Origin of the sequence: Mesorhizobium sp. M7A.F.Ca.US.005.03.1.1, from assembly GCF_003997975.1 — a bacterium.
GTDB lineage: Bacteria > Pseudomonadota > Alphaproteobacteria > Rhizobiales > Rhizobiaceae > Mesorhizobium > Mesorhizobium ciceri.
In genome coordinates this window covers 1-48145 of the sequence record NZ_RZRO01000047.1, presented here as the reverse complement: position 1 = coordinate 48145, position 48145 = coordinate 1, and the positions used below count along the sequence as shown (strand labels likewise).

The following is a 48145-nucleotide window of genomic DNA, read 5'->3' as shown; positions in this document are numbered from 1 at the left end:
GATCATAGGTGTTGCCGGTGACCTCGGCGGTCGACAGCTCGAACGCCTCGCCCGGATCCATGGAGATGATGTCGTCGATCGCGAAACCTTCGACCAGCGTGTCGGCGGGCGTGACCGCACCGGCGGGCGCGCCGGCCAGAAGCAGCGCCGACATGGCGGCACCCGCGAGCAGGAAGCGAGAGCGTAGAGCAAGCTTTTCCATCATCATTGTGATTGTTCCCTGTTTTGTTGTTTGTTGACCTGAGTTCCCGGCTCAGGGTTGCGGAATTTTTTCGGGGCCTGGAGACGGCCCCTCTGCCCACTTACCGTCGTGGTTTTTGTCCAGTTGGTCAACACCATATCCGGCGGCCCCGTGGCGGGCAACGAGCATTTATACGACGGCTCATTGGGCCAGAAAGGCCGGTGGGGTGTCGACGCATAGGCCAGCCAATCGAGGCTGCCGATCGAGAAAAATCTGCTAATTTCGGAGCTATTTCAGCACTGCGACCAGGTCGGCGTCAGGGAAGCAGGTGGCGGCGCGGCCGTTCTTGGCTTGCCATATGCCGATCGAGCGGCGGGTCTTGAAGCCGGGCAGGCCATCGGCGCTGCCGACATCATAGCCTTTGGCCTCCAGCGCCCGCTGCAGGGCGGCGATGTCCGAACGGTGCAGCCCGCCGACCGCGCCCCAGCTGCCGGCGAAGTTCTGATCGCCATGGGCGATGCGATCGGCGCCATGGCCGATGAACAGCGCGTACAGGTCGCTGGTGTTGTATTGCTTCAGCACGTAGAAATTGGGCGTGGCGACAAAGGCCGGGCCGCTGCGCCCTGCCGGCATCAGCAGAAAGCCTTCGGCCTTCAGCTCACTCACTGGAAACGGTTTGCCGCCGACGCGCTTGATGCCCATATCAGCCCATTGCGAGATTTTCTTGCCCTGGTCCGGGCCTTCCAGCGAACAGGAAACGCTTTCCGGCACCGTCACCTCGAATCCCCAGCCACGACCCTTTACCCAGCCATAGTGGACGAGATAATTGGCGATCGAGGCCAACACGTCCGGCGTCGAGTTCCAGATGTCGACGCGGCCGTCGCCGTCGAAATCGACGGCATGTTTCAGGAACGAGGTCGGCATGAATTGCGGCTGGCCGAGCGCGCCGGCCCAGGACGATTTCATCGCGCCGACCGGAGCCAGCCCGCGCTCGACGATCTCGAGTGCGGCAAGCAGTTCGGTGCGGAAGAAGTCCTTCCTGGTCGACATGAATGCCTTGGTGCCCAGCACTTCGAAGGCGTCATAAGGCATCTTCGCCGCGCCGAATCCGGTCTCGCGGCCCCAGATCGCCAGCAGCACTTCGCCCGGCACGCCATAGCGCTTTTCGATGGCCGCAAGTGTCCTGGCATTGGCGGCTTCGCGCGCGCGCCCGCCCGCCGTCACCGCGCGAACCGTCTTCTCGGCGAAATAGGCGCCGGGTGAGCCGAATTCGGCCTGGTGCTGCTTCTGCGGCGTGGCCGCCTTCTCGCCCGGCTTGACCAGGTCCGGCAGCTTCAGATTGGGCTTGATGCCGTCGAAGGCGGCGTCGAAGGTGGTTTTGGAAATGCCTTTCGCCTTGGCCTGTGGCCAGAGGTCGTTCTGCAGCCAGGCGCGGAACTGGTCGTCGATCTTTGCGGCGGAGGCGGGGGTGGAAAAGACCGAGAGAAGAACTGCAAAAAAGGAAAACAGAACCAATCTGAGAGGTTTGCGTTCCTTCGCACCCCTCTCCGTCCTGTCGAGGGGGGTGCTTGGCACCAGCCTGGAAGGACGCGCAAAAATCATGACCCGCATCCCCTGCCGCAACTTTGTCAAAACGCCGTCCGCGAACGCAGCGCCGCGGCCAGCGTGCCCTCATCGAGATAGTCGAGTTCGCCGCCGACCGGCACGCCATGCGCAAGGCGCGTCACCTTGATGTCGAAGCCGGACAACTGGTCGGTGAGGTAATGCGCGGTCGTCTGGCCCTCGACCGTCGCGTTGACGGCAAGGATGATCTCCTTGACCTCGCCGCCGGCGACGCGATCAACCAGCGAGCGCATGTTGAGCTGCTCGGGGCCGATGCCGTCGAGCGGCGACAGCGTGCCGCCGAGCACGTGGTAGCGCACATTCATCGCCGCCGCGCGCTCCAGCGCCCACAGGTCGGAGACGTCCTCGACGACGATGATGGTGCCGGCATCACGGCGCGGATCGGTGCAGATCATGCAAGGGTCCGATGTATCGACATTGCCGCAGGTCGAGCAGATGCGCACCTTGTCGGCCGCCTCGGCCATGGCGGCGGCAAGGGGCGACAAAAGCTGCTCTTTCTTCTTGATCAGATGAAGGGCGGCACGCCTGGCCGAACGGGGTCCCAGCCCCGGCACCTTGGCCAGGAGCTGGATCAGACGTTCGATCTCGGGACCGGCGATTCGCTTCGACATCGCTCTGATCTAGAGCAATTCCAGGAAAAGTGCGAAGCGGTTTTCCGTCCGGAATTGCGTCAAAACGAAAAGCTGGAGCGGTTCACCGTTTCCGCGAAACGGTGAACCGCTCCAGGATTTTTCAGAGCGCTTTGGAACATCTGCATCCGCATGACCGCCATATTGGGCCTTGGCGGACCGCGGGGCGCAGATCAGTTGGTCTCGAGCGGCCGGCCCTGGCTGACAATCATCGCGCCAATGGCGTCTGTGTTCTCAGGCGTCGACTGGAACCCCATCGACGCCTCTTGCGGCGCGTCTTGAACCGACGAGATGACCCTTGTGTTCAAGCTTCCGCCAAAACGCGCGGCATCCGGCTCTTCCATCGGCTCCTGCATCGCCACCACCGTCGGCTCTTGCGAGACACGCGCGGATTTCGCGGCCGGCGCGGCGGCGGCGGTCACATAGGTCTGCTGGGCGGGAGCGGATCGAACGGTTGCCGTCCTGGCTGGACGCACCGGCTCGGCGGACGCGACCATCGTCACCGGCGCGGCTGACTTGTCGGGCGCCGCCGAGGCAATAGCGACCTGCGGCTCATCCGGCAGCGGCTGCCAGTTGCGGCCGCGCTTCTCGTAGAAGGCATTGCCGCCGGCAACCATGGTGTAGTGCATGTTCTTGTAGGGGAAGCGGAGGCCGGCTGTGTGGAAGAACATGGTGTTCTTGAGCTTGGACTTGCGCTCGCCCTTCAGCACCGCGTCGGCGGCTTCCTCGACATCGGGCATTGCGCGTGAATTCATCGGCCTTGTCATGACACCTGGCGCGAACTGCCCGGGCTCGCCCACCACTTGGCAGATGGTGCTGCCATGGTTGCCGGAGCGCAGCCGGTTCATCACCACCGTGCCGACCGCGATCATGCCGTCGCGGCTCGAGCGGTTCGACTCGAAGAACATCGCCCGTTCCAGGCATTCCTTGTCCTTCGGCGTGTGGCTGTAGGCCCCTGAACTCAGGAAACCCGGCGTGATGGCGTCGGTCAGGCTGGCGACGGACATGCCGTGTGAAGTGGTCTGGCTGCAGGCAGCCAAAAACAGGGGTGAAATGACGGCGCCGAGCAACAGCGGCGTCTTCCATCGCGTGGAAATCAACAGGTAACCCTCTCACTTCGTGCCCGCCCCCAGGCTGCGGCAAGAATGAGACACTTTCGGGCAAAATGATGGCCAAAACGTTATTAACAACGTACTGTTGCCAAATTGGCACAATTTCGTGGCTTTCCAGATAGATCGAGCCGTCATTTCACAAAAGCGATGACCGCTCTCTCTTTGTTTCGCCGCAATTGCCCCAAGGGAAAGCACCACGCGATTTTTCCTGAAGCGATCTACCGCCCGGCCGCTATCGCGGCCGGCTGGCCAGGCTCAAGCTCCTCGACCCTCTCCGAAAACAGGCCGCGCCGGAGGAACAGCGTCCGCGCCTCCCTGGCCGTCGGCGCGATCTTTCCCGGCCAGTCGCTGTCTATGAACTCAGCCTTGGTGAAGTCCGGATTTGTCTCGCTTGCCGCCTCGAGGAATTCGGCGATCTCCAGCACGATCGCGCGCTCGTCCTTCGAAAGCGCCGATGTGCCGGCTTCGATCGATGGGCGATGGAGGAAATCCTCGAACAGATAGAAATAACCCTTGATGCCGACGAGATCGACGCCGTCGTCACAATCGGCCAGGATTTCCAGGATCTCGTAGATCCTGTTGCGGATACGCTGCTCGATCAGTCTTTCGGACGGCTCTTCGGCCATGGCCGCACCGAAGGCTAGAAGGGCAGTTTCATTCCCGGCGGGATCGGCAGGCCCGCGGTCAGCGCCTTGGTCTTTTCCTGCATGATCTGCTCGACCTTGGTCTTGGCGTCGTTGTGAGCGGCCAGCACCAGGTCTTCCAGGATCTCGACATCGTCTTCCTTGAACAGAGACGGATCGATCTTCAACGACTTCATCTCGAATTTTCCGGTCAGCGTCACATTGACCAGGCCGCCGCCGGCCTGGCCGGACGCTTCCAGCGTGGCGATCTCGTCCTGCATGGCCTGGAACTTGGCCTGCATTTCCTTCGCCTTGCCCATCAGGCCGAGAAGATCTTTCATGGTCGGGTCCTTTGCGGATTCGTGGCTGGATCAGGGTTCATCGTCGTCAGCCGGCGGCTCGACCGGCACTTCGGCCTCTGCCGTTTCGGCTTCCGGCGCGTCCGGAATGCGCACATCGATGATCTTGGCACCGGGAAAGCGCGCCAGGATGGCGGCCACTGTCGGGTCGCTCTTGGCATCGAGAAAAGCCGTCTCGCGTTTGGCCGATTCCATTTCGGCGAGCGTCTGGCCGCCCTCTTCCTTCGACAGCGAGACAAGCCAGCTGCGACCGGTCCAGGCGCGCAATTTCGTCGTCAGGTCGTTGAGCAGCATCTTGGGCGCATCGCTGGTCAGGCCAACGTCGATGCGGCCGGGCTCGATGCGTACAAACCGGATGCAGCTTTTGACCAGCACCTTGAAGGCGATGTCGCGCTGCGCGTCTGCCAGGGCAATGATGTCGGCCAGCGATTTCAGCGGCGCCGATTGCGCCTCCGTGACCGGCTCCGGCGGAGCGACGTAGGCAACGGGCGCAGGCGAGGCTTCGACCAGCCGCATGGTCTGCGCGCCGCCCGGGCCAGACGGCATGCGCGTCTGCGCCACCGCGCTGACGCCGTTGCCGTTGCCTCCTCCCCCTGCGGGCGCCCCATTTGGGCGCAGCGCGCCATTCTGCACCGGCGCGGCGCCTTCAAGCGATCTCAACGCCTCGTCCAGCGTCGGCAGGTCGGCGGCATGCGCCAGCCGGATCAGCACCATTTCGGCGGCACTGACCGGCCGGTTGGAGGACTGCACCTCTGGAATGCCCTTGAGCAGCATCTGCCACGTCCGCGACAGCACCCTGACCGACAGCGTCCTGGCGAAATCGGCGCCGCGCTGCCGCTCGTCCTCGGATAGCGAGGCATCCTCGATGGCCGTCGGCACGAAACGCAGCCGGGTGACGAGGTGGTTGAATTCGGCAAGGTCGGTCAGCACGGCGGCCGGATCGGCGCCGGTATCGTACTGCGCACGGAATTCGCCAAGGGCTGCCGCCACATCGCCTTTCATCACATGTTCGAACAGGTCGACGATGCGGGCGCGGTCGGCAAGCCCCAGCATCGCCCGAACCGCGTCGGCGCCGACAGAGCCGGCGCCATGGGCAATCGCCTGGTCGAGGATGGAGAGCGAATCACGAGCCGAGCCCTCGGCGGCGCGCGCGATCATCGCCAGCGCGTCGTCGTCGACCGAAATGCCCTCCTTGGCCGAGATCGAGGCGAGATGCCCGACCAGCGCGCCGGCGTCGATGCGCCTCAGGTCGAAGCGCTGACAGCGCGACAGGACGGTGATCGGAACCTTGCGGATTTCGGTGGTGGCAAAGATGAATTTGACGTGCGGCGGCGGCTCTTCCAGCGTCTTCAGAAGGCCGTTGAAGGCCTGCGTCGACAGCATGTGCACTTCGTCGATGATATAGACCTTGTAGCGGGCCGAGACCGGCGCGTAGCGCACGCGCTCGATGATGTCCCTGATGTCGTCGATGCCGGTGTGCGAGGCGGCGTCCATCTCGATGACGTCGACATGGCGGCCTTCCATGATCGCCTGGCAATGTTCGCCGAGGACGGCAAGGTCGACCGACGGCTGGTCGATATCAGTGGTTTTATAGTTCAGGGCGCGCGCGAGGATGCGCGCCGTCGTCGTCTTGCCGACGCCGCGCACGCCGGTCAGCATCCAGGCCTGGGCGATACGGCCGGTGGCAAAGGCGTTGGTGAGGGTGCGCACCATCGGCTCCTGGCCGACCAGCTCGGAGAAGTTCGAAGGACGGTACTTGCGTGCCAGCACGCGATAGGCGGCGGCCTTGCCTATCTCCAGGCTCTTTGGTCCCGAATTTCCGGCTTCGCTCATACGCCCGTAAAGCTCCAAATGGCCGCGCCCGAAGGCGGCCGATTCCTGCGCATAGTCTCGCCCGCGCTGCAATGCGTCGTCAATGTCGCGAGAGGGGCCGATGAGGTGGGAGGCTGGAACAATGACCCGTTCCGGGCTCGTTAGGGCTGCTTCCTTCCGGACCTGACCCGGTTGGCGAGTGGATCGTCCACCACCAACCTCCCGCTTTCCATATCGGCAATTGCGCGACGAAATGCAAGTGCGCCGCAGAAATCGCAAAAATATGGAATTGGCGCACCAAAGCGTGAGGGGCGCAATGATTCGCTTGCAGCCCCCCTGCCGCCGCTCTAGCGTTCCTGCGTTTGAGGAAAACAAGAAAAGCAAGGGAAACGCCGATGCTGCCGGGCCTGAAGGCCGGATTCACGCTGGACGCACGGCTGGAGGCGGACAGCGAGCAGTTGATGTGGCTTGGGCTGTGCGAGCTGCGGGTGATGAACGACCGCCGCTGGCCCTGGTTGCTGCTGGTGCCGCAGCGCCCCGGCGCGGAGGAAATCCACGACATGACGCCGCTCGACCAGGCGATGCTGACCTTCGAGACCAATATGGTGGCGCAGGCGCTGAAGAAAGCGACCGGCTGCACCAAGATCAACACCGGCGCGCTCGGCAACATCGTGCGCCAGTTGCACATCCATGTCATCGCGCGTTCTGAAGGCGATCCCGGCTGGCCAGGTCCTGTGTGGGGACATGGCCTGCGAGAGCCCTATCAACGTTCCGACTTGCGACGGTTTGCCGAAACGATCAAGGCGGCGCTATAAGCGTTCCCCGTGTCCATCCCTCAACATATTCCAGAGTCCCCATGAGCTTCCGCCTGTTTGACGCGCCTTTGCGCGAGCCGAGCCAGTTCGTCGGCTTCGCCGGCAACACGATCGACCGGCAGTCCGAGAACCGCGCCGACGATTCGGTCGACAAGGCGCTGGCCGATCCGGCGACGCGGCTGCTTCTGATGCATGGCGGCCGGCTCTATCTGAAGCTCGGCGATGGCGGCGCTCTCGATCCCTGGTTCGGTGCGACCGAGAGCGAGCCCTTCAAGGTTTCCCTGGCGCAAGGCATCCTGCTCGGCTTTTCCGAACGAGGACCGGTGCTGGCCGTGCCCGCCGGCGTCGAACCCGAACAGCTTCCGGAAACAGTCAAGGCCATCGACTACCGCTCGGTCTACATGCAAGGGCTGATCGACGAGGCGGCGGCCGGCGCGATGGCGCAAGGGGCGGCTTTGCTCGCCTGGCATGCCAGCCATCGCTTCTGCAGCAAATGCGGCACGGAATCGCAGATGCGGGCCGGCGGCTACAAGCGGCATTGCCCGAATTGCGGCACCGAGCATTTTCCGCGCACCGACCCGGTGGCGATCATGCTGACGGCGACGCGGGAGAAGTGCCTGCTCGGGCGCGGCCGTCATTTCGCGCCTGGCATGTATTCGGCCCTCGCCGGCTTCATCGAGCCGGGCGAGACGATCGAGGCGGCGGTGCGCCGCGAGACGCTGGAAGAGGCCGGCATCCGGCTTGGCCGCGTCGTCTACCACGCCAGCCAGCCCTGGCCGTTCCCCTATTCGCTGATGATCGGCTGCTTCGGCGAGCCGCTCAATGACGATATCCAGGCCGACCTCAACGAGCTTGAGGACTGCCGCTGGTTTTTTCGCGACGAGGTGCGCCGGATGCTGGAAAGGACGCACCAGGACAATCTGATCACGCCGCCGAAAGGCGCCATTGCGCATCACCTCATCCGCGCCTGGGTCGATTCAGAATGATGGCAGCGAACACCTAAAGACATTGCAGGAGCAGGACATGATCCGTCACACCGTCGTTTTCACGCTGAAGCATCCGCCGCATTCGCTGGAGGAAAAGCGGTTCCTGGTCGACGCCAAGAGGATCCTCACCGCGATCAGGGGCGTCACGCATTTCGAGCAATTGCGGCAGATCAGCCCCAAGAACGACTATCGTTTCGGCTTCTCGATGGAGTTCGCCGACCAGGCCGCCTACACCAGATACAACGACCATCCAGACCATGTCGCCTTCGTGCGCGACCGCTGGGTGCCGGAGGTCGAGACCTTCATGGAGATTGACTATGTCCCGCTGGGCGCGGTGATCTAGTCCGCAACCTTCCACTGCTCACGCGACTCGCTGGCCGGATAGACGCCGAGAATGCGCACTTCGCGCGAGAAGAAACGAAGCTCGTCCAGCGCCAGCTTGACCAGCGGGTCGTCGGGGTGGCCCTCGATGTCGGCGTAAAACAGCGTCGCCGTGAAAGCGCCCAGCTGGTAGCTCTCCAGCTTGGTCATGTTGATGCCGTTGGTGGCGAAGCCGCCCATCGCCTTGTAGAGCGCGGCCGGCACGTTGCGGACGCGGAAGATGAAGGTCGTCATCATCTTGACGTCGGGCGAAGGACGCTCGGCCCATTGCTTGTTCTTGGTCAGGACGACAAAGCGGGTGACGTTTGAGTCGGTGTCCTCGACGTTTTGCTCGATGATATCGAGCCCGTAGAGGGTCGCGGCCAGGGCCGGCGACAGCGCCGCCATGCTGCGGTCCTTGACCTCGGAGACCATTTTGGCGGCGCCGGCCGTGTCGCCGGCGACGATCGCCTTCCAACCGTTCTTGCGAACGTATTTGCGGCACTGGCCAAGCGCATGGATGTGGCTGTGCACCGTCTTGATCTCGTCGCGCTTGACGCCTGGCAGCACCATCAGCTGGAAATGGATCGGCAGGAAATATTCGCCGACGATGTGCAGCTTCGATTCCGGCAGGAGATGATGGATATCGGCGACGCGCCCGGCAATGGTGTTCTCGATCGGGATCATGGCGAGGTCGGCCTTGTTGGTCTCGACCGCGTTGAAGGCATCCTCGAAGGTCGGGCAGGGCAACGGCTCCATCGAAGGGAACATGTTGCGGCTGGCGGTGTCGGAATTGGCGCCCGGTTCGCCCTGGAAGGATATTCTGTTGGTCTTTTCAGGCATGCCGATATCTCAGGTTGAAAGGATTGTTCTGGCGCGTTCGAGGTCTTCAGGCGTGTCGACGCCGAGCGGCAGCGACTGGACGATCTCGGCGTCGATGCGCATGCCGGCTTCCAGCGCCCGCAACTGTTCCAGCCGCTCGCGCCGTTCGAGCGGCGACGGCTTCAGCGCGACGAAACGCTCGAGTGCTTCGCGGCGATAGGCGTAGAGGCCGACATGATGGTAGAGCGGCCCCTCGCCCCAAGGCGCCGTGGCACGGGTGAAATAGAGCGCCCTCAGCCTGCTGCCGGAAAGCGGCGAGCCGACGATCTTGACGACATTGGGATTGGTCTTTTCCTCATCGCGGACGATCTCGACGCCGAGCGTGGCGATATCCACCGCACTGTCCTCGAAAGGCCTGAGCGACGCGGCGATGATCCGGGGATCGATGGTCGGCAGGTCGCCCTGCACATTGACGATGGTTTCGACCTTGCGCCCGGGGTCGAGCGCGACCAGCGCCTCGTGGATGCGGTCGGAGCCGGATTCGTGATCCATGCGCGTCATCACGGCCTCGAAACCGTGCGCGCGCACCGCTTGCGCCACGCTTTGCGTGTCGGTCGCCACCACCACCCGGCCAAGGCCGGCTTCGGCGGCGCGGCGGGCGACATGGACGATCATCGGGGCGCCGGCGATGTCGGCCAGCGGCTTGCCCGGCAGGCGGGTCGAAGCCATGCGGGCCGGGATCAGGATCAGCGTGGACATTTCGGGTGCAAGGCGTCTCGAAAGAGGACAGGGAAAGTGGCAAAAGGTCTCACTGGAAGCGCCCTTATAGGTGTTGCAACGCCGCAGCAAAAGACCTAGTTTCCGCCCGATTTGACCGCCCTGGCAGGGCGGGTCACGATACCGACGGACGGAGTGGACGGTTCTGTCCGCCGGAAAAGGGAGCAAGGGGCGTATGGATTCCAACGAAGTCAACAAACTGCTCGCCGGATTGCTCGGAACCGTTTTCGTCGTCTTCTCGGTCGGCATTGTGTCCGATGCGCTGTTTGCGTCGCCGGCGCCGGAAAAGCCTGGTTTCGCCATCGAGGCCGCCGAGCCCGCCGAAGGCGGTCCGGCCGCGCCCGCCGCCGCGGCCAAGCCGATCGCCGATCTGCTGGCGACCGCCAATGTCGAGCAGGGTGCCGCCGTCTTCAAGAAGTGCCAGGCCTGCCATTCCGGCGAAAAGGGCGGCCCCAACAAGGTCGGCCCGGACCTGTGGGACCTCGTCGACCGCCCGGTCGCCGAGCATGAAGGCTTTGCCTATTCGGCCGGCATGAAGGAATTCTCCAAGGGCGGCACCGAGAAGTGGACCTACGACAACATCAACCACTTCATCACCTCGCCGAAGAAATTCGTGAAGGGCACCGCCATGGGCTTCGCCGGCCTGCCCAAGGACGAGGACCGCGCCAACGTCATCGCCTATCTGCGCACGCTGTCCGACAATCCCAAGCCGCTGCCGGCACCAGGGGCTGCCGCCGATGCAGGCGCCAAGCCTGCCGATGCAGCCGCTCCGGCAAAGCCGGCTGAGGGTGCCGCGCCGGCCGCTCCCGCCGCCCCGGCTCCGGCCGCACCGGCACCGGCGCCTGCCCAATAATTTCGATATCATCTCAACGACCTTGAAAAAGCCGGGTTCAGCCCGGCTTTTTTATTGGGAAAACCGCATAGGCGGCGACAAAGCCGCGCATGACGGTTTTCACGAGCGCCAAATCATCTAGATTGCCCATGAACGGGCATCGCGAAGAGGATAGTGCATGACGGTTGGCCGAACGCTTCTCAAGTCGTTGCTGGCGGCAGCCCTTCTGGCGGCGGGATTGCAGGCTGCCCGCGCCGACGAATGGCGCACCACCTCATCGCTGATCGGCGAGTCCAAATACGGCGCCAATTTCCAGCACTACGACTACGTCAATCCGAACGCGCCCAAGGGCGGCACGCTGAATTCGGTGGAACTCGGCACCTTCGACAGCTTCAATCCTTTCATCGCACGCGGCACCCCTGCCGCAGGATTGAACTATCAGGGTGGGCTCCTCTACCAGTCGCTGATGGCGAAATCCCTTGACGAGGGCAGCGTCAACCATCCCGAGATAGCAGACGCCTACAAGTACCCAGCCGATTTTTCATCCGCAACTTATCGGCTCGACCCGCGTGCCAGATGGCATGATGGCCAACCGATCACCGTGGATGACGTGATTTGGTCATTCAACTTTCTCAAAAAGGAAAGTCCGCAGTTCAACCGCTATTTCGCCAACGTCACCGAGGCGGTCGCCGTTTCAGATCGGGAAGTCGAGTTCCGTTTTGATCAGAAGGGCAATCGCGAGTTACCGCTGATCATGGCGGATGTGGTGGTGCTGCCGAAGCACTGGTGGGAAGGCACCGATGCCAACGGCAAGAAGCGCGACATCACCCAGCCAAGCCTTGAAATCCCGCTCGGCTCTGGACCCTACAAGATCGAGAGCTTCAAACCTGGTTCGGAAGTCGTCTGGCGACGCGTTCCGGACTTCTGGGCCGCCGATCTGGCCATCAATGTCGGGCGCAACAACTACGACACCAGACGCTACACCTACATTCTCGATGACAACGCCGCGTGGCAAGCCTTCACCAAAGGCGGATATGAGGACATCCAGGCTGAAAACAGTGCGCGATTATGGATGACGCGCTACAATTTTCCGGCTCTCAAAGCCGGCGATGTCATCAAGCGGGAGTTCAAGGCGACATCACTCGCCTCGATGCAAGGTTTCATGCTGAACACGCGACGGACAAAGTTCCAGGATCGGCGCGTGCGCGAGGCGCTCGGTTACGCCTTCGACTTCGAAACCTTGAACCGCACCCAATCCTTCGGCCTCAACACCCGCTCCAACAGCTATTTCATGGGCAGCGAACTTGCTTCGAGCGGACTGCCGCGGGGCAAAGAATTGGAGATCCTCAATCAATACAAGGGCAAGCTCCCGCCAGAACTGTTTACCCAGGAGTTCAAGCTTCCGGTCTTCGATAGCCCGAAGGCCGAGCGGTCGTACCTGCGCGAAGCGATCGATCTGTTTGCGGCGGCGGGTTGGAAAATCCAGAATGGCCGTATGACCAATGAGAAAAGCGGGGAGCCTTTTACCGTCGAGATTCTGGGCTTCGACCAGGGCGCCGAACAAACGGTCAATCCATTTGTAAATATGCTGGGAAAGATCGGCATCTCGGCTTCGTTCAGGATAGTCGATACCAGCCAGTACATCGCTCGCGTCAACAATTTCGACTACGACGTCATAACCTCTCGGCTGCCGCAGTCGGACTCGCCGGGCAATGAACAACGCGAGTACTGGAGTTCGAAGGCAGCCGATACACCGGGCTCACGAAATTACGCGGGGATCAAGGACCCAGTGGTCGACGCACTGGTTGAACGCGTTATCTTCGCGACGGATCGCGACGACCTGCTCGCCGCCACTCATGCGCTCGACCGGGTTCTGTTGTGGAATTTCTATTGCGTCCCGCAATTCACCCGATCCGTAACCTGGCTGGCCTACTGGAACAAATTCGGCATCCCGGAAAAACAGCCGACTTACTTGGGTCCCGACATCGATTCCTGGTGGATCGACCCGGACAAGGAGAAGGCGCTGGCGGCCAAATACAAGGGCGGCAATTGATGGCGGCCCTGCCTCGCCGCGACTTTCTCGCCCTGGGCAGTGCCGCGGCAGCCGCTGCCCTGTTGCCGGGCCGGGCCTTCGCCGACATTGCGACCGGCATCAAGCTGCATGGCCTGTCCGCCTTCGGCGACCTCAAGTACAAGCCCGATTTCGCGCATTTCGACTACGTCAATCCGGACGCGCCCAAGGGCGGCCAGATGAATTTCGCGCCGCCGAACGCAACCCTCAATCAGAGCTTCCTGACCTTCAACACGTTGAATTTCCTGGTGTTGAAGGGTGAGGCGCCGCCGCGCGCCGAACTCTGTTTCGATTCGCTGATGACAAGCGCGCTCGATGAGCCGGATGCAGTCTATGGCCTGCTTGCCGAAACCGTTGCCCTGTCGCCAGACCGCAACGGTTTCCGCTTCGTGCTGCGACCGCAAGCGCGTTTCCACGACGGCTCGCCGCTGACCGCGCAAGACGTTGTCTTTGCGCTGAAGCTCTATAAGGACAAGGGCCATCCGAACCTTTCCCAGGCGTTGCGGTACATGACCGACGTGGTTGCGGTCGATCCCACCACCGTCGATCTCACCCTCAACGGCAAGCAGTCGGCGCAAAACGTCCTTGCGATCGTGGGGATGCCGATCGTCTCCAAGGCCTTTTACACGGCCAATGATTTCGATGCTTCGACCATGACGCCGCCGCTTGGCTCGGGACCCTACAAGATTGGACGCGTGGCGGCCGGACAGACGGTCGAATATGACCGCGTCGCCGATTATTGGGGCCGCGATCTCCCGGTGAACCGCGGCCTCTACAATTTCGACCGCATCCGCATCGACTTCTATCTTGACCGGCAGGCGGCATTCGAGGCCTTCAAGAAAGGCGACACGCATTTTCGCGAGGAATTCACCTCACGGGTATGGGCGACCGGATACGACTTTCCGGCGCTGAAGGACGGCAAGGTCCTCAAACGGGAATTTCCCGGCGAGAAGACGCCAGACATGCAGAGCGTCGCGCTGAACCAGCGTCGTCCGCAATTCCGCGATGAGCGGGTGCGGCGGGCGATCGCCAGATGTTTCGATTTCGAATGGATGAAGCGGGCCTTGTTTTACGGCTCCTACGAGCGTTCTCAATCGAACTTCGAACGATCGGATTACAAGGCCGAAGGCCTGCCCTCGCCTGACGAATTGGCCCTGCTGGAGCCATTCCGGGCCGAGTTGCCGCCAGAGGTTTTCGGTGAAGCGGTAACACAGCCCCTGTCCGACGGTTCGGGCCATGACCGCAAGCTGCTGGGCGAGGCTTCGAGATTGCTTGCGCAAGCCGGCTGGAAGCGCGACGGCAGTTTCGTCGTCAATGACAAGGGTGAGCGGCTGCGGGTCGAAATGCTGGCGGAGGACGATGGCATCGTTCGTATCTACACCCCGTGGTCGGAGAATATGAAGGCGATCGGGATCGACGCATCGATCCGGCAAATCGATTCGGCGCAGTATGAGCAGCGGCACAGCAATTACGACTTCGATCTTGCCTTGCTGCATTGGTCGATCGGGGCGACGCCGACTGACGACAGCCTGCAGATGCTCTATGATTCCCGCATGGCGAAAATCCCGGGGCAGCGCAACTATCCCGGCACCGAAAGCAAGGCCATCGACGCCCTGATCGCGGCAGCAGCCAAGGCGAAAGACCGTATAGAACTCGTCACGGCGCTCAGAGCGCTCGACCGGGTCTTGCGCGCGCGGCTGGACTGGATTCCAACATACTATCTGGCGAATCACCGCGTCGCCTATTGGGACATGTTCGGCTTTGTCGAACAGAAGCCTGATTTCGGCTTTCCGGTCGAGACGCTGTGGTGGTTCGATAAGGGCAAGGCGGCAAGAATTGGCAAAGGCTGAGATGTTCGCTCAACGAGGGCAGAAGGCCTGATGGGCGCCTATATCCTGCGCCGCATCCTTTTGATGATCCCGACGCTGTTCGGCATCATGGCGATATCCTTCGCCGTCATCCAGTTCGCCCCCGGCGGTCCGGTCGAACAGGTCATCGCCCGGCTGACCAATCAGGGCGGCAGCGACCGCCTCGGCGGTGGTGGCGGCGACGCGGGTGCCGGCGGCAATTTCGATGCCGCCGGTGACGTCAGCTCGAAATATCGCGGTGCGCAGGGGCTCGATCCGGAATTCATCAAGAAGCTGGAAAAGCAGTTCGGCTTCGACAAGCCGCCGCTCGAGCGCTTCGGCATGATGCTGTGGAACTATGCCCGCTTCGATTTCGGCGACAGCTATTTCCGCGACATTTCGGTGCTCGACCTGATCCTGGAAAAAATGCCGGTGTCGATCTCGATCGGGCTGTGGATCACGCTGTTGTCCTATTTGATCTCGATCCCGCTCGGCATCCGCAAGGCGGTCAAGGACGGCACTCCCTTCGACGTCTGGACCAGCGGCGTCGTCATTGTCGGCTATGCCATTCCGGGCTTCCTGTTCGGCATCATGCTGATGGTGCTGTTTGCCGGCGGGTCTTTCTGGGACTGGTTTCCGTTGCGCGGCCTCACCTCGGACAATTGGGATCAATTGTCGTGGTGGGGAAAGATCGTCGACTATTTCTGGCACATGACATTGCCGCTGACCGCGCTGGTGCTGTCGGCCTTCGCCACCACGACGCTGCTGACCAAGAACTCGTTCCTCGAAGAAATCCGCAAACAGTATGTGGTGACGGCGCGGGCCAAGGGTCTGTCGGAACGGCAGGTGCTCTACGGCCACGTCTTCCGCAACGCCATGCTGATCGTCATCGCCGGTTTTCCCGGCGCCTTCATCTCGGCCTTCTTCACCGGCTCGCTGCTGATCGAGAACATCTTCTCCCTCGATGGCCTCGGTCTGCTCGGCTTCCGGTCGGTGGTCGAGCGCGACTATCCGGTGGTGTTCGCCAATCTCTACATCTTCTCGCTGCTCGGGCTGTTCGTCGGGCTCTTGTCCGACCTGCTCTACACCTGGGTCGATCCGCGCATCGATTTCGAGCGGAGAGACGTCTGATGTCGGAGGCTACAGTCCCCGTCGACGCGGCACCCGCGCGGATCAAGCGGCCGTTTCTGTCGCCGCTCAACAAGCGCCGCCTGCAGAACTTCAAAGCCAACCGCCGCGGCTACTGGTCGCTGTGGATCTTCCTCGTCCTGTTCGTGCTGTCGCTGTTTTCCGAGTTCATCGCCAACGACAAGCCGATCATCGCTTCCTACAAGGGCGAAATCCTGTTTCCGGTGTTGGTCGCCTACCCCGAGGAAAAATTCGGCGGCTTCTATGCCGTCACCGACTATCGCGATCCGGTCATCCAGGACGAGATCAACGCCAATGGCTGGATGATCTGGCCGCCGGTGCGCTACTCCTATCAGACGGTCAACAACGCTATTCCCGAAGCAGCACCGGCCAAGCCGTCGTGGCAGTATGACGCCAAGACACGCTGCAATCAGTATCCGCAGGGTGCTGCCGACCCCGCCTGCATCGTCGGCAACTGGAATTGGCTCGGCACCGACGACCAGGCGCGCGACGTGCTGGCGCGCGTCATCTACGGCTTCCGCATTTCGGTGCTGTTCGGCCTGATCCTGACCGCCGGCTCCGCCTTGATCGGCGTCGCGGCCGGCGCCGTGCAAGGCTATTTCGGCGGCTGGACGGATCTCTTGTTCCAGCGTTTCATCGAGATCTGGTCCGCCATCCCGGTGCTCTATCTCCTGCTCATCGTCGCCGCCATCCTGCCGCCGGGCTTCTTCATCCTGCTCGGCCTGATGCTGCTGTTTTCCTGGGTGGCGCTGGTCGGCGTGGTGCGGGCCGAGTTCCTGCGCGCCCGCAATTTCGAATATGTCAACGCGGCCCGGGCGCTCGGCGTGCCCAACCGCACCATCATGTTCCGGCACCTGTTGCCCAACGCCATGGTGGCGACACTGACCTTCATGCCCTTCCTGCTCTCGGGCTCGATCTCGACGCTGACCTCGCTCGACTATCTCGGCTTTGGCCTGCCGCCCGGCTCCGCCTCGCTCGGCGAATTGCTCAAGCAGGCGCAGCGCAACCTCAATGCGCCGTGGCTCGGCATTTCCGGCTTCGTCGTCATCTCGCTGATGCTGTCCCTGCTGGTCTTCGTCGGCGAGGCGACGCGCGACGCCTTCGATCCGCGCAAGACGTTCAGATGAGCGAAGCCCCCTTGCTCAGCGTACAGGACCTCAGCGTCGCCTTCAGCCAGGGCGGCGGCCAGTCGACGGCTGTCGACCACATCTCGTTCGACATCGCCAAGGGCGAGACGGTGGCGCTGGTCGGCGAATCCGGCTCCGGCAAATCGGTCTCGGCGCTTTCGGTGCTGAAGCTTTTGCCCTATCCAAGCGCCAGCCACCCCTCGGGAAAGATCGTGTTCCAGGGCAACGACCTGCTGGCGATGGGCGAGAAGCAGTTGCGGCAGGTGCGCGGCAACAAGATCACCATGATCTTCCAGGAGCCGATGACCTCGCTCAATCCGCTGCACACGATCGAGCATCAAATCGTCGAGATCCTGAAGCTGCACCAAGGCATGGCCGACCGCCCCGCCAAGGAGCGCACGCTGGCCCTGCTCAACGAGGTTGGCATCCGCGATCCGCACAAGCGCCTCGATGCCTATCCACACCAGTTGTCCGGGGGCCAGCGCCAGCGCGTGATGATCGCCATGGCGCTGGCCAACGAGCCCGAACTTCTGATCGCCGACGAGCCGACGACGGCGCTCGACGTCACCGTTCAGGCGCAGATCCTCGAACTGCTGGCCGGCTTGAAGAGCCGCAAGGGCATGTCGATGCTGTTCATCACCCATGATCTCGGCATCGTGCGCAAGATTGCCGACCGCGTCTGCGTGATGACCAAGGGCAAGATCGTCGAGACCGGCCCGACCAAGGAGATTTTCGCCAATCCGCAGCATGCCTACACAAGGCATCTGCTGGCGGCCGAGCCGAAGGGCAAGCCGCCGGCCGCCAATGCCGACGCCAAGCCGGTCATGACCGGCAAGGACATAAAGGTCTGGTTCCCGATCAAGCAGGGCTTCTTCCGCCGCACCGTCGACAATGTGAAGGCAGTGGACGGCATCGATGTCACCGTGCGCGCCGGCCAGACGCTCGGCGTGGTCGGCGAATCCGGCTCCGGCAAGACGACGCTCGGCTTGGCGCTGGCGCGCATGATCTCGTCGACCGGCATGATCCAGTTCAACGGTCGCGACATCAACCAGCTGTCCTTCAATGCAATGCGGCCGCTCAGGCGCGAATTGCAGATCGTCTTCCAGGATCCGTTCGGCTCGCTCAGCCCGCGCATGTCGATCGCCGAGATCATCGAGGAAGGCCTCAAGATCCACGAGCCGAAGCTGTCGCCCGACGAGCGCGACGACAAGGTGGCCGCCGTGCTGAAGGAGGTTGGGCTCGATCCGGCGACCCGCAACCGCTACCCGCACGAGTTTTCCGGCGGCCAGCGCCAGCGCGTTGCCATCGCACGCGCCATGGTGCTCAACCCGCGCTTCGTCATGCTGGACGAGCCGACATCGGCACTCGACATGAGCGTGCAGGCGCAGGTTGTCGACCTGCTGCGCAGCCTGCAGGCCAAGCACGATCTCGCCTATCTCTTCATCAGCCATGATTTGAAAGTCATCCGGGCGCTCGCCAACGACGTCATCGTCATGCGCAATGGCAGGATCGTCGAAGCCGGCCCTTCCCAGCAGATTTTTGAAAATCCGCAAACCGACTATACTCGGGCGCTGATCTCGGCCGCCTTCAAGATCGAGACGGCACCGGTCGGCATCGTCAGCGAGTGATTTGCGTAAAGAGGGACTAGAGGACCGCAATGGAAAAAGGCCGCATCCTGCTTGCCGTCACCGGCTTTCATCCGCAGCGCTGGCGCGACCTGCTGTCGGCCGAACGCGAGGTGGTGCTGGAGCCGGACGGCGCCAGCGACCCCTCGATCACCTATGCCGTTGTATGGAAGCAGAAGCCGAACATCCTGGCGTCGCTGCCCAATCTGCGCGCCATCTTCTCGATCGGCGCCGGCGTCGACCATATCTTCGCCGATCCCGGCCTGCCCGACGTGCCGATCGTCAAAATCGTTGCCGACAACCTCACCCAGTACATGACGGAATATGTCGTCTGGCGGGTGCTCGACCATCACCGCCAGGGCCTGCTCTACCGGTCGCAGCAGTCGAAGAAGATCTGGCATGAGCCGCAGCAGAGGCCTGCCGGTGACATTTCGGTCGGCATCATGGGCCTCGGCAGTCTCGGCCGCGCCGCGGCCTCGGTGCTGCTCTCGCTCGGCTTTGCCGTCAATGGCTGGTCGCGCAGCGACAAGGCCATGCAAGGCGTCGCGACCTATTCCGGCGAAGCTGGATTGATCCCCTTCCTCAAGGCAACCGACATCCTGGTGGTGCTTCTGCCGCTGACGCCGGAGACCAAGGGCATCATCAACTACGGCGTGCTGAAGGAGCTGCGGAAACGCAACGGCCTCGGCGGCTCGGTGCTGATCAATGCCGGGCGTGGCCGCCTGCAGAAGGATGCCGACATTTTGCGGGCGCTGGATGACGGCACGTTGAAGGAGGCAAGCCTCGACGTGTTCGAGGTCGAACCGCTGCCGAAGACCAGTCCGCTGTGGGGGCATCCGAAAGTGTTCGTGACGCCACACGCGGCGGCGACCTCCGATCCGGTGCATCTGGCGCCGATCATGCTGCGCCAGATGGACGCCTTCGAACGCGGCGAAAAGCTCGACAATCTGGTGGACCGCAAGGCGGGGTATTAGCTAGCCGGGCAGAGCGAGCTTCTTCTGCTTGTTTGGCTGGCCGCAGTCGCGTCGATCGATCGACCGGTTCATGGCATCGATCTCACCGCTCGCCTTGTCGGTATCGCGCTTGGCCTTCGAGCGCATGTCCGGCGTGAACGGGCCGAAGCCCATCGCCGGATTGGAGAAGGTCGGCTTGGCCTTGATCGGCAGGTTGTATTGCTGCGCCAAGCCATTGCGCTGCGCCAGCAACTGGTCGCACGGCACGCTGTCGTATTGCAGGGACGACTGGACGTTCGCATCCTGCTGTTCCGACATCGAAGTGCCACCGACACAGCCGGCGGTCAGCAGGCAAGAGGCCAAGATCATCATGTTCCAGCGCATCGGCTATGCTCCTCCTGATATCCCGCCCTGACGCGAGCAGATCGCAAATATCAGTCGCGCATGCAAATCGGACTTTTTCACAGCAGGAATATTTGCGAGGCGGCGAGGCTGCCCCTCCGCAGGCGCGCGGCTGACGGAGCATCAAACGAAAAACCCGCCTGTCCGGCGGGTCACTGGCGCAAATCAGCACCATCGGCGAAAATGTACCATAGCTGAGGGCAGGGTGTCAAGAAAAAATTCCTATCGCACCCGACGAAAAGCTGCCGACACCGCCGACCGGCTGTCGTCAGGTCTTTTGTTCAGCTGAGTTCGGAGCCCTGACCACAACGACCAACCCGTTGACGTGTTCCCCGCGATCCTGCCGGATCGCGGTTGGTTCCAGTGACAGGACCGAAAGCCCGTTGGCGGCCAGCACGTCGAGCACATAGCGTTGCGCATGCGCATAGCGGCGTGACGGCAGCAGCGCAAAATCGCCATCGCCAGCCAGCGTCTCGACGGAAAACGCGAACAGGCCATCCGTGGCCAGCAGGCCGGCAATCGTCTTCACCACGCCGCCCAGCGCACCGACATAGATGAAAACATCGGCCACCGTCACCAGATCGGCTTTCGGACCGGCATAGGGAAGATCCCGCAGATCGGCCTTGTCGAGGAAATCGTAGACGCCCTTGGCCCGCGCCTTTCTCAGCATTTTGGCCGAAATGTCATACCCCTCCAGCCGGTCGGCGATCGGCCGCAGCCTCTGCCCCATCAGGCCTGTGCCGCAGCCGAGATCGAGCGCCAGCGCGAAGCGGCCCGGCCTTGCCGCTCGAATGGCCTGGTCGAGCATCCCAGGCAGGCGGTAACCCAGCCTGCCGACCAGGGACTCGTCGAAGCTCTCGGCATAATGGTCGAACAAGGTCTCGACGAAGGCGCTGGGGAGCGCATCGACCGCCGGCGCCATGCCGATCAATTGCAGGTTCAGTGCAGCGCCTTGACGATCCGATGGATCGAGTTGCAACGACATCGTCCACGCCTGTGCGGCCAGATCCGCCGCGCCCGCCGCCTGCTGCATCTCGCCGAGGCGAAACCAGCCCATCGCCCATTGCGGCGTTATTTCCAGTGCACCGAGCAGCAATTCCGCCGCCGCCGCATGATCGCCATCAGCGTGCAGCATCTCGGCATAGTCGGCGCGGCGATCGGCGTTCAAGTCGCCTGACGAGGCCTGAAGCGGTTTCATGGCGGCGGGTCCTGCCGGCGGATCGAGCCGGCGGTGCTCTATGCGGGAGTCAGCAGTGACTTACAACAGGCTTCCCGCCGCGGAATTATATCCTATCTTGGAGACCATGCGCACCAGTGTTCTGCTTCATCCCCGGCCCGAGGGCCTCTATTGCCCGCCGGGCGATTTCTTCATCGACCCGGTGCGGCCGGTCAACAGGGCACTGATCACGCATGGCCATTCCGACCACGCGCGTTCCGGCCACCGCTCGGTGCTGGCGACGCAGCAGACGCTCGACATTATGGGGCTGCGCTACGGCGAGGATTTCGCTGGAACAACACAAGCGGCAAGGCTCGGCGAGACGATTGCCCTCGATGGCGTCAGCGTCAGCTTCCATCCGGCCGGCCATGTGCTGGGCTCGGCGCAGATAGCGGTCGAGCATCAGGGCACGCGCATCGTCGCTTCCGGCGACTACAAGCGGCAGAGGGACGCGACCTGCGCGCCATTCGAGCCGATCCCGTGCGATGTGTTCATCACCGAAGCGACGTTCGGCCTGCCGGTGTTTCGCCATCCCCCCGACACCGAAGAAATCGCCCGCCTGCTGAAATCGGCCGCGCAGTTCCCCGAACGCTCGCATCTGGTCGGCGCCTATGCGCTGGGCAAGGCGCAACGGGTGATGCGGCTGTTGCGCGACGCCGGCTACGACAGGCCGCTCTACATCCATGGCGCGCTGGCCAAGCTCAGTGAGTACTACCAGAGCCAAGGCATCGATCTCGGCACCCTCGAACCGGCGACCGTCGAAAGCGGCGGCAAGGATGATTTTGCCGGCGCCATCGTCGTCGGCCCGCCTTCGGCCTTCGCGGATCGCTGGGCGCGGCGGTTTCCCGATCCGATCTCGTGCTTTGCGTCAGGCTGGATGCGTATCCGCCAGCGCGCCAAGCAGGGCGGCGTCGAACTGCCGCTGATCATCTCGGACCATGCCGACTGGGATGAGCTGACCGCCACCATCAAGGAGACCGGAGCCGAAGAGGTCTGGGTGACGCATGGCCGCGAGGAGGCGCTGGTCCGCTGGTGCGAGCTCAAAGGCATCGCGGCGCGGCCGCTGCACCTGGTGGGCTACGAGGACGAGGGCGATTGATGACACCTTTGGCTGATTTTGCGCCCTACGGCGCCCCCCTCTGTCCTGCCGGACATCTCCCCCTCAAGGGGGGAGATCGGCTGCTTCGACGCTGCGCTCATTCTCGCGACGTTGGAGATTGGCGAAAGCAGTGGGGATATCCAATCTCCCCCCTTGAGGGGGAGATGTCCGGCAGGACAGAGGGGGGCGCGACAGAACGCGACGTTCCCAGATTGGCGAGGTTCACGCCGCCATGAACCGCTTCGCCGAACTTCTCGACCGCCTGGTGCTGACGCCGTCGCGCAACGGCAAGCTGACCTTGCTGACCGACTATTTCCGCAGCGTCGAGGATCCCGATCGCGGCCTGGCGCTGGCTGCCATCACTGGCGATCTCCACATCGCCGCGGTCAAGCCGGCGATGCTGCGCATGCTCGTCACCGAGCGCATGGATCCGGTGCTGTTCGGCTATTCCTACGACTATGTCGGCGATCTCGCCGAAACGGTGTCGCTGGTCTGGCCGCAAACGCCCGGAAACATCCCGAACCGCGAGCCGACGCTTGGCGAGGTTGTCGCCAAACTGCAGGCGGCAAGCCGCTCCGACGGGCCCAAGGTGCTGGCGGGGCTGCTCGACAGCGCCGGCATCTCGGCACGCTTTGCCATCATCAAGCTGGTCACCGGCGGCCTGCGCATCGGCGTGTCGGCGCGTCTGGCCAAACAGGCGCTGGCGGATTTCGGCAAGGTCGAGGTCGCGGAGATCGAGGAGCTCTGGCACGGGCTGTCACCGCCTTACACAGCGTTGTTCGCCTGGCTGGAAGGCAAGGCCGAAAAGCCCAGGAACACGGCGTTGGCATTGTTTCGCCCGGTGATGCTGTCGAACCCGGTCGGCGACGGCGATCTCGAAAAGCTCGATCCGGCCGATTATGCCGCCGAATGGAAATGGGACGGCATCCGTGTCCAGGCGGTGGCGGAGGGCGGCATCCGCCGGCTCTATTCGCGCACCGGCGATGACGTTTCGGGCGCCTTTCCGGACCTCGCCGAGGCCATGCATTTTTCCGCAACGCTGGACGGCGAACTGCTTGTCGGCGATCCCCGGGAGGCGACGGGAACCTTCTCCGATCTGCAGCAACGGCTGAATCGCAAGACGGTGGCACCGAAGATGCAGCAGCAATACCCGGCCTTCATGCGCTGCTACGATCTGCTCCAGGTCGGCGGCGAGGATTTGCGCGCGCTGCCGTTTCGCGAACGGCGCGGCCGGCTGGAAAGCTTTGTCGCGACACTCGACCCGAGCCGTTTCGATCTGTCGCCATTCGTCGACTTCACGGACTGGCAAACGCTGGAGGAACTGCGCCGGGCGCCGCCGCATCCGATCATCGAAGGCGTCATGCTGAAGCGCTGGGACTCAGCCTATGTCGCCGGCCGGCCGAAAGGTCCGTGGTTCAAGTGGAAACGCGATCCGCACACAGTGGACGCGGTGCTGATGTATGCGCAGCGCGGCCACGGCAAACGGTCGAGCTTCTATTCCGACTATACGTTCGGTGTCTGGACAGGTGCCGAAGGCGAAGAAGAACTGGTACCGGTCGGCAAGGCCTATTTCGGCTTCACCGACGAGGAGTTGAAGCAGATCGACAAATATGTCCGCGACAACACGATCGAGCGTTTCGGGCCGGTGCGCTCGGTGCGGGCCGACCGCGACAACGGCCTGGTGCTGGAAGTCGCCTTCGAAGGACTGAACCGCTCGACCCGGCACAAATCCGGCGTCGCCATGCGCTTTCCCCGCATTTCGCGATTGCGCTGGGACAAGCCGGCCAACGAGGCCGACCGCATCGAAACGCTGCAGGCGCTGCTCGACCGATAATTAGCGCGGTGCGGGGTTCGCTATGGCTCGATCGAAACGCGGATTTCGTAGATGTCGGCGGCCTTGCCCTGCTTGTCGAAGTCGGAATTGATGGCAATGGTGCCGGCCGAGCCCGGATGCTTGTCGGGAAACTGCACGTCGAACAGATATTCGTTCTGCTGCTGGCCGACCGCATAGCGCTTGCGGCCGCAGTCGCCGAGTTCGCCGAAATTGCAGTCGACCGAAATCTGCGTCTCCTTGCCTTCTTCGGAGCGGGCAATGATGTCGAACACGGCATGTTTGCCGGCCAGTTTCTCCAGCACGCCTTGTCCGACGTCGAAGCTGATCGCCGAACCGGACGCGCCGGAACGGATGCGCAGGAACGAACCGGTATCGTCCTTCATCACCTCGGCCCTGGCGTCCGATGGCGCACTGACATGCGATGCATCGGCCGGCGAAAACACATTGATCCAGTCGCGCGACTGGTCGGCGGCGCCGGGTTTTGCCGGACCGCCGTCGGCCGGTGTGAAATCGTCGTCCTCGACGGTCGGCGGCGCTTCAGGTGGTGCGGTGTCGAGTTGGGCCGACGTCTTGAACACGCCGGTCTGCACGGCGAAGAACAGGCCGATGCCAACCGCTGCCAGCAGTGTCACGGTCAGGAAGATGGCGGTCAGCGGCAGGCGACGCCCTCTTATGCGTCTTTCATCGCGGTCGGGCGCCACTTCCGTGGTCGCGCCGGCCGCGGCCGGAACCGACATGTCGATGGCCGGTGCATCGGGAAGCGAGGCGTCCGGCATGATGTCGGGAACGACGGGCAGGACGCGCGAGCGCGGCGCATCGGCAGCGGATTGCACGGGGCCGTCGACGACGACATCGGGGGACGATGCCTGTCGGCCGGTTTCGACCGCGGGCGCCGAGTCCGCTCCGAGTTCGACCGCCGGTGCATCGCCCTGCGGGCCGACATCCGGCACCGCCGGCAGGAACTCGGATTCGATTTCGGTGATTTTCGCCTGGATTGCCTTGCGGCGCTTGATGGCGACCTCAACGGTCACACCGGGATTGGCCTGGAGCGCGCGATCAAGCGCGGCAAAAGCCGAGCGATAGACCCTCTCGCGGAACGCGCGGTCCTCGGCATTGCCTTTCTCCAAGGCGTTCCGGATCGCTTTTTCGATCGCGTCCAAGCGGGTCCCTCTGTCTTTGCCTACCTTGCCGTGATCGTTAGCCGCAGGCGACCAATCAATCAACGGGCGAGCGGCGCATTCTGCCTCGCAGAGGTATGCAAAGTCCATTCCGGCGCTGTTCCGGCAACAAAATCAGCATGTTTCACCGATTTTCACGCGCGGAGAGCGCACGTACCGTGCGCCGCATCCCTTGGCGATTGATTGGCGGACAAGGCGGCGGCCGGCTTTCGAGGGTGCCATGACGCCGCCGCAGGAATTGCCAAGTCGCATCTTGAATTCGCGCCCGGTTGCGTCTATCACCGCCGCATCTTGGAGGCGTTGGCTTCCCGGGCCGCTTTAGCTCAGTTGGTAGAGCACCGCATTCGTAATGCGGGGGTCGCGTGTTCGAGTCACGCAAGCGGCACCAAAAATCTCCAACAAACAGAATAGCTTGCGCTGGTTCAGCCTCGTCGAAACTTATTTGGGTTTTGTCCCAAATAAGGAAAGTCGCCGAGTTATTGACACTAGGCCTATATCTGTTCACATAGCGCGGTTCCAGCTCTCTCCCGCAGGCAAGTCCTGTGAAACCCGCTGACAACGCGCCGACCGACCCGGTTGACGTGTTCGTGCGGGGTTGTCCCGTGGACATTTACTAGGAGACGAGACAATGAAATCTATAACCAACGAAGAATGCCGCGACATGGTTCTCGGGATGGCTTTTCATCAAGCCATACTGGCCATTGATCGAAGGGCTAGATACGAGGCTGGCCTTAAGGGCAATTCCCTGACGCAGATGATCCTACGCTACGGAGGGTTGGAAGCTGCAAAGCGTTTGCTGCAACCTTCATCTCAATTCCGTATCCATGCCGGACTAGTCGATCTCTGGACACTCGGGCGGGTTGATCTGTCGGTCGAAGCGTTGGCCGTCCAGTCGCCTCACAGGCCGTTGTTTGCGTCGGAGCTGCTGCTTGAGGCTGAGCGGCGTCTCAAGCAGTGCGATTATACCTTCCTTACACCGGCCTAGGCGGCCAAAGCCGCCGCCTGTAGCGCGACAAGCATGCGCGCCGCCCCAAGTGTCTGGGCGGCGCGCTAAAAGCCTGCAAGGGCCGCTAATTCCGTTATCACGTGCCGTAGACCGGGATTCAATTCATCAAGGTCCTTCTTCGTTGTGTTGTAGAACCTATGATGGGCAGCAGCGTCCCCGATGGTCTTCACCTTTTCGATGGTCCCCGGCGTTGTCCGGGACAGACGAATGTACTGGTTGGATTTTGCGATTCCGATGATCTCACCGAAGCCCTTTATGTCGTCTTTCGCATCAAGGATCTGAGCGAGGTGGCCCGCTTTGACGAAGGCCTCCACGAGAAGCAACTCAACCATGCGCCGACACATCACCGCTGAGCCGTTGTAAAACCCTCGATCATAGCAACCGTTCGCTTCGCGTCTTATTTGTTCCAAGTGGCGACGGCCCCCCAGGGGGATCTCGTTGGAGATGATACTGTCGCCAACTTTGGCAGTTCGGGGGTCAAGGAAGTCTGCGTATTTTTCAGCAAATGTGCGGTCACTTGACGCTTTGATGCGATGGGTACCAGCGCCAAGCTTCGCCCCCGCAACCACATTTGAATTGCTTCGCAGCTTCGCGCCAAGCCGAGATGCGTTGATGCTTGGCCTCAGTCGATTGTCGGTGAGTACCTTTGCAATTTGAGTAACGGTGACACCCTTTTCGTGTTCAGGATCGCGTGTCAGGAACCACACGACCGCGATGGCTTCATCAAGTTCCGTTAGTTTCTGTTCGGACAGATACGCCGCGAAATCAGCTAGCTGCTGTGTCATTCAACAGCCACTTTTCGTAATCGATGTGCGCGCGCGTGGTAAGGCGGAATGTCACCGGCTTGGTGTTTGGCGTCGCTATGTAGTCGTTCTTCGCGGCTGTCACGGCCCTGGAGGCAGCAGGCGCATCTATCTTCACGCCCAAAATATCAAGTGCTCGGAGCATATTCCCTGAAGTGAGCGGCGTTTCTCCAGCGTACCAAGAAATAAACTTTACTTGTTGTGTCTTAGAAGCCGATCCCAATATAACTTTGGACCTGAATTGCTCGAAACGAGCGTCCTCGCGTATGGCGTTGACCAGCGCCAACTCATCGAACGCATTTTCATTTTTCGACTTATCATTTGATCGCGACTTGCGAGGACTGCGATTTGACTTCTTGGTCTTTTCCCCTCCCGCATTGGACGTCGCAGCTTCGGGAGCACCTTGGGACTCATTCCTCGGTTTTGGATCATTGCCTGTGAAGGCGGCGATTAACGCCTCAAATGCGGTCTGCTGCACAACTTCAGAGGTAAAAGAGTTTACCGCCTTGGCGATTTCCGGCATCCGTTCGAGTAGCGAGTCGAGCTCTGTTTCAGCCATTTTCCCCTCCCAATATTGTTGGAAGGGCGAACTGTCAGCCGAGTCGAAGATTTATGCAAGTTGACGAGTCGCTTTACCGCCGCTCTTTCATGCCCGTGATCATATTGCTGAAGTAGTCATCCGACGGAGCGGCTCGGCGTTTCCCGCGGAATGCCTTGCCCTCGTCGCTGTCGAGGAAGTTCTCGACCAGCGTCTCTACCGTATTCAGATGGCCGCCGCTGTTGGCGATGACCACGCCGCCGCCAAACTCATATGAATCGTCAACGTCGAACGTTGTCTGCTTCGACAGCACAGCGATCGCGCCCTCGATCAGCCCTTCGGGGATGCCTGCCGCCTCGCAGGTGCTCAGCAGTGTGGCGTTGATCTTATCCTCCTTTCGCCCCTGCTTCTCGCGCCCAATGTCCGCCTCGTATTTGGCGGTCAGCGCTGCTTGTTGTTGCTCGAGCCGCAGCACTTCTTGTTCGAAAGGCAGGCGCACTTCCATCCAGTAGAAATCGTCAAGCCTGTAGTTGCCCCTGGTGTTGCCCTTGGGCATGGGATTGTACCAATCGCGATGGCTTTCCGGCACCTCCGCGATGTCCTTCACAAATAGAGGGGCGGCGAAACTGCCGTCCTCAAGAAACAGTGCGTTCTTGTCCATGGTCATGCCTCCCTTGCGTGTGCAGCGGCTGATTCCTCAAGCACCGCCTTGTTGCTGGCCGCCTGCATTGCAGCGGGTGTGTTGACAGCGTCTCGAACTATCTTGACGAACAGCCGCCCCGACTTGTCCACGGCTTCAAGAGCCCTTTTCAAACGGCTAAGACGAGCATAGTCGGCCGAGTGGAAACGCTCGCGGTAGTGATGGCGCATCGCATCCTGCTGCGTCTCGGTCAGGCCGGTAAGCAGCGGCTGGCCCCGCAACACCGCACCGATGATTGCTTCGTTGTTCTCTGCCTTTGCCTTCGCGATAGCTGCGGTCCTGTGCTTGGGCGGCATGTTGCCGAGGCGTGCCCTGATTTCAGCCTCCATGGACAGCGCGATACTGTCCTTTGGCGGCGGTGGAGTGCCGGTGCGCTTCTCAATGTTGGCGATTTCCGTGATGGCCCTCGTCCGCGCGGCGTCCAGCAGCGTTGCGACACGTGAGCCCGACTTCTCAGCGGCACCCGCCACGCGCAGAAGGTTGGCTTCGAATGTCATCGTCTTGTCAGCATGCGCTGCCGCTTCATAGGCGGCGAGACTATGCGCTTGCTCTCTCGCCAGCTTCACAGCGTTCGACAACCCGGAAATTACAGGGTCCGCGATAGGCGCACCTGTCAGCCTGTCCGTCTCGGCAATCCGATCAATGATACGTTCATCAAGGTCAATGGGAACATGCAGTGCCATGGTTCTTCTCCTTCAAAGTTTTCGATTTTCAATGACGAGCAGGGCGATGTTCATCCTCGCAACGGATGCGTCGAGGCCGATGAAGGCACCGGATTTTGTCTGCATCTGACGCGGTGCCAAGAGCACGTGGGCCACGCCGTCTTCAGTTCCCAGATAGCTGCCCTTCAGTCCGTTAACGGTCACAGGATCACCTGGCTGGAACGACGGACTTGCGGTAACGGTCAACCCGCTAGCACCCTTGAGGAGCCCAGTATTGCGACCATCACCAGATGGTCGGATAAGGCGGGCATCTTGCGTGCCGCCGGCATTGCCGATTAGCTCCAACACCACCCATTTGAGGCCGCTTTCAACGGTAACGATATCGCCAAGCTGAGCCATCAAACTTGTCCTGCCGTGGCTTGCCGCCACTCGGCTTCCGGGGAGACGTCGACACCGCGCATCATGTTGAAGGCGACGCGCCATCGGCACGCGAACTCGGTCGATCCGTCTTCGCGCCGCAATTGGACAAGGGGGCCGCGTTCGCCCTGGATCGCGAAATCCTCATAGGCGAGTTGATAGACATCGCCTTCGTCAAAGACGGGGGTCGTCGTCCAGCCAAGCTTGTCCACGGGGAACAGGTCGTAGATGATGTCGTCGCCGTATTTTGTCTCGATGGACCGAACGGCGAAGACGTATGTTCCGTCCTTCAGCCCGGCGATATCCTCAGTTTCGAACACGAAAATGATCACCCATTGGGTGCCGCTCGGGCTGTGGAAGAAATCGCCGGTGTAGACTTCCGGGCTCATATTCGCCTCGAATAGTCGATCTCGTGGAACGGTCGATCACGAGGATTGGGATCTGTAACCGATGGCCCGTAACCCCTGCCCAGGCACTTCTCCATGAGCATCTTCATCTCACTCGCATCGTTCTCCGACAGGCCCCCCACTCCAACCTCGCCCACCTTGTGATTCAGAAGCTTGAGGCGTTGCTGCTCGTCTGGGGTAAGCTTGCTGGTGTCGTACGTCTGCATGCCGTCGCGAGGGGGATCAACGCGGCTAAGGCCTAGCGTCTCGAAGATGCGCCGCAAGCTGTTCGCAACGGACTGGTAGGCCAAGAGAGCAGGAAGGCTAACAGTGCCATCACCAGCGAACTGTACTTCCCATTGTTCAAGAACGATTGTCGCGTTTGCGGCGCTCTTGACCAAAATATACTGCGACTGTGTGACGTTGCTTGGCCCGCCTAGGTCAGAGACGTGATTAGCAATTAGATCATGCAGCCGCCGCGCCCATTTGGAACGGCCATCGATCCCCGGCAGCAGTTCTTTGCCGTTGGTGACCCCGCTTCTGCCCTTGATCTTGCGCCGAACTGGATAGGAGGCGTCCACAGTGTACCCGTTATGTGTCTGCTATGTGCTTTTTCTTCAAGTCAAGCGGTAAAGCTAACAGTATATTAGCTGCTGTGATGCGTAAAGCTGAACCTTTACAGCGCGTTATGATGGCTTTTGTTTTAGCAATAAGGAAAATCGACTAGAAGAGCGGCCTTTAGAGACTGGCGTCGGAGGACGCTGGCGCTACGCATGCGGTGCGAAGCTGGGGCGCAAATAAATACGGCCCTCGCTCGGAATTCGTGATCTCCCGATATTTCCGGGAAAACGCGGGGCAATAGTCCCTCCAGTGCAAAAACACTGCAAAAGCTATATGTGTATATATAGGGTTTGCAGTGTTTTACGGCCGGAGGGACTATTGCCCTGCCTCCTGCCAATCCCGGCTAAACTCAAGCGCCCTTTGTCGATTGGATGCGTACACGGTACCGGGCGTCACGCCATGTATGAAGACCGGCACGGCTCCCAGTAGCTTCCTATAGTTCCCGTCGCCGCGCGTCTTGAAGTCATCGATTGTGTTGTCCACCGCTCGAACCGTCACTCCAAAACGCTGCGCCAGCCACTTCCGCTTCTGGATCGGAAGCACACCGCCAAGCTCGTCGTACCATTTCTTCAAACGGCTGCCGGGACCGCCACCACCGCCCCTTTCACCGGTCCGTCCGACGACATTCTTGTATGGCGCCAACTCATCAACGATGATGCCCGGCAGCGGGACTTCAGACAGGATACAGACGAACGCGCATTTCGCCGGCCTGAGCCACTGCGCTGACTGATTGATCAAGTCGTCATCATATCCCCGAAACACCAAGCGCAGCCTATCTATCGCCTGGACACTTTCTGCCTCGGTGAACTGCCGCCGTATTGCCTCCACCAATGGATCGATGTGCCGGACGGCATGGATGCCCTGCCTGTCCTCATAGCTCGACAGATCGTAGCCGACGAGCGCTTCGGTGTAGCTGCCCGGACACGACAGAGGTTCCAAACTGTCATAGGCAAGTGCCTTGGCGTAGCGCTCGGCCTCTAGCGCCCTCACCTGCATGCGCGCGGCTATCAGAATCCAGTCACGGTCCTTGTATTTGTCGATGCCCCGCAGATTGCCGAAGTAGATGACATCAACCCCCTCGGGAAGCATTCGCTGCAAGCCAAGCTCCAGCGATTCTTTGGTCGCGACGACCAGGCCGCGATTTCCATGGCGCTTCGCCATGTCGCGGGCCACGCTGGCTACTTCCTCGCGGTATTTGTCGGTGGAGATGTTTCCGATCTTGCCCATCGCACCGCTGTTGCCGGTCGTCTGGACGACATAGGCATTGCGCTCAGCTTCAATCGTCACGCCGGTTATGCCGGGGAAACTGTGCGCCATCAGACGCGCATCGCCCGTCGCGTCGAGCATCAGGACGGGCAAATCTTGCCGAAGCAATTTCACTTTTGGCCGGTGCTGGAGGAATACCAGTTTCGTCGTGTGTGCGGGAACCTTGTCAGTCGCCGCGACCGCCACTTCGGGCGCAAATGTGAAGGACCGCGTGCCACGGGTCCGGCCGGCCTTCATCTCGTTCTTGAGGTTTCGCAGCATGCGGATGGTAGTCGATTTGCTGCGCTCCTTTTTGAAGGCTGCAGCGTTTTTGGCTAATCGGGTGCTGTCGATGCCCGGATAAGCGACGTTGCTCCGCGCACCCTTGTCAGCTTCCTCCATGGCAACCTGTTCATCACGAAGCTGTTGCCATGTGATGCCCATACATATGAGCGTCTGGATCGGGTCGGCCTTCGGGTCTTCGGATAGCGCCGCATGGAGCCGCGTCAGATGCTCGCTGTGCAACATGTCGTCGAATGCAATGCCACCGCCCGTGCTGGTCAATTTGCTGAGCATGGATTCATCGATCACCAGCAGATCGGCCTTGCCGAATAGTTCCTGATCCAGCGTCAGCATGGCCATGTCGTGCGTCATGAAAACGATGTCGGCGCGTTCATCAGCCTGCGCGTAGTACCGGCACCCGTTTTCGTAGTGCTCGCATAGGTGCAGCGTCTTCGTTTCCTCATCGTATCGCTTGCAAAGCGAGCTCTGGATATACAACCCGGCACTGGCCGCAATCTCAACGTCACGTGGCTTGAGGCAGGGCGTGTTCTCTGGGTCTTTGGCCAGCCCATGCGTGCGACCCCGGATCACAATGCCCCGCCCACCCATTGCCTTGTACTTAAGGGCCAACTCCTCGCACAGCTCTATGGTCGGACAGAGGTAGAAGACGCGGCGCTTCATGTCCCCTCGGGCCGCACTGGACTTGAACAGGTCGGCGAGCAGTTCCAGCAGCATCGTGCTCTTCCCCAACCCAGCAGCGCCCGCTACGAGCAGCCGGGGAACAGTCGAGTCCGGTGAGGGACCTTCCACGATATAGGCATCCATCTGCTCGACCGGATTCCAGAAGGGCAGAGCTGTCGCGAATTTCATCAACTCGCGTCGCAACGTTTCGGTCGCGGCGTGCGGCGTCATCGGATTGGAGCGGCGAGCTGGTGCTACTCCTGGAACGAGGCCGCGCTTCTGCCTGCCTGCTCGGATTTTTGCTTCGTGCTTCTGGGCACGGGCAATCTGCTTGGTCAGAAACCTTTCAAGTTGGACATCGTCGCTCCACTGCCATCTGCCCTTGTGCGGCCGCGTAAGGTCCGCCTGGGCTTGAACCCACGCGGTCGCGTAGGCAAGCAGCGTCGCAGGGTCCGCCCCTTCTGGGTGCTCCGTAATCGCCGCAGCCACAACAGCCGTGATGAAGTTGTCGCGGTTATCGCGCACCATTCCATCAGAGTCATAGTTGAAGCTGAGGGCCGAGCGAAGTTTTGGAAAATTCATTAGCCGGCTTCTATTCTATTTACTGGTTAGAATTGAGCGGCTATGTTGTTGGGAGTTGGTCCTGGGTCGGTCCGCACGACACCCCGGCTCCTTCTGTTCCACACGTCCTTCTTGAGCGCCGGTCCCTCTTCAGGGATCGGCGTTTTCTTTTTCAACAGCGTTTTCCATTAGGTTTCGCACCCAGAACTCATGGTTGATTGGAGCGCGCATTGGGGGCAGCACGCCGATCGCGTCCGCCACGGCATAGCGAAACGTCCCTTGGCTCTTGAGTTCGGATGTCGTCAGCGACATCATCTTGTCACCAACCTTGAATGACCAGCGCTTGCCGTTCTTGTGGCGATACAATTGGGCGATATAGAAATCGTTCTCGTTTGGCAGCGAGACGGTGCCGCTCCGCAAGCCCTGACGTATGCGCTCACGGCGTTTGGTGAGGAAAAGGAAGTAGCTGCGCAGGCTGGTCACGTTTTGGGCGCCGGGGTTAGTATTCGCGCGTCGAGCGGTACTCTGCCCGACCTTTCAACCATTCGCGCAGGGAGTCGCGCCGATAACGGATGTTACGCGCCCCGATGCGGATGAAGGGCGGGCCGTAGCCTTTCGACCGTCCCGTCTCAATCCACTGGACACTGACGCCCAGAAGCTTTGCGGTCTGAGCCGTATTCAGTAGGTCCTCATCGTCACCGGCGACGGCAGCGACAAGGTTGTCGGCTCGTTTGTCGAGATGCAGATTCAATTCCATAGCGCTCATCCTTTTTGCTTTGGTCAAGGACGCGCGGGAGCCGAACAACAAAAAGCCCTCGCGCGCATTTTTTTTGCACACGAGAGCCTGTCGTTTGGATGGATCGTATATACGGGCACGATCCCGAAAGGCCCTATGCCACCTCAGCAGGCAGCCTACGGACTACAGCGTTACAGTAAGGGCGGAAAACAAAACCCACAAGCGGAACGTTTTTGCTTCAGCCTATCGCGACGACGTTCGCGCCCTCGATGGGAACAATTCCGCATAGCGTTTTGAGCCGGTCGGCAACCTTCTGCGCCGGGCTCCGAAGGCGCTCTACCCTCATCTGCACATACCCCTCCGTGACGTCATTTCCCAGCGAGTGGTTGACCAGAGCCTTGAGCGCCATGGGGCTGATTTCTGTTTCCTCAGCTACAGTGATGAAGGTGCGCCGCAAGTCGTGCACCGACACCTGGACGCCGCAGGCTTTGGCAACGGCATCGAGAGGAAATTTCGGCTCCGCGATATAGCCTGTCTTCTTGCCGTGCGAGGGAAACACGTAGTCGTTGGGGTCTTTTCCAACCGCGCGCCGCGCCACTAGCAAATCCCGAACGAAGTCGGACATCGGTAAGTCAAGCTTGCGCTTTGCCTTGGTGTTGATGGCTGGGATGTGAAGCAGCTTTTTGTCGAAATCGACATACGCCCATTTCAACAGTGCGGCCTCGCGTCGGCGCAACCCTGTGAAGAGAATGAAGCGTAGGTAGTCGGCTGCAACCGGGTTGGGCAAAGCGCAGACAGCCTTGTAAAAGGCGGGCATGTCGTCGGCCTCAACCATTCGTTCGCGCCGCGCTTCAGCAAACCACTGCTTCCGTAAGCGGACAGGATTTTGCGGAAGCGTCGGGTCTTGGTCCGCTGCGAAATTCCAGAGAAGACGAAGGATGGCCATCGTCGTGTTAGCAGTCACCTCGCCCTTCCAGCGATTTGATAGCGCGATCTTCTGGGCAATCTCGCCGTGGCGCTTCTCCACGGCATCACGAGTGATGAAGTTGAGTGGCTTGTCCAGCCAGGACGTCAGATGGTTCTCCACCTTGTCCTTGTAGTTCGAGACAGTGTTGGCGCTTAGTTTCGCGTCATACTTTTTCAAGTACGCATCCAGCGCCCCTTGCAGCGTCATTGACCGCGCCTTGGGGTCCTTTCCCTTGCGAAGGTCAACTAGCATGTCGGCAGCTTCCTCGCGTGCCTTCGACAGCGCCATTTCGTTGACGGCTGCCACCGTAACGCGACGTGTCTTTCCGTCGGGAAGTGTGCGCTGCGCGATAAACGTTTTGGTGCTCGTCACACCCGAGCAGAGGACGCCAAAACCTTTCAGATCTGCATCCCAGTGAAGCACCTGCTTCCCCGATGGATCGGGAGCAAGTAGCTTTTCGATGGTACGTTCCGTGAGCTTGATACGCGGCAAGATACTCTCCTGACAGGTTGGGCCTTGAGCTGGAAGCAAATAAGGAAAACTACCTTAGTTGCACCACCCTAGGTTGTTTTACAATCAGGGGACGTTATAACGCTTTCGCCATAAAACATAGCGAAATCAATGGATTGATCCGTTGCGCGCCTTATTTTTAAAGCACGCTATTCGTGTATGGACAGCATTCGTAATGCGGGGGTCGCGTGTTCGAGTCACGCAAGCGGCACCATTTCTCCTCCTTTTTGTCGTCTACCCCTTCGCATCTGGCGCAAAGGATTGCGGCGCCGGCCTGGCAGATCTGCCATTGTCGTGACCCCGGTTTGGTGTGAAACTCATGGCCTCAGCATGGGAGGTCAAAAAATGCCCAACAATTTCAAGACCGGAGACGTGGTCAAGCTGAAATCCGGAGGCCCCAGAATGACGGTCAGCGATGGCGCAGCCTCGGGCATGTATCTGTGCCACTGGTTCAATCGCGAGGGCGAGGTGTGGACCCCGCAGCATGCCGGGTTCAAGCCCGAACAACTGATTGCGGCCGACCAGTCGGACTAGAGCTCCTTCCATCCCGATCGACGGGATGCGCACCCGAGCACGAACGGATCAGCACGCGCGACCGACGGATTTTCCGGGTCGCGGCGTTTAACGGTTGAAGCGCGATGACGGCACAAGCCGTCTGCATCGCGCCAAGCTGGAGACGCACAACATGATCAGCCGTTCGATATTAGTCGTTGCCTTGAGTTTGCAGACGGTTGCGGCTCTTGCCCAGGCAACGACCCCGCCTGCACCGCAGACCGGCGCGCCACTTGCCGCGCCAGGCGCGTCGGGGACCAGGTCCGACATCACGCTGGCCAAATTCCAGAAGCGGCGCGAAAAGGCGATCATGGCGGCCGACACGGATGGCGACGGCAAGATCAGCCTGCTGGAATGGGAGGCCTTTCAGGCGAAGCGCAACGTCAAGGGCGACGCCGCCAGATCCTTCGCTCGGATCGATTCCAACCATGACGGCTTCATCGATCGCGCCGAACTCGATGCCTTCTTCGCCAAGCGCTTCGCCCGGCTGGACAAGAATGCCGATGGCATTCTGACAGCCGACGAACTGCCGGGCCACAAAACCGCTCCCAAGCAAGAGCAATGACCAAGAGGCAATGACGCGCGATGAACATCGGGAGTGCGCCGACTGATGGCTGCGGATCCGGACGAGGAGCTGGTTCGCCGTGTCGGCGCCGGCGAGCCGGCAGCCGTGCAAACGCTCGTCGCGCGCAAGCTGCCGCGTATCCTGGCGCTTGCCGTGCGCATGCTCGGCGATGCGGCGGAGGCCGAGGATGTCGCGCAGGAAACCTTCGTGCGGATCTGGCGCCATGCCGCGAGCTGGCGGCGCGGCAATGCGCGCTTCGACAGCTGGATCCACCGGGTGACGCTCAACCTTTGCTACGACCGGCTGCGTCGCAGGCGCGAGTGGGTGACCGGCGACCTGCCGGACGTCGCCGATCCTGCGCCGCTTCCCGATGCTCATTCCGAGGAAGAAGCCCATCGGGTCGAACGGGCGCTGCAAGCCATAGCGCCGCGCCAGCGCGAAGCGATCGTTCTGGTCTACTATCAGGAGATGTCCAATATCGAGGCGGCAGCGACACTGCAGATCAGCGTCGATGCCCTGGAAAGCCTGCTCGCGCGCGGCCGGCGGTCGCTGCAAGCGATCCTGGCGGAGGATGGCGCCGATGAGTAAACGCCGGGCAAGCAGCAACGCAGCACGGCCATTGCGCCTTGCTGGTGCCGCCTGGCGCTCGGCGCCGACGGGCAAGGGGGAGACACATGGCTGAAGGGTCCAGGAACGAACCCGCAATGGATGCCAGGCGCTTTGCCGCCTTGGCGCAGGCCTATGGCGGCGACTTGCGGCGATGGCCCGAGGCCGAGCGAATGGCCGGCACGGTCTTTGCCGCAAGCGACGCGGGCGAGGCCATCTTGAGGCAGGCCGGGACACTTGACGCGCTGCTCGACAGCTACCGCGTCGACGCCCCGGACAAGGCACTGCACAGCAGCATTCTGCAGGCTGCCGGCCGGCACCTCGTCCAGCGCCGGCGTCAGTGGTTCTGGTGGCTGGGACTTGGACTTGCCGGCATTGGTCTGGCCGGTGCCGTGGCAGGACTGGCCCTGGTGACCATCGTCACGCCGGAGGTCCAGCCGGACCACTATGTGCTGGATACCGATGTAACGGCGTTTGGCGATGCCGGCCCGGATGCCGAGAACGGTGAGGAAAACCTATGAGCCCGCGCTGGATCCGTGGTCTGGTCATTACTTCCGTGGTGCTGAACGTCTTTCTTGCGGGCGCATTCGTCGGCGGCGCGGTCTGGCTGAGAAATGCCAAAGCGGGCGCGGCTGTCTCGCTGGAATCGGCTGGCCGACAGCTTGCCAACCAGGACCGCAAGGCGTTCCGCGAGGCGCTGCGCCAGGCTCGCGTGCAGTCCAGTCAGATCATTCTCGATGGCCAGCAGGCGAGGCAGGAGGCAGCGGACCTGTTGCAGCAGCCTGTCATGGACAAGGCCGCCTTGTCCGCCGCCCTGGAACGGGCACGCAATGCCGATGTGACGGTGCGCAGCCGGCTTGAACAGGCCATTGTCGACTTCGCGGCGAGCACATCGCCTGAAAACCGGAGCGTGCTGGCACAGGCGTTGCTGCGCCATATGGAACGCCGCGCCACCGTTACGCCAAAAAAATCGCCATGACGACCGACGGAAAAGGCCGGAGACGCCGTTTAACGATGCGAAGGGACAAGCCTGCCCTGTGCACCATACAGGACGGCCATCTTCATCGTCGAAAGCACTCGGAGTCCAATTATGAGTCGCCTGAAAAACTATGCAGCAACCGCTATCCTGGCCATCGGTGGAACTGTCGTGACAGCCTCCGCGTCCAGCGCAATGCCCATCGTGTCCGTTGCCAAGCCAGCCACCCCGGCACTGGTCGAGCATGTCCGCTGGGGCTGCGGCATCGGCTGGCACCCTAACAGATGGGGCCGCTGCGTGCCGAACGGCGTCGTCGTCGTGCGCCCGCGCTACCACTACTGGCACGGTCCGGCCTACGTCTGGCATCCGCATCATCACTGGCGCCACTGGCACCATTACTGATCGAAGCACCGCGGGGCCAGGCACCTTTCGGGGCGGCCCCGCGCGAGCGCTGGCGCGCACCGGACAATCCCGACCAGCCGAGTTAAGGTTAAATCCACTATACATTTGTTCTTAGCCCGCAAATAATCGAAGAATTTCCCGAAACTATGCTCAGGCATCTTCGTGGGAAAATCTGTGGTTCAGCTTCAAGGTCTTGGACGGGTGCTCTGCCATCCGCTGACGCTGGCCGTGGTCAGCCTTGCAGGCGTCTTCGCCGCCGGACGGGCCGAGCACGAATGGCTGTCGGTGCCGTTCTCGCTGGCGCTGGTGGCTGCCCTTGCCGGACTTCTGTTCCTGGCTTCGGGGCGCCTTGCCTTTTCCGGCTACCTCGCCTGGATGGGCATTGCCTTCGTCACCGTGGTTTCGGCGATCAAGTTCCGGCTGAAAGGATTTTCGCTGCACTTCTACGACACGGTCTTCGTGTCGAGGGACCCGGAAGTGTATCGTTTCCTGCTCGGCTCCTACCTCCATCTGATCGCGCCGGTCGTCATTGCCCTGGGGCTCGGCATCGGGGTGGCGATGCTTCTGTTCCGGATCGATCGGAAAATCGGCTGGCCGGTGTCGGCACGCGTCCTGGTCATGGCGGCGCTCGTCGTTCTGGTGCCGCTGACCTTTCCGGCCGAGGCCTCGAAGGACCGCTATTTCTACTACATGCAGGGCCGGCACATGTCGGCCTTCTTCGTCTCGCTGCTGGATTTGCACAACCTCGTTGTAGAATCGGGCTTCGAAAAGCGGCTGCAAGCCGTGGCGCCGCAGCCGCCTTTTGCCGACACGGTCGATTGCGGCGACCGGGCTGATCTTCCCGACGTCTTTTTCGTGCTCAGCGAAAGCCAGTCCGATCCCGGCTATTTTCCGCAGGTCGGCAACGGCGCGGGATTCCTGCAGAGATTCGCACCGGGGGCCGGCACGCCGCACCAGATGCAGGTCGAGACGTTTGGCGGCGGCACCTGGATCACCAATCTGTCGCTGATGACCGGCCTGTCGGCCACCGATTTCGGCTGGCGAAGCCCCTATCTGACCATCACCCTGCAGGACAAGGTCGCCGGAGCCTTGCCGGAGGTGCTGGCGCGCTGCGGATATCGGACTGTCGTGATGACGCCGATGGACTTTTCGTTCGTCAATGAAGGGCCGTTCCTGAAATCGATCGGTTTCGAGACCATGCTCGACATCAAGGACATCGCCGCGCCCTTCTATCACCTGCGCGACAACTTTTATTACCAGGCGGCCGAGGCATTCATCGCCAGGCACCATAGGGAAGACGGCCGGCCGCTGTTCCTCGAAATCCAGACCATGTTTCCGCACTCACCCTATGAGGGGCGGATGGAGCCCGGGCTGAAGGTCGAGGGCGAGCCTTTCTCGGGCGATTTCCAGGCCAATGAGTATCTGCGCCGGATGGCGGTAGCGCGCGGCGATTTCCAGGATTTCCTCGACAAGAGGCAAGCGGATGCCGGTGAACGCGGCGCCGTGGTGCTCGAATTCGGCGATCACCAGTCGTCGGCGACCAAGCCGTTCGTCGACGCGATCGCCGGGGACGACGCCTTGGCGACCCCTGGCTCGCTTGCCTATCGCACTTTCTACACGCTCACCACCTTCAACCATCCTTTGCGCCATCCGATGCCTGACCTGGCCCCGCTCGACGTCGGCTTCCTCAGCGCGAGCCTGCTCGACGCTGCCGGCCTGCCGATGTCGCCTGTCATGGCCGACCTCGTGCGCCTGCGCGACCGTTGCGGCGGCAGGTTTCATGGTTGTCAGGATCGGGCCGAAGTGGACGCACATCTGCGCCGGCGCGTCGATTCAGGGCTGCTGCATCTGTTCCCGGAAGCGGCGCCGCTGCATGGGCTGGCGCCGCTCCAATCGGTAGATGCTCGCTAGTTATCTCAGCCGATTTTATCTGGCCCCAGCGTCGCCACGGTCTTCAGCGCACCGTCGAGCATGTCGCCCTTCTCGTCCTTCAGCGCCATCTCGCGCAGGCGGCGGATCCAGTCGGCGGCGTCGGTGCGGCCCTTGACCATGTCGAGCGCGGACAGCACCCGGTCGAATTTCGACTGCGCCCGGGCATGGGTGTCGCTGTAGCCCTTGATCAGCCGGCGGCAATTGAGGATCTCGACGGCCAGTGCGTAATCCTGGGGCACATGGTCGAGCGCCAGCGCGTACCAGCCATCGAGATGAGCGACCTCGACCTTGTGGCGCAGCAGGCTGCGGCGCCAGCGGCGCAGGCCGCCGATGAACCAGAGTGCTGCAAAGCCGGCAAAACTGTCGGTGCGGATGCGGCGGCCATGGTTGATGCGGCGGTCGAGAAAGGCGGCGAGCTTCGGCCGGTCCTCGATGTAGCTGCCCAGACCCGCCGGCAGCGTGCCGCAGAACTCCTCGATGCGCGGATGGAAATATTCGGTCACCTGCAGGATCGAGCCATCCTTGACGCCGACCTCGCGGCGCACGCGTTTGTCGCGCGTCGAACGTGTCTTGAGATCGGCGACGCGGATCATGTCGTCGTAGCACAGCGCATTGGCCAGATGCTTGGCGGCAGCGATGGACAAGCCATAGCCCTGAATCGGCCCGTCCAGCGCGACGGCCTTGTCCAACCGGTCGAGATAGTCGCGCCCGTAGGCGATGTCCTGATAGTCGACGACCTTTCTCAAGCCTCGAAGCGCCATGTCGCGCACGGCCACCGGCAACAGATCGATACGGACAGCCAAGGCCTGCCAGCCTTGCAGCAGGTTTTGCGGGCCACTCACCTGTCCGGCGCCCAGGGCAGATTCGACAATCGCGGGCTCGGCCGGCCTAGGCGCCGGTGCCGCCGTGCCGCGCGCACGGTCAAACGCGGCACCGAAGGCGGCGAGGCTGGCCTTGACGCCCCGGCCGCCGGCACCGATCGCCTGTTCGTAGCTCTCGCGCGTGAACGGCAGGGCGTCGGATCCCGCCAGCGCGCCAAGCAGGCTGGCCGAGATCATCGAGCCATTGTCGGCGGCGATCTTCTCCATATCGAAAGCGATGAAGCGCTTCGATGCGGCTTCCGCCGTTGCATGCACCTTCGACGACGAGGCCCGGCCATCGCCCGGTTCGATCTTTTCCGACACGGCGGCGATGCGGTGCGACGAGGCGATCAGCGTGGTGCGCTCGGGCGTGACGAAGCCGCGAATGATGGCACGGCCGGCTTCCATCAATTCGGCGGCGATCAGGATGTCGACGTCGCCCTGCGAGGGCGACAGCGCAAAGACCGGCAGCCGGCCGGTGTCGCGGGCCATCTCGACATAATAGATGGTGGCGCCGGTACGCTGGGCGACGCCGGCGACCGAGGTCGACTGCGCGACATAGCCGTTGCGCTCGGCGACATCGGTAATCCAGTCGGCGAGCACGCCGCCGCCCTGGCCGCCGACCGCCAGCACGGCGAGCTTGATGACACGCTCACCATCCTGAGCGCCGGCGTGGGCGCGAAGTGGGGGGACGGCGTCAAGCATCGGCGAAAGTCAGGCGCCGGCTTTCGCGGCGACGCTGCAACAGGCTGATGGTGGCGCGGCGCGCGGCTTCCAGGAAGCGATCCCAGCGGCTTGGATTGTGGACGACGTCGGCGCGATAGAAGGACGGGCAGAGCACCGCCGCATCGGCGACCTCGCCGCAATTGCCGCAGCCGACGCAACTCTGGTCGATATGCGCGACCGGATCGTCGCGCAAAGGATCGTCGAGCGACTTGACCGACAGCGATGGGCAGCCGGACAGCCGCATGCAGGCATGGTCACCGGTACAGATGTCCTCATCCACGCCGAACTTCGGTTTCACGACACGGGTCCCGCCCTTGATCGCCTTGTCGACCAGCGGCTTTTCGCGGCGCTGGCGGTTGAGCATGCATTCGGACGAGGCGACGATGACTTTCGGCCCCTTCTCCTCCGTCGTCAGCGCCTCGCGCAGCGTGTCCTGCATCTTGGTCACGTCATAGGTGCGGTCGACATGGCGCAGCCATTTGACGCCCATGCCTTTGACCGCCTCGGTGATCGGATGCTTCGTCGACTTGGTCTTGTTGCCGGCGCGGGACGAGAGGATGTCCTGGCCGCCGGTGGCGGCCGAGTAAAAATTATCGACGATGACGATGACGCCGTCGTTCTTGTTGAACACCGCGTTGCCAATTGAGGAGGTCAGGCCGTTGTGCCAGAAGCCGCCGTCGCCGACGAAGGAGATGGAACGCCGCTTGGCATCAGGCGAATTGAAGGCTGAGGCGGAGGCCGGGCCCAGCCCGTAGCCCATGGTGGTGGCGCCGAGCTCGAAAGGCGGCATGATCGAGAACAGATGGCAGCCGATGTCGGAGGCGATGTGATGCTTGCCGAGCTCCTGCTCGACCAGTTTTGTCGCGGCAAAGATCGGCCGTTCCGGGCAGCCGATGCAGAAGCCCGGCGGACGGCCCGGCACGACATTGATGAGGTCGGCTGCATCAACGCCGTCGCCGACCTTGTTGGGCGCGCGCACCTCGCCCGGCAGCAGATGCGGCGCCTCGGCGCGCAGGAAGGCGCCGATGCCGTCGAGCATGACCTGGCCGGTATATTCGCCGGCCATCGGCAGATGCTCCTTGCCAACCAGCCTGGTGCCTCGACCGGCCTTGTGCAGCATCGAAGCAAAGGCCTGTTCGATGTAGTTGGGCTGGCCTTCCTCGACGACCAGCACCGACTGCTTGCCCTCGCAGAACGACAGGAACTCGTCATCGATCAAGGGATAGACGGCATTGAGCACATAGAGCGGCACGTCGGTGTCGCCATAGGTGTCGGCAAGGCCGAGCCGCTGCAGCGCGCGGATGACCGAATTGTACATGCCGCCCTGCATGACGATGCCGACCGAGCCATGGTCCGAGCCGAAGAACTCGTTGATCTTGTTCTTGGCGATGAAGTCGACCGCCGCCGGCCAGCGTTTCTGCACCTTCTCCTTCTCATGCAGGAAGGAGGCGGGCGGCAGCACGATGCGGCCGGTGTCGCGGCGCGGCGCGTCGAGGGCATCGGCGACCGTCATCGGCGGCCGCTTGTTGTCCTTGGCGATGAAATGGCCATGCACGTGGCAGCAGCGGATGCGCACCTGCAGCATGACCGGCGTGTTGGAAATCTCCGACAGCTCGAAACCATCCTCCACCGCCTTGACGATCGACGGCAGGTTGGGTCGCGGGTCGAGCAGCCACACCTGGCTTTTCATGGCGAAGGCATGGCTGCGCTCCTGCATGATCGAGGAGCCCTCGCCATAGTCTTCGCCGACGATGATCAGCGCGCCGCCGGTGACGCCGCCGGAGGCGAGATTGGCCAGCGCGTCGGAGGCGACGTTGGTGCCGACCGTCGACTTGAAGGTCGCCGCACCGCGAATGGGATAATGCACTGACGCCGCCAGCATGGCGGTGGCAGTGGCTTCCGAGGCGCTGGCTTCGAAATGCACGCCGAGCTCGCCCAGAATGTCCTGCGCGTCGGCCAGCACGTCCATCAGGTGACTGATCGGCGCGCCCTGATAGCCGCCGACATAGCCGACGCCGCATTGCAGCAGCGCCTTGGTGATGGCGAGAATGCCTTCGCCGGCAAACTCCTCGCCGGCACCGAGCCTGAGTTTTTCGACTTCCCTGGCAAAAGACCGTTCGGCCATTCTTTTTCTCCCTTCCGTTACCGCCAGCGCTGGCGGCGCGTAGGTCTAGATGTCGTGCTTGCGAATGTTCTTCAGCATCTTCAAAAGCGTGGCGATGAGCGCGGAATATTCGGCATCGTCGATGTCGTCGAACATCGCTTCGAACGCGTCGTGCATGGCCGGCCAGGCGCGGGTGAACTCGGCGCGGCCCTCGTCGGTCAGGAACACATGGCGGATTCGGCTGTCGGTGACACCCTGCTCGCGTCGCACCAGACCCTGGCCCTCCAGCGTATCGAGGGTCCGGCTCAAGGTCGATTGCTCGATGACCGTATAGACCGAGAGGTCGTTGACGGTGATACCGTCGGTGACCGACAGCACGGCGAGCGTGCGGACCTGCGGGATGGTCAGGCCCTGCTTGCGGAAATCGTCGCGCAAGGTGGCGTTGTAGCGGCCCATGATGCGGTTCATCAGATAGGGCGCGAATTGCTGCAGCCCGATCTGCCCCAGGGTCGAAATGCGCTGGCGCTTTTCCGCGACCTTCTCTTCCATCACAGCCTCCCCGCCAGGAGAAAGCCGGAACCGCCGCCGAGACCCGCACCCGGGTGGGTCGAGGCGCCGATATGGTAGAGACCCTTGATGCCGGTCTGATGGTTGCGGCTGGTCTTGAACGGCCGCCACAGGAAAGACTGGTCGATGGTCGAGGAACCGCCATAGGGGTCACCGCCGACCAGGTTGATGTTCATCGCCTCCAGATCGGCCGGCGAATAGGCGCGGCGCGCGATGACGCTGTCCTTGAAGCCTTCGATATGGCTGGCGAGGATCGCCTCAATGCGGTCGGCATAGGCTTCGCGCAGCACATCGGTCCATTGCCCGTCTGCCGGCGCCTGCAGCTTGCCGGCCGCGTCGCCCTTGATGTGGCGAGGCGCCTCTGGCAGTTGCAGCCACAGGATCGCCTTGCCCTCCGGGCAGCGCGACGGGTCGAGCGCGTGCGGCTGGCCGACGCAGATGGTCGGCACCTCCGGCAGCATGCCGCGCGCCGCCTCGTTGCAAGCTTTCGAGACGCCATCCAGGCCGGGCGTGAGGTGCAGCAACGCCACCTTATCCAAGCCTTCGCCCGGCCATGCGGGCGGTTTGTCCAAGGCGTAGTGGATCTGGAAATTGCCTTTGCCGTAGCGGTACTTTTGCGTCGCCTCGACATCGGCTTTGGGTGCATCCGTGCCAAGCAGCCTGCCATAGAGCTGCGTTGGCGTAACCGAGCAGATGACGCTCTTGTCGGCATTGATTGTCTCGCCCGAGGCCAGCCGCACGGCGGTTGCCCGGCCATTGTTTTGAACGATCGAAGCGACATCGGCGCCGGTGCGGATATCGCCGCCGCGTTCCCGAATCAAAGCCTCGAAGGCCGCCAGCAGGTTTTTTGCCCCACCCTTGACGATCGGTGCTCCGGCCGCCTCAAGTGCGAAGGCGATCACCTTGGCGATCTGGCCGGAGAAGGCGTCCTCGGGTCCAAGCCCGGCATGCAGTACCCAGGGTGCCCACAGCGCGCGGATGGTTTCGGACCGGTAGGTGTTTTCGAGCCAGCCGCGCGCCGGCACCAGAGCTTCGCCGAGGAAGGCGGCAAGGCCGCGCGGGCCACGCCGCCAGCCATCACCGGCAAGCAGCTTCGCTGTCGGGTAGGACCACAGGCTGCCGCCGAGCAAGCCGAACAGCAGGCCGGCATTGCGTTCGATGCCGCCGACATCATCCGCGTGCCGGTCACCGTCGCCTGCCGCGATTGCGTTGAGGGCGGCGATGTTGGCGGCACGGTCGGTGCTGAGCACGGCATGGCTGCCATCCGGCCGCAGCACGCCCGTCGGCGTGCCCGTGTGGCAGAACTCCAGCCCGTGGCGCGCGAGATCGGCGCCCAGTGCCGCAAAGGCCGGCGAGGTGATGAACAGCACGAAGGTCGTCGCCATCACATCATGGATGAAGCCGGGTGCGGTGATCTCCTCGGTGCGCAAGCAACCGCCAATGCGGTCGTTGCGCTCCAGGACGAGCACACGCGCCCCTTTGCCGCCGAGCATCGCCGCGCAGACCAGCGCGTTGATGCCGCTGCCGACGATGATGTGATCGGGGGCGGTCATTGGCGGTTGCTCTTTGCTTGCGGGCAGTGGAGTTCAATCGCGTGGAATTGCGCTCTACGGCGCCCCCCTCTGGCCTGCCGGCCATCTCCCCCTCTTGGGGGGAGATTGGCAGCTTCGGCGCCCCACTCAATCCTGCAACGTCGCAGATTGGCGAAAACCATTGTGAAGGCCAATCTCCCCCCTTGAGGGGGAGATGTCCGGCAGGACAGAGGGGGGCGCCGTAGGGCGCTAGCGCTACAAGCCTGCCACCCTCTACCTGCCATCAACCCGGTTTCGCCTTCTCGCATGATCTTCTCCCGAAGACCCACCTCGCTTTATTGCTTCGACACCAGCGCCAGCGCGCGAATCGGGCTGCCGGTGCCGTGCTCGATCTTGAGCGGCGCCGCGATCAGGATGGCGCCCTTCGGCGGCAGCTGGTCGAGGTTGCAGAGGCTGGCGAGACCGTAGCGGTTGGCCTTGTGCATCAGCGTGTGCGCCGGGAATGGCGGCTCCATGCCACCGGCCTTGCCGGCATCGGTGCCGATCGTCTCCGAGCCCCAGCCCTTGATGTCCTTGCTGATCAGGAACTGGATGGCTTCGGCCGTCGGCCCGGGCGTGTGCGGGCCGGTCTCGTTGGCGTTGAGGAACTCGGCTTCCGAGCCGTTGCGCTTGTACCAGTCGGTGCGCATCACCACCCATTCGCCGGCATTGATCGCGCCGTGCTTGGCTTCCCAGGCCTTGATGTGGTCGACGGTGAGCAGGAAATCGGGGTCGGCGGCGGCTTCCTTCGAACAATCGATGACATTGACGGGGCCGACGAAATTCTGCGCCGGAATGGTGTCGGTGGCGCCGTCCGGATAATCCTTGCCGCTGATCCAGTGCTGCGGCGCGTCGAAATGCGTGCCCGAATGTTCGCCGAGCTTCAGCCAGTTCCAGGCCCACCACGGACCGTTCTTGTCGTAACGGGAGATGTTGTGGATCTCGACCTTCGGCGTGTCGACGGCGAGTTCCGGCGGCAGCTTGATCAACGGCGTGTCCGGCCCGAGCGGCGCCGACAGGTCGACCACCTTGATGGCGCCTGAAAGAAGCTGGCCGGCGACTTCGCCGAGGAGTTTTTGCGTGTCCATGGTTTGAAGTTCCCTCTTCGTGTGATGATCAAGGCTCGTCTCGGCCCTTAATATCCTACTAGACGAAAACATATGCATCTGCAATTATCTTTAAGCATAAAGGAAATGGGGACGGGGCGTGAGCGAGTTCGACGCCATCTTTGTCGGGGCGGGCCACAACAGTCTGGCATGCGCCGCGCATTTGGCGCTCAAAGGCTGGAAAACAGGGGTTTTCGAGCGCGGCGCGACAATCGGCGGCGCCGTCCAGACGCGCGAATTCACCCTTCCCGGCTTCCGCCACGATTTCGGCGCGATGAACCTCAGCCTCTTCGCCGGCTCGGCCTTCCACCGGAAATATGCAAATGAATTGAAAGCGCAGGGGCTGGAGTTCGCCCCGGTCGCCGACTGTTTCGCCAGCGCATTCCCTGACGGGCGCTGGTTCGGCGTCAGCAACGATCTGGAAAAGACGGCCGCGCGCATCGCCGCCTTCTCCGCCGCCGACGCCGCCACATGGCGCAGGCTGGTCGCCGCCTTCCCGGCGGAGGCCGAACACCTGTTCCGGCTGCTGGGTTCGCCGATGAGTGCCCGCGCGCTTGCCGGCACGGCGTGGAACCTGTGGCGCAAGAAGGGCATCGCCGGTTCGCTCGATACGGGCCGCCTGCTGCTGTCC

The 48145-nt window shown here is 62.2% G+C and carries 48 protein-coding genes, 2 tRNA genes, 1 other RNA gene and 1 pseudogene; 23 read left to right on the top strand and 29 right to left on the bottom strand.

All coding sequences use genetic code 11. From position 1 onward, the window contains the following. The 8 genes and pseudogenes from EN990_RS19825 to ffs all read right to left on the bottom strand — a co-directional run. Nucleotides 1-208 (bottom strand): annotated as a pseudogene (locus tag EN990_RS19825) (ABC transporter substrate-binding protein); the annotation flags it as partial. Between the two features lie 261 nt (nt 209-469). Beyond that, complete coding sequence (locus tag EN990_RS19820) at nt 470-1783, bottom strand: lytic murein transglycosylase (protein ID WP_024503438.1); 1314 nt, start codon at nt 1781-1783, stop codon at nt 470-472. Nucleotides 1784-1809: 26 nt separating this feature from the next. Beyond that, a complete protein-coding gene (recR, locus tag EN990_RS19815; protein WP_013527928.1) occupies nt 1810-2415 on the bottom strand; it encodes a recombination mediator RecR in 606 nt (201 codons plus the stop codon). 191 nt (nt 2416-2606) lie between these two features. Next, the gene (locus EN990_RS19810) at nt 2607-3533 is read right to left on the bottom strand and encodes a cell wall hydrolase (RefSeq protein WP_013527929.1); all 927 of its coding nucleotides are present in this window, start codon (nt 3531-3533) and stop codon (nt 2607-2609) included. Between the two features lie 230 nt (nt 3534-3763). Beyond that, nucleotides 3764-4171 (bottom strand): hypothetical protein, encoded by a 408-nt coding sequence (locus EN990_RS19805; RefSeq protein ID WP_127368035.1) that lies wholly within the window; start codon nt 4169-4171, stop codon nt 3764-3766. Between the two features lie 14 nt (nt 4172-4185). Then, nucleotides 4186-4509, bottom strand: a complete 324-nt coding sequence (locus tag EN990_RS19800; RefSeq protein ID WP_013527931.1) for a YbaB/EbfC family nucleoid-associated protein — start codon at nt 4507-4509, stop codon at nt 4186-4188. A gap of 30 nt (nt 4510-4539) precedes the next feature. Next, on the bottom strand, nt 4540-6360 hold the full coding sequence (locus EN990_RS19795) for a DNA polymerase III subunit gamma/tau (RefSeq protein ID WP_127368036.1): 1821 nt from the start codon (nt 6358-6360) through the stop codon (nt 4540-4542). Nucleotides 6361-6465: 105 nt separating this feature from the next. Further along, nucleotides 6466-6562: signal recognition particle sRNA small type (gene ffs / locus EN990_RS19790), an RNA gene on the bottom strand. Nucleotides 6563-6734: 172 nt separating this feature from the next. Here ffs and EN990_RS19785 point away from each other — a divergent pair. From EN990_RS19785 to EN990_RS19775, 3 genes are read left to right on the top strand one after another with little or no spacing between them, the layout of a single operon-like run. Next, nucleotides 6735-7154 carry an HIT family protein gene (locus EN990_RS19785; protein ID WP_013527933.1) on the top strand — a complete coding sequence of 140 codons (420 nt, stop codon included), beginning with the start codon at nt 6735-6737 and terminating at the stop codon, nt 7152-7154. A gap of 41 nt (nt 7155-7195) precedes the next feature. Further along, entirely contained in the window at nt 7196-8140 is a 945-nt protein-coding gene (gene nudC / locus EN990_RS19780) for an NAD(+) diphosphatase (protein WP_013527934.1), read from the top strand. A 37-nt stretch (nt 8141-8177) separates the two neighbouring features. Further along, nucleotides 8178-8483 carry a Dabb family protein gene (locus EN990_RS19775; RefSeq protein ID WP_027161785.1) on the top strand — a complete coding sequence of 102 codons (306 nt, stop codon included), beginning with the start codon at nt 8178-8180 and terminating at the stop codon, nt 8481-8483. On the opposite strand, the gene EN990_RS19770 is transcribed toward EN990_RS19775, so the two are convergent. Beyond that, nucleotides 8480-9343, bottom strand: a complete 864-nt coding sequence (locus tag EN990_RS19770) for a prephenate dehydratase (RefSeq protein WP_013527936.1) — start codon at nt 9341-9343, stop codon at nt 8480-8482. The two genes, EN990_RS19775 and EN990_RS19770, sit on opposite strands and share 4 nt — an antisense overlap. Nucleotides 9344-9352: 9 nt before the next feature. Next, nucleotides 9353-10081, bottom strand: a complete 729-nt coding sequence (locus tag EN990_RS19765) for a 3-deoxy-manno-octulosonate cytidylyltransferase (RefSeq protein ID WP_027161787.1) — start codon at nt 10079-10081, stop codon at nt 9353-9355. 193 nt (nt 10082-10274) lie between these two features. Here EN990_RS19765 and EN990_RS19760 point away from each other — a divergent pair, with 193 nt between their 5' ends. The 7 genes from EN990_RS19760 (at nt 10275) to EN990_RS19730 (ending at nt 19724) form a co-directional block, all read left to right on the top strand. Further along, the gene (locus EN990_RS19760; protein WP_013527938.1) at nt 10275-10952 is read left to right on the top strand and encodes a cytochrome c family protein; all 678 of its coding nucleotides are present in this window, start codon (nt 10275-10277) and stop codon (nt 10950-10952) included. 157 nt (nt 10953-11109) lie between these two features. Further along, entirely contained in the window at nt 11110-12984 is a 1875-nt protein-coding gene (locus tag EN990_RS19755; RefSeq protein WP_063169976.1) for an extracellular solute-binding protein, read from the top strand. After that, nucleotides 12984-14852, top strand: coding sequence for an extracellular solute-binding protein (locus EN990_RS19750; RefSeq protein ID WP_127385031.1), 1869 nt, complete (start codon nt 12984-12986; stop codon nt 14850-14852). The genes EN990_RS19755 and EN990_RS19750 overlap by 1 nt, the downstream gene beginning before the upstream one ends. Before the next feature lie 30 nt (nt 14853-14882). Next, nucleotides 14883-15980 carry a microcin C ABC transporter permease YejB gene (locus EN990_RS19745; protein ID WP_013527941.1) on the top strand — a complete coding sequence of 366 codons (1098 nt, stop codon included), beginning with the start codon at nt 14883-14885 and terminating at the stop codon, nt 15978-15980. Continuing rightward, a complete protein-coding gene (locus tag EN990_RS19740; protein ID WP_027161790.1) occupies nt 15980-17125 on the top strand; it encodes an ABC transporter permease in 1146 nt (381 codons plus the stop codon). The genes EN990_RS19745 and EN990_RS19740 overlap by 1 nt, the downstream gene beginning before the upstream one ends. Then, a complete protein-coding gene (locus EN990_RS19735) occupies nt 17122-18753 on the top strand; it encodes an ABC transporter ATP-binding protein (RefSeq protein ID WP_013527943.1) in 1632 nt (543 codons plus the stop codon). The genes EN990_RS19740 and EN990_RS19735 overlap by 4 nt, the downstream gene beginning before the upstream one ends. A gap of 29 nt (nt 18754-18782) precedes the next feature. Further along, nucleotides 18783-19724 (top strand): glyoxylate/hydroxypyruvate reductase A, encoded by a 942-nt coding sequence (locus EN990_RS19730; RefSeq protein ID WP_127366681.1) that lies wholly within the window; start codon nt 18783-18785, stop codon nt 19722-19724. Here the strand turns inward: EN990_RS19730 and EN990_RS19725 are convergent, their stop codons facing one another. Together EN990_RS19725 and EN990_RS19720 are read right to left on the bottom strand one after the other, a co-directional pair. After that, nucleotides 19725-20087: a hypothetical protein gene (locus EN990_RS19725; RefSeq protein WP_127369629.1), complete on the bottom strand. Its 363-nt coding sequence runs from the start codon at nt 20085-20087 to the stop codon at nt 19725-19727. Nucleotides 20088-20373: 286 nt separating this feature from the next. After that, complete coding sequence (locus tag EN990_RS19720) at nt 20374-21303, bottom strand: methyltransferase domain-containing protein (RefSeq protein WP_127369628.1); 930 nt, start codon at nt 21301-21303, stop codon at nt 20374-20376. Nucleotides 21304-21409: 106 nt separating this feature from the next. Here EN990_RS19720 and EN990_RS19715 point away from each other — a divergent pair, with 106 nt between their 5' ends. Then, nucleotides 21410-22420: a ligase-associated DNA damage response exonuclease gene (locus EN990_RS19715; protein ID WP_013527947.1), complete on the top strand. Its 1011-nt coding sequence runs from the start codon at nt 21410-21412 to the stop codon at nt 22418-22420. A gap of 232 nt (nt 22421-22652) precedes the next feature. After that, nucleotides 22653-24254, top strand: coding sequence for a cisplatin damage response ATP-dependent DNA ligase (locus tag EN990_RS19705; protein ID WP_024503421.1), 1602 nt, complete (start codon nt 22653-22655; stop codon nt 24252-24254). Between the two features lie 20 nt (nt 24255-24274). Here EN990_RS19705 and EN990_RS19700 read toward each other — a convergent pair whose 3' ends face one another. Next, on the bottom strand, nt 24275-25414 hold the full coding sequence (locus tag EN990_RS19700) for a hypothetical protein (RefSeq protein WP_164753685.1): 1140 nt from the start codon (nt 25412-25414) through the stop codon (nt 24275-24277). A gap of 330 nt (nt 25415-25744) precedes the next feature. On the opposite strand from EN990_RS19700, the gene EN990_RS19695 reads away from it, so the two are divergent. Continuing rightward, nucleotides 25745-25820, top strand: a tRNA-Thr gene (locus EN990_RS19695). 240 nt (nt 25821-26060) lie between these two features. Further along, nucleotides 26061-26417 carry a hypothetical protein gene (locus EN990_RS19690; protein WP_127368204.1) on the top strand — a complete coding sequence of 119 codons (357 nt, stop codon included), beginning with the start codon at nt 26061-26063 and terminating at the stop codon, nt 26415-26417. 65 nt (nt 26418-26482) lie between these two features. On the opposite strand, the gene EN990_RS19685 is transcribed toward EN990_RS19690, so the two are convergent. From EN990_RS19685 to EN990_RS19635, 11 genes are all read right to left on the bottom strand, one after another. Next, nucleotides 26483-27223, bottom strand: coding sequence for a DUF4145 domain-containing protein (locus tag EN990_RS19685; RefSeq protein WP_127368203.1), 741 nt, complete (start codon nt 27221-27223; stop codon nt 26483-26485). After that, entirely contained in the window at nt 27204-27800 is a 597-nt protein-coding gene (locus EN990_RS19680) for a hypothetical protein (RefSeq protein WP_127368202.1), read from the bottom strand. Before EN990_RS19680 ends, EN990_RS19685 begins: the two co-directional genes overlap by 20 nt. Before the next feature lie 73 nt (nt 27801-27873). Continuing rightward, a complete protein-coding gene (locus tag EN990_RS19675) occupies nt 27874-28440 on the bottom strand; it encodes a hypothetical protein (RefSeq protein ID WP_127368201.1) in 567 nt (188 codons plus the stop codon). Between the two features lie 2 nt (nt 28441-28442). Further along, nucleotides 28443-29162: a hypothetical protein gene (locus tag EN990_RS19670; protein WP_127368200.1), complete on the bottom strand. Its 720-nt coding sequence runs from the start codon at nt 29160-29162 to the stop codon at nt 28443-28445. A 12-nt stretch (nt 29163-29174) separates the two neighbouring features. Continuing rightward, nucleotides 29175-29540, bottom strand: coding sequence for a hypothetical protein (locus EN990_RS19665; protein ID WP_127368199.1), 366 nt, complete (start codon nt 29538-29540; stop codon nt 29175-29177). Further along, nucleotides 29540-29947 (bottom strand): hypothetical protein, encoded by a 408-nt coding sequence (locus tag EN990_RS19660; protein WP_127368198.1) that lies wholly within the window; start codon nt 29945-29947, stop codon nt 29540-29542. Before EN990_RS19660 ends, EN990_RS19665 begins: the two co-directional genes overlap by 1 nt. Continuing rightward, entirely contained in the window at nt 29944-30525 is a 582-nt protein-coding gene (locus tag EN990_RS19655) for a hypothetical protein (RefSeq protein ID WP_127368197.1), read from the bottom strand. Before EN990_RS19655 ends, EN990_RS19660 begins: the two co-directional genes overlap by 4 nt. A gap of 355 nt (nt 30526-30880) precedes the next feature. Further along, nucleotides 30881-33355 (bottom strand): DEAD/DEAH box helicase family protein, encoded by a 2475-nt coding sequence (locus EN990_RS19650; RefSeq protein WP_127368196.1) that lies wholly within the window; start codon nt 33353-33355, stop codon nt 30881-30883. A 129-nt stretch (nt 33356-33484) separates the two neighbouring features. Beyond that, nucleotides 33485-33817 carry a hypothetical protein gene (locus EN990_RS19645; protein WP_127368195.1) on the bottom strand — a complete coding sequence of 111 codons (333 nt, stop codon included), beginning with the start codon at nt 33815-33817 and terminating at the stop codon, nt 33485-33487. 16 nt (nt 33818-33833) lie between these two features. Further along, complete coding sequence (locus EN990_RS19640) at nt 33834-34091, bottom strand: helix-turn-helix domain-containing protein (RefSeq protein WP_127368194.1); 258 nt, start codon at nt 34089-34091, stop codon at nt 33834-33836. 217 nt (nt 34092-34308) lie between these two features. Then, the gene (locus tag EN990_RS19635; protein ID WP_164766127.1) at nt 34309-35529 is read right to left on the bottom strand and encodes an integrase family protein; all 1221 of its coding nucleotides are present in this window, start codon (nt 35527-35529) and stop codon (nt 34309-34311) included. A 144-nt stretch (nt 35530-35673) separates the two neighbouring features. On the opposite strand from EN990_RS19635, the gene EN990_RS35510 reads away from it, so the two are divergent. The 8 genes from EN990_RS35510 (at nt 35674) to EN990_RS19600 (ending at nt 40559) form a co-directional block, all read left to right on the top strand. Continuing rightward, nucleotides 35674-35761 (top strand) — tRNA-Ser (locus tag EN990_RS35510). 131 nt (nt 35762-35892) lie between these two features. Next, a complete protein-coding gene (locus tag EN990_RS19630; protein WP_013527958.1) occupies nt 35893-36081 on the top strand; it encodes a DUF2158 domain-containing protein in 189 nt (62 codons plus the stop codon). A 94-nt stretch (nt 36082-36175) separates the two neighbouring features. Next, on the top strand, nt 36176-36664 hold the full coding sequence (locus EN990_RS19625; protein ID WP_245460892.1) for an acid-shock protein: 489 nt from the start codon (nt 36176-36178) through the stop codon (nt 36662-36664). 45 nt (nt 36665-36709) lie between these two features. Further along, nucleotides 36710-37252: an RNA polymerase sigma factor gene (locus tag EN990_RS19620; RefSeq protein ID WP_013527960.1), complete on the top strand. Its 543-nt coding sequence runs from the start codon at nt 36710-36712 to the stop codon at nt 37250-37252. A gap of 86 nt (nt 37253-37338) precedes the next feature. Further along, complete coding sequence (locus tag EN990_RS19615; RefSeq protein WP_127368192.1) at nt 37339-37791, top strand: hypothetical protein; 453 nt, start codon at nt 37339-37341, stop codon at nt 37789-37791. Then, a complete protein-coding gene (locus EN990_RS19610) occupies nt 37788-38249 on the top strand; it encodes a periplasmic heavy metal sensor (protein WP_127368191.1) in 462 nt (153 codons plus the stop codon). Before EN990_RS19615 ends, EN990_RS19610 begins: the two co-directional genes overlap by 4 nt. A gap of 111 nt (nt 38250-38360) precedes the next feature. Continuing rightward, nucleotides 38361-38648: a hypothetical protein gene (locus EN990_RS19605; protein ID WP_024503409.1), complete on the top strand. Its 288-nt coding sequence runs from the start codon at nt 38361-38363 to the stop codon at nt 38646-38648. A 174-nt stretch (nt 38649-38822) separates the two neighbouring features. Beyond that, the gene (locus EN990_RS19600; protein ID WP_245465056.1) at nt 38823-40559 is read left to right on the top strand and encodes a sulfatase-like hydrolase/transferase; all 1737 of its coding nucleotides are present in this window, start codon (nt 38823-38825) and stop codon (nt 40557-40559) included. 5 nt (nt 40560-40564) lie between these two features. On the opposite strand, the gene EN990_RS19595 is transcribed toward EN990_RS19600, so the two are convergent. The 5 genes from EN990_RS19595 to EN990_RS19570 all read right to left on the bottom strand — a co-directional run bounded on the left by EN990_RS19595 (nt 40565) and on the right by EN990_RS19570 (nt 47496). Then, nucleotides 40565-42145: an indolepyruvate oxidoreductase subunit beta family protein gene (locus EN990_RS19595; RefSeq protein WP_127369944.1), complete on the bottom strand. Its 1581-nt coding sequence runs from the start codon at nt 42143-42145 to the stop codon at nt 40565-40567. Beyond that, the gene (locus tag EN990_RS19590) at nt 42138-44291 is read right to left on the bottom strand and encodes an indolepyruvate ferredoxin oxidoreductase subunit alpha (protein WP_127385028.1); all 2154 of its coding nucleotides are present in this window, start codon (nt 44289-44291) and stop codon (nt 42138-42140) included. Before EN990_RS19590 ends, EN990_RS19595 begins: the two co-directional genes overlap by 8 nt. A gap of 45 nt (nt 44292-44336) precedes the next feature. Continuing rightward, nucleotides 44337-44819 (bottom strand): MarR family transcriptional regulator, encoded by a 483-nt coding sequence (locus EN990_RS19585; protein ID WP_013527967.1) that lies wholly within the window; start codon nt 44817-44819, stop codon nt 44337-44339. Beyond that, nucleotides 44819-46390, bottom strand: coding sequence for an NAD(P)/FAD-dependent oxidoreductase (locus EN990_RS19580; RefSeq protein WP_063169954.1), 1572 nt, complete (start codon nt 46388-46390; stop codon nt 44819-44821). Before EN990_RS19580 ends, EN990_RS19585 begins: the two co-directional genes overlap by 1 nt. Before the next feature lie 314 nt (nt 46391-46704). Then, nucleotides 46705-47496 carry a cyclase family protein gene (locus tag EN990_RS19570; RefSeq protein WP_063169953.1) on the bottom strand — a complete coding sequence of 264 codons (792 nt, stop codon included), beginning with the start codon at nt 47494-47496 and terminating at the stop codon, nt 46705-46707. 118 nt (nt 47497-47614) lie between these two features. Here EN990_RS19570 and EN990_RS19565 point away from each other — a divergent pair. Beyond that, the coding region (locus EN990_RS19565) for an NAD(P)-binding protein (protein ID WP_164766126.1) at nt 47615-48145 on the top strand (531 nt) is incomplete at its 3' end.

Excerpts from the sequence above, each read along its gene's own strand:
- EN990_RS19820 (WP_024503438.1), bottom strand. The coding sequence starts at position 1,783 with ATGATTTTTGCGCGTCCTTCCAGGCTGGTGCCAAGCACCCCCCTCGAC.
- recR (WP_013527928.1), bottom strand. The coding sequence starts at position 2,415 with ATGTCGAAGCGAATCGCCGGTCCCGAGATCGAACGTCTGATCCAGCTC.
- EN990_RS19805 (WP_127368035.1), bottom strand. The coding sequence starts at position 4,171 with ATGGCCGAAGAGCCGTCCGAAAGACTGATCGAGCAGCGTATCCGCAAC.
- EN990_RS19800 (WP_013527931.1), bottom strand. The coding sequence starts at position 4,509 with ATGAAAGATCTTCTCGGCCTGATGGGCAAGGCGAAGGAAATGCAGGCC.
- EN990_RS19795 (WP_127368036.1), bottom strand. The coding sequence starts at position 6,360 with ATGAGCGAAGCCGGAAATTCGGGACCAAAGAGCCTGGAGATAGGCAAG.
- EN990_RS19785 (WP_013527933.1), top strand. The coding sequence starts at position 6,735 with ATGCTGCCGGGCCTGAAGGCCGGATTCACGCTGGACGCACGGCTGGAG.
- nudC (WP_013527934.1), top strand. The coding sequence starts at position 7,196 with ATGAGCTTCCGCCTGTTTGACGCGCCTTTGCGCGAGCCGAGCCAGTTC.
- EN990_RS19775 (WP_027161785.1), top strand. The coding sequence starts at position 8,178 with ATGATCCGTCACACCGTCGTTTTCACGCTGAAGCATCCGCCGCATTCG.
- EN990_RS19770 (WP_013527936.1), bottom strand. The coding sequence starts at position 9,343 with ATGCCTGAAAAGACCAACAGAATATCCTTCCAGGGCGAACCGGGCGCC.
- EN990_RS19765 (WP_027161787.1), bottom strand. The coding sequence starts at position 10,081 with ATGTCCACGCTGATCCTGATCCCGGCCCGCATGGCTTCGACCCGCCTG.
- EN990_RS19760 (WP_013527938.1), top strand. The coding sequence starts at position 10,275 with ATGGATTCCAACGAAGTCAACAAACTGCTCGCCGGATTGCTCGGAACC.
- EN990_RS19755 (WP_063169976.1), top strand. The coding sequence starts at position 11,110 with ATGACGGTTGGCCGAACGCTTCTCAAGTCGTTGCTGGCGGCAGCCCTT.
- EN990_RS19750 (WP_127385031.1), top strand. The coding sequence starts at position 12,984 with ATGGCGGCCCTGCCTCGCCGCGACTTTCTCGCCCTGGGCAGTGCCGCG.
- EN990_RS19745 (WP_013527941.1), top strand. The coding sequence starts at position 14,883 with ATGGGCGCCTATATCCTGCGCCGCATCCTTTTGATGATCCCGACGCTG.
- EN990_RS19740 (WP_027161790.1), top strand. The coding sequence starts at position 15,980 with ATGTCGGAGGCTACAGTCCCCGTCGACGCGGCACCCGCGCGGATCAAG.
- EN990_RS19735 (WP_013527943.1), top strand. The coding sequence starts at position 17,122 with ATGAGCGAAGCCCCCTTGCTCAGCGTACAGGACCTCAGCGTCGCCTTC.
- EN990_RS19730 (WP_127366681.1), top strand. The coding sequence starts at position 18,783 with ATGGAAAAAGGCCGCATCCTGCTTGCCGTCACCGGCTTTCATCCGCAG.
- EN990_RS19725 (WP_127369629.1), bottom strand. The coding sequence starts at position 20,087 with ATGCGCTGGAACATGATGATCTTGGCCTCTTGCCTGCTGACCGCCGGC.
- EN990_RS19720 (WP_127369628.1), bottom strand. The coding sequence starts at position 21,303 with ATGAAACCGCTTCAGGCCTCGTCAGGCGACTTGAACGCCGATCGCCGC.
- EN990_RS19715 (WP_013527947.1), top strand. The coding sequence starts at position 21,410 with ATGCGCACCAGTGTTCTGCTTCATCCCCGGCCCGAGGGCCTCTATTGC.
- EN990_RS19705 (WP_024503421.1), top strand. The coding sequence starts at position 22,653 with ATGAACCGCTTCGCCGAACTTCTCGACCGCCTGGTGCTGACGCCGTCG.
- EN990_RS19690 (WP_127368204.1), top strand. The coding sequence starts at position 26,061 with ATGAAATCTATAACCAACGAAGAATGCCGCGACATGGTTCTCGGGATG.
- EN990_RS19685 (WP_127368203.1), bottom strand. The coding sequence starts at position 27,223 with ATGACACAGCAGCTAGCTGATTTCGCGGCGTATCTGTCCGAACAGAAA.
- EN990_RS19680 (WP_127368202.1), bottom strand. The coding sequence starts at position 27,800 with ATGGCTGAAACAGAGCTCGACTCGCTACTCGAACGGATGCCGGAAATC.
- EN990_RS19675 (WP_127368201.1), bottom strand. The coding sequence starts at position 28,440 with ATGGACAAGAACGCACTGTTTCTTGAGGACGGCAGTTTCGCCGCCCCT.
- EN990_RS19670 (WP_127368200.1), bottom strand. The coding sequence starts at position 29,162 with ATGGCACTGCATGTTCCCATTGACCTTGATGAACGTATCATTGATCGG.
- EN990_RS19665 (WP_127368199.1), bottom strand. The coding sequence starts at position 29,540 with ATGGCTCAGCTTGGCGATATCGTTACCGTTGAAAGCGGCCTCAAATGG.
- EN990_RS19660 (WP_127368198.1), bottom strand. The coding sequence starts at position 29,947 with ATGAGCCCGGAAGTCTACACCGGCGATTTCTTCCACAGCCCGAGCGGC.
- EN990_RS19650 (WP_127368196.1), bottom strand. The coding sequence starts at position 33,355 with ATGAATTTTCCAAAACTTCGCTCGGCCCTCAGCTTCAACTATGACTCT.
- EN990_RS19640 (WP_127368194.1), bottom strand. The coding sequence starts at position 34,091 with ATGGAATTGAATCTGCATCTCGACAAACGAGCCGACAACCTTGTCGCT.
- EN990_RS19630 (WP_013527958.1), top strand. The coding sequence starts at position 35,893 with ATGCCCAACAATTTCAAGACCGGAGACGTGGTCAAGCTGAAATCCGGA.
- EN990_RS19620 (WP_013527960.1), top strand. The coding sequence starts at position 36,710 with ATGGCTGCGGATCCGGACGAGGAGCTGGTTCGCCGTGTCGGCGCCGGC.
- EN990_RS19615 (WP_127368192.1), top strand. The coding sequence starts at position 37,339 with ATGGCTGAAGGGTCCAGGAACGAACCCGCAATGGATGCCAGGCGCTTT.
- EN990_RS19610 (WP_127368191.1), top strand. The coding sequence starts at position 37,788 with ATGAGCCCGCGCTGGATCCGTGGTCTGGTCATTACTTCCGTGGTGCTG.
- EN990_RS19605 (WP_024503409.1), top strand. The coding sequence starts at position 38,361 with ATGAGTCGCCTGAAAAACTATGCAGCAACCGCTATCCTGGCCATCGGT.
- EN990_RS19595 (WP_127369944.1), bottom strand. The coding sequence starts at position 42,145 with ATGCTTGACGCCGTCCCCCCACTTCGCGCCCACGCCGGCGCTCAGGAT.
- EN990_RS19590 (WP_127385028.1), bottom strand. The coding sequence starts at position 44,291 with ATGGCCGAACGGTCTTTTGCCAGGGAAGTCGAAAAACTCAGGCTCGGT.
- EN990_RS19585 (WP_013527967.1), bottom strand. The coding sequence starts at position 44,819 with ATGGAAGAGAAGGTCGCGGAAAAGCGCCAGCGCATTTCGACCCTGGGG.
- EN990_RS19580 (WP_063169954.1), bottom strand. The coding sequence starts at position 46,390 with ATGACCGCCCCCGATCACATCATCGTCGGCAGCGGCATCAACGCGCTG.
- EN990_RS19570 (WP_063169953.1), bottom strand. The coding sequence starts at position 47,496 with ATGGACACGCAAAAACTCCTCGGCGAAGTCGCCGGCCAGCTTCTTTCA.